We start from the raw sequence: 54,587 nt of genomic DNA on the forward strand, positions 1-54,587 counted from the left end.
CGACGCCTACCTGCTGATCGAGAAGCACGACTTCCCCGACCCCAGCGTCCTCAGTGGACAGTCGTTGCATCAGTTCCTCGTGCTGCGCGGAGGAATCCGAACCGAACAGGGCCACGTCGAGTGGCTCGAGGAAGTCCTCCAGGCATTCCACCACGATGCGTAAGGACCAGCGATGAGCCCGTACCCGAACCTGCTGTCCCCGCTCGATCTCGGCTTCACCACCCTGCGCAACAGGGTGATCATGGGTTCGATGCACACCGGCCTCGAAGACAAGGAAGCGCATTTCCCGCAACTGGCCGAGTACTACGCCGAACGCGCCCGCGGTGGCGTCGGGCTGATCGTCACCGGCGGCTTCGCCCCGAACCGGACCGGCTGGCTCCTGCCGCTGGCGTCGAAACTCTCGACGCGCGCGGAAGCCAAGGCGCACAGGCGACTCACCGATCCCGTGCACGAGGCGGGCGGCAAGATCGCGCTGCAGATCCTCCACGCGGGCCGATACTCCTACCATCCGCTGAGCGTCTCCGCGTCGGGCATCAAGGCGCCGATCAACCCCTTCAAGCCTCGGGCCCTTTCCGGGTACGGCGTGCTGCGCCAGATCCGCGCGTTCGCCGATTGTGCCTTCCTGGCCAAGGAAGCGGGTTACGACGGCGTCGAGATCATGGGGTCGGAGGGCTACTTCATCAACCAGTTCCTCGCCGAGCGGACCAACAAGCGCACCGACAAATGGGGCGGCAGCGCGGAAAACCGGCGCAGGATCGCCGTCGAGATCGTGCGGCGCACGCGGGAAGCGGTCGGCGAGGACTTCATCATCGTTTATCGACTGTCCATGTTGGACCTCGTCGAAGGCGGGCAGCGCTGGGAAGACGTCGTCGCGCTGGCCAAGGAGGTCGAAGAGGCGGGCGCGACGATCATCAACACCGGTATCGGCTGGCACGAGGCGAGGGTGCCGACGATCGTGACGTCCGTGCCGCGCGCGGCGTTCACCTGGGTGACCGGCAAGCTCAAACCGCACGTCGGGATCCCGGTGGTCACGTCGAACCGGATCAACATGCCCGAGGTCGCCGAGGAGGCGCTGGCGAGCGGTGACGCGGACCTGGTGTCGATGGCACGGCCGTTCCTCGCCGACCCGGAATGGATCCTCAAGGCCGAAAGCGGGCGCGAGGACGAGATCAACACCTGCATCGCCTGCAACCAGGCCTGTCTCGACCACGCGTTCAAGCGCAAACTGGTGTCCTGCATGGTGAATCCGCGCGCGGGCCACGAGACGACGCTGACGCTTTCGCCCACCCGCAAGACCAAACGCGTCGCCGTCGTCGGCGCGGGTCCCGCGGGGCTCGCGGCCGCGACCGGTCTCGCCGAACGCGGGCACACGGTCGAACTGTTCGAAGCCGACGACGAGATCGGCGGCCAGTTCGGGATCGCACGGAAGATCCCGGGCAAGGAGGAGTTCGCGGAGACCATCCGCTATTACACGCGGCGGCTGGAGGTCACCGGCGTCAAGGTGCGCCTCGGTACGCGCGTGGCCGCCGCCGACCTGGTCGACGCCGGGTTCGACGAGGTCGTGCTGGCCACCGGCGTGACGCCGCGGGTGCCGCCGCTCCCCGGGATCGACCACCCCAAGGTTCTGTCCTATGTGGACGTCGTCCGGCACGGGAAACCGGTGGGCGGCAAGGTCGCCGTGATCGGCGCGGGCGGGATCGGCGTGGACGTGAGCGAGTTCCTGACGCACACCACCTCCCCCGCGCTCGATCTGGACGCGTGGATGGCCGAATGGGGCGTCACCGATCCCGAGCACGCGGCCGGCGGGCTGACCGAGCGGAAGGTCGAGCCGTCACCGCGTCAGGTGTTCCTGCTGCAGCGCAAGAAGTCCGGTATCGGCGCGGGGCTGGGCAAGACCAGCGGCTGGGTGCACCGGGCCGCGCTGAAGGCCAAACGCGTCGAGCAGCTCACCGGGGTCACCTACGACCGGATCGACGACGACGGCCTGCACATCACCGTCGGTGACAAACCGCGCGTGCTCGATGTGGACAACGTCGTCGTCTGCGCGGGCCAGGAGCCGGTTCGCGACCTCGTGGACGACCTGCGCGCGGCCGGACTGCCGGTGCACCTGATCGGCGGCGCCGACGTCGCGGCCGAACTGGACGCCAAACGGGCCATCGATCAGGGAACCCGCCTGGCCGCCGTTCTCTGACGAGTGGCCTCGTAGATGGCAGGATGAACCCTTGTGCGGGACGTATGCGTGATCGGGCTCGGGTTGATCGGTGGTTCGCTGCTGCGCGCGGCGCATTCGATCGGCCGCACCACGTTCGGGGCGACGACCTCCGAAGCTGACGCGGACGCCGCCAGCAGAGCGGGTTTCGACGTGACGACGCAGGTCGAAGCCGCGCTGGGCAAGGCGGCGGAGCGGGACGCGATGATCGTGCTCGCGGTGCCGCTGCCCGCGGTCGAGGAGGTGCTCCGCACCGTTTCGCGGGTCGCCGGGCACTGCGTGCTCACCGACGTGACCAGCGTGAAGGGCCCGGTGCTCGACTCGGTCCGCCGTCGCGCGCCGTACGCGAAGTTCGTCGGCGGGCATCCGATGGCCGGGACGGCGAACTCCGGCTGGAAGGCGAGCGACCCGGCGTTGTTCGGCGGCGCCGCCTGGGTGCTGGGTGTCGAGCACGACACCGATCTGACCGCTTGGGCGGAGGTCGCCCAGCTGGTGCTGGACGTCGGCGCGCATGTCGTGCCGCTGCCGGCGGACTCGCACGACGAGACGGTCGCGCGGATCTCGCATCTGCCGCATATCTTCGCGGCCATCCTGGCCACGATCGGCGCGCAGGGCGGGCCGCTGGCGATGGCGCTGGCCGCCGGGTCCTACACGGACGGCACGCGGGTGGCCGGGTCGAGCCCGGCGCTGGTGCGGGCGATGACCGAGGGCAACCGGGACGCGCTGCTGCCGATCGTCGACGAGGCGCTCGGACGGCTGGGCGCGGCGCGGGGCTCGCTGGCGTCGACGGGCGGCCTCGCGGTGACGGTCAACGCCGGTCACGAAGGAGCGCAGGCGTTCGCGGCCGCCAAGGACGCGGAACGCGCGGGGGTCCGGGTCAGCCTGAGCGCGCCGGACGCGCGCGACGGCCTGATCGCGCTCGGCGAGCGCGGCGGCCGGATCACGGCGATCGACGGCGACACCGCGATCGGCGAGGTCTCCTGACGCGTTTCGTCCTCTGAATGCGGTCCTTGCACGCGCAAGTACCGCGTCCAGAGGACGAAACGCGGGCGATTACCGGGGGTTCTGGGGCTGCTGGTTCTGGGGCGGGTTGTCGGGGGTGTCGTCGAACTTGTTGATGAAGCCCTTCGCCTTCTCGACCCCGGAGTCGATCTGCGAGTCGTGACCGGAGAACTTCGACTTCGCGAAGTCCGCCGCCTTGTCCAGGCCGCCCTCGATCTTGTCGTTGTGCTCGCGGAGAGCGTCGGTGGCCTTGTTCTTCAATTCGTCGAAGTTGATGCCCATGTCCACATCGTCACACAGGCACCGGCGAAGACGCCCCGGCGATCACCCGTCGTGGGGACGCTCAGAACGGCCGGTCGCCCACGATGGCGACGCGCTCGGCCACGCGCGCGTACGGGTGGTAGTCGTTGACGGCGTAGTGCTGGGTGGCGCGGTTGTCCCAGAAGGCCACCGAACCCGGCCGCCAGCCGAAGCGAACCTGGAACTCCGGGATATGCGCCCGGCTGAACAGGTACCGCAGGAGCCGGTCGCTCTCGTCACGGTCCATGCCGACGATATGCGTCGTGAACGCCTGGTTCACGAAGAGGGTGCGGCGCCCGGTCTCCGGATGCGTGCGGACGACCGGATGCTCGACCGGCGGGAACGCGTCCTGGTGGCGCAGCAGCAGTTCCGGATCGGAGAAGCGGTCGAAGCCGGGGATGAAGTCGTGCACCGCGGTCAACCCGTCGATCCGCTCTCGGACGTCTTCCGGCAGGTTGTCGTAGGCGGCGGCCATGTCGGCCCACATGGTGTCGCCGCCGGCCGGCGGGACCTCGATCAGCCGCAGCACCGAACCGAGCGCCGGCTCGGGCCGGAACGTGACGTCCACGTGCCAGATGTTCTCGAACGCGGGCATGCTCGCCGAGCGGGTGAACCGGGTGGTGTCCTCGGTCTCCCCCTTCGGGATGAACGGGTTCGTCTCCAGTTCACCCCAGTTGGCGGCGAACGCGCGCTGGTGCGCCGAAGTGATGTCCTGGTCGCGGAAGAACAGCACCTTCCACTCCAGCAGCGCGCGGTTCAGCTCGGCGTGGAGGGCGGGCGTCAGCGGGCGGGCGAGGTCGACGCCGCCGATCTCGGCACCGATCAGCCGTCCCAGCGGGCGCAACGCGAAAAGCTCGTACGGACGTTCTTCGGCACCCTCCGGCAGGCGCCGCAGCAGCCGCGGCCCTTCGAGGATCCCGCCGTCGGGGACGGTCGCGGGGCGGAGGCGGACACGGTCGGGCAGCTCTACGGACATGCTGGTCTCCAAGGGTTTCCGAGTTCCGGGAAGGACGAAACCGGCCACCTTTCACAGATGGCCTTCGCGGGGAAACACGGCTACGCGGGCGGAGAACCCAAACGTCCACGGCGCAGGAGCAATGCGGCGACGCCTTCACCCGGTGAACGGGGCGGCGCGGACTCCCAAGTGACGGACACGACCTCATGGTGGGCGCGATTTGGCGTGCGGTCAACAGCGTCCATGAGGCGGGACGATCATCGCCTCCGTTCGGAGGGGAAGCTTCCCGACCACGTGTTCCGCTCCTCGCGCGGGCGCAGCGCCTCGGCCAGCACCCACTGCGAATGCGTCGTGCCGCCCCGGCCGACCGGACCGAGCTGGAAGGTGACCCAGCCGACCCAGTGTCCGGTCGTCGTCGCCCGCCACATCCCCAGCAGCCCGGGGACGGTGCCGGTCAGATCCAGGCCGTCGGGCAGGCGGGCCTTCACCGCGCCGACGGGGTACACCAGCTTGAGATCGACCCAAACGGGCTGGTTGGGCCGCACCATGTGCAGGTGACGCGGCCCCGGCGGCAGCGTGTCACCAGTGTCGAGCATGCGTCGATTATGCGTGAAAACTCGAACATTAGTTCGAGACGATGCTCACCATCCCCCATCCGGGTGGTCATGTCGTTAGGGTCGGCGACATGCTCGTCTGGATCAACGGCCCGTTCGGCGGTGGCAAGACGCAGACCGCGCACGAACTGCACCGTCGCCTGCCCGGCAGCGTCGTGTCCGATCCCGAGGTCGCGGGTTTCGGCCTGCACCGGATGATGCCGCGGCGGCTGCGCGGCGACTTCCAGGACCTTTCCGCGTGGCGTCAGGGCGTTTTCGAGGTGCTTGACCTGGTGCTCGGCAAGCAGGACGGTCCGGTGATCGTGCCGATGACACTGGTGGAGCCCCGGTACTTCGAGGAGATCGTCGGCAGGCTGGCCGACCGCGGGCACGACGTCCGGCATTTCGCGCTGCTCGCCGAGCGCGAGACCGTGCTGCGACGGCTGAGCGAACGCGGCATCGTCCATTCCGTACGGCGGAAGGGGGTGCCGCCGAAGCGCGAGAGTTTCGCGGTGTCGAAGCTCGACCTCTGCCTGGAGCGGCTGAGGGGCGCGGAGTTCGGCGAACACATCCGCACGGACACACTCACCGTCGCGCGGGTCGCCGATCGGATCGCCGCGTCCGCCGGGCTGACGCTCGCCCCGAACACGGACAGCGCGCTGCGCGGTTTCGCCCGTCGCAAGTGGACGAGCGTCAAGCACATCCGGTTCGGCTGACCCTCAGGCGCGGCGGTGGTACGGCAGGAACCGCCGGACCAGCCGCAGCGGTGCGCGCTCGACGAGGTCGGGGCCGCGCACGGCGTCGAAGGCGGCGCCGATCTGGTCGACGACGCCGGACAGCTGGTCGTTGTCGGGCATCGGCATCTCCGCCGGGTCCCGTTCTTCGCGGACGGCGGCCGCGAGTTCGGTGAGGGCGGCCGTCAGGAGGGCGATGTCGGCGTCGGCCGGGGCGGGGGCACCGCGGCCGAGGGTGACGCCGACCTCGGTGACGGCGTCGGCGACGCGTTCGAGCCCGGCGATCACCGGCCACCAGGCGACGGCCTGCCGTCCGGCGGCGGAGGGTTCGACGACGACCTGCTGGAACGCGGTCCGCAGGTCGGCCAGTGCGCGGTAGGCGCGGCGACGGGCGCGGGAACGTTCCAAGCGTGCTTCACCCGATGGCGCGAGCACGAGCCCCTTGTCGACGTATTCCACCAGGCTGTCGAGGCTGTCGGCGAGCCGTCCGCCGACCTGCGGCCGACGGCTGCCCGGCCAGAGCAGGTAGCCGAAGAGCAGGACGATCGCGCAGCCGAGCACGGTGTCGACGAGCCGCGCGAGCACGATGTCCCAGCTTCCGGTGCTGGCGAGGTCCATCTGCAGGATGATCAGCGGGGTCACGAAGGCGCTGAGGATGCCGTAGTTGCGCACCTTGCCGACCGCGACGCCGCCCGCGAACACGGCGATCAGGAGGACCAGCAGCCAGCCTTCGCCGCCCGCGGCGAGCACGGCCGCGCCGATGCCCACCCCGATCACCGTGCCGATGCCGCGCAGCACGGCGCGGCCGAACACCGAGCCGAAGTCGGGTTTGAGGACGATGCCGACGGTGAGTGTGATCCAGTAGGACCGTTCGAACGGGACGAGCAGCGCGACGACTTCGGCGATCGCGACACACAACGTGAGGCGGAGCGCGGCGAACCAGGTGAGCGGACCGGAGACGAGCGACCCCGCCCAGCCGCGGAGACGTTTGTGCCAAGGCTGGATCTCGCGCCGTTTCCGGTTGTCGCCCTTGCCGATCCGGGCGAGCCCGGCGTAGAGCGCGGCGAGGACCGGGTCGGCGTCTTCGGGCGCTTCGGGCGGCTCCGGCAGGTCCTGGTTCGCGAGTACGGCCGCCGACGTCGCGATGAAGTGGTCGATCACGTCGACCGGGGCGTGGCGGCCGGCGTTGACCATCGCGACCGACGCTTCGACGGCGGGGGTGCTGGCCGAAAGCAGGTTGAGCAGCTGGCGGTACGTGGCGTCGCGGCCCGACAGCCAGGAGCGCGCGGTGAGCAGCCGGTCGTACGCGGTGTTCATCGCGGTCGTGAGCTGGTGGCGCGCGACGCGGGAGGTGGCCTCGTCGGTCGCGGAGAGCATCGCGGCCAGTTCGACGTAGACGTGCGCGACGGCGCCGCGTTCGGGGCTGGTGGCGCGGAAGGTCCAGGTGGCGAGCGCGACGAGCAGGCTCCAGGCGGCGCCGACGCAGAAATAGCCGAGGAGGACTTCGACGCGGAGGCCGGTGACGTGCTGGCCGGTGCCGAGGACGCAGAAGACGAACATCTGGAGCCCGGCGACCGACGCGTTGCTGCCCGCCGCGCTGATCAGCGCGGACACCGCCGCGACCCCGACGACGACCGGGATGGACGCGGCCGGGATGCCGCCGGTGATCAGCCCGGCGAAGTAGCCGAGACCCGCGGCCGCGGTGGCGCCGCCGAGCCGCCGGGCTCGATAGCGGTACGGGCCGGCGGATTCGGAGAGGACGGTGGGCAAGGCGCCGGTGGAGATGAGAGCGCCGACTCCGATGTCGCCGAGCGCGTAGCCGACGGCCAGCGGGACGGCGAGGGCGAGGACGGCGCGGGCGACCATGTTCCAGGGAATGGGAACCGGTGTGCTGCGGAGCAGCTGCACCAGCCAATGTGGTGCGGCGATCTCGCGGCGCGTCGTGCTCACGCCCCTATCTTCACTCATCGGACGGTACGGCCGGGGGTGGCGCGTTGCGAAAGCCACTTTCGCAACGTTGAAGGTTGCGAAAGTGGCTTTCGCAACCCCAGCCACCACGCGAAAGGTCCCCTTCCCCCGGCTGAGCCGAGGGAAGGGGACCTTCACGAACAACAGGACTACACCGGCTTCNGCCCGGCCGCGGCCGACGTCGCGAAAGCCACTTTCGCAACGTTGAAGGTTGCGAAAGTGGCTTTCGCAACGTCGGCGGAGGCGGCACTGTCAGCCTTGACCACTTATCCGTGGCGGCCGGAACGGTTATCGTCGCCGCATGGGCAAGACGTACTCCTTCGAGGTCAACCGGACGAGCAGCGCCTCGCCCGCTTCCCTGTTCGCGCTGGAGGCCGACGGCTCCCGGTGGTCGGAATGGGCGAAGCCGGTGGTGTTCCACTCGCGCTGGGCGCGGAAACCGGACGCGGGCGAGGTGGGCGCCGTCCGGGCCGTCGGGCTGTGGCCGGTGTACCTCCACGAAGAGACGCTGGAGTACGAACAGGACCGAAAGCACGTCTACGGCTTCGCCGGTCTGGCGCCGCTGAAGGACTATCGCGCCGAAGTCTCGTTCACGCCGAACACTTCCGGCGGCACGGACCTGCGCTGGACCGGTCGGTTCACCGAACCGCTGCCCGGCACCGGCGCCGCCGTCCGCACGGCCCTGCGCACCGTGATCTCGATCCTGGCCACCCGCCTGGTGAAACACGCGGAACGGGCCTGACCCCACCCCCCGCCCTTCCCAAGGGGGGCGACCCCGAGTCCAGTCTACCGGCGATGGGCTCCCGGAAGGGCTGCTCGGCGGAGTTGTCCACAGGGGACGATGGTTGTGGACAACTCCTGTGGGGAACTGAAGGACGCCATAGCCGCATGGGGCGCGACGAAGGGAGCCTTCGCCACATCCCGTGCGGCGGAAGTCAGCCCGCGCCCAGGCACAGGAACGGCCGCCGCAGCGGATCGGCGGCGGTCGCTTCCGCGAGTGCCAGAGCGGGCGCGGTCCCCGAAGCCAGCCGACGGTGCAGATCGGACATCGCGGCGGCGGCGGCCTTGTCGCCGACCCGCGCGATCGCGCCGATGACCGTCCGCGAACCACTGGCGAGCAGTGTCCCGGCGAAACCGAGCGCCTCCTCGCCTGGCCGGATGTGACTCATCGCGAGTTCGCACGCGGCCAGCACCACCCGTTCCGGCGGCTTCGCGAGCCGGGCGGTTTCGTGCGCGTACAACGGGCCGTCGACGAGCTCCAGCCGCGAGAACAGCGCGTTCGCCGGTTCGTGCGCGCCGTGCGCGACCAGATGCGCCATCCCGGAACCGTCCAAAGCGGACAGTACGGTCTCGCTGGTCGCGTCCTTCCCGTCGACGAGCCGGGCCTGCGGGTACACGGTCCGCAGGTTCCGCACCTCACCGACCGAACCCGGCACCCCCGGGCCGCCGGCGAGCAGGACCGGGCCGGAGCTCCGCCGCCCGGACGCGCTCACCCAGGCGGTCGCCGACGGCGCGATCGACACCGGATGCCCGTGCAGTGACGGCAAAGCACCCCACGGCAACGCGTACAGCGAGCCGATCGGCACGATGATCAGCTCGCGGTTCTCCAGCGTCTTCGCCAGCGACGCCGAGATCAGCTTGTCCAGTTTGTCCGCCCGGCGACGCGCGGAACCGGTGACGACCTCGACCAGCGGCGCGGGCAGGTTGTCCGGAGCCAGCGCGTCGAGGTCCGCGTGCAACTGCCGCGCGGTCTCGACGATCTCCGCGAGCGGCCCCAGCTTCAGCAGCCGGAACCGGCCGCGGTCGACGACCACCGCGTACAAGGTGTCGCGATACCCCATCAGGCTGACCAGCACGCGATCGCCGAGCCGCTCCACCACCTCTTCGGGTGTCGAGACCGGGCGCGGACGACCCCATTGGCTGGTGTACCACCCGAGCCGCGTCGCCTCCCGTTGCAAGCGGTCGTAACGCTCCTCGAGCTTCCCGACCGGTTCGCCGGACAACCGCCGCGCCTGGATCGTCCCCTGCACGTGCCGCATCTCGTTGATGTGCCGGGCGAGCGCGGGGTCCTCGATCAGCGGGAGCGGTTCGTAGCGGTACACCTGCGCGCGCGTGCGTTCCAGCCACGCGAACAGGCTCTTCGCTCCGGCGCCGCTGCGCCTCGCCTTCTTGAGCACCAGCGTGAGCGCCAGCTTGCCCAGCTCCTCACCGTGCGCCGCGGTCCCGCAGACGAGGTCGAGCCCGCCCATGCGGTCGCGGATCTGCCCGAGTTCCGCGAGCCCGGCCCGTGCCTGCGCGAGCGCCGAACGCGGCCGATGCGACGCCACCGCGAGTTCGGCCCGGCACAACCGCAGCTGCATCCGGTGGTCGATCGGCGTGGTCTGCCGCGGTTTCGGTACCTGCGCCAGGAGTTCCTGCGCGGCGACCGTCTCCTCGCGACGGATCAGCAGCCGCACCGCGAACATCCGGGCCGCGCCCGCTTCGTCACGCAGCCCGAGCCCGCCCAGCCGGATGGCGAGATCGGCCAGCCGCTCGGGCAGTTTCGCGGCCGGTTTCCGCTCCCGGTCCGCCAGGACCTTCACCGCGTCCGCGCGCAGGCGGGTCAGCTCTGCGATCTCCGCCCACCGGCCGTTGCCACGCCGCAGGAAGCTCCGCCGTGCGGACGTCGCGAGCTTCTTCGCGAGGACGTGGTCACCCTCCAGGATGGCGGCGCCGGCCCGCGCGACCTCCGCTTCCGCGACGAGATGGTGCGCGCCGTTGGCCCGGAGTTCGGGGATCGCCTCGTCGAGATGTCGAGCCGCCTCTTCGGCGAGCCCGGCGGTGAGCAGCGCCTTCGCCTGGTCGAGCCGGACGAGCGGCAGCGAGCCGGGCCCGTCGGTGACGAAGATCGAGGCCGCCTGCTCGTAGTGCCGGAGCGCTTCGGGGATGTCGCCGAGCAGCTGGGCATGGTCGCCCAGGTTGTGCCGGATCTTTCCTTCCAGCATCCGATGCCCGTGCTCGACGGCGATGTCGAGCGCCGCGACGAGGTCGGCGTGCGCCGCGTCCGGATTGCTCATCTGGAGATGCAGCCAAGCCCGGTTCACCAGGTTCCGGGTGAGCAGGAGGCTGTGCTTCGCCGCTTCCGCGAGGAGGTTCGGCAACGCGGCGTTGTACAGCGCGAGCGATTCGTCGAGATGCCCGGACCGCATCAGCACCACGGCTCGCTGGAGCACCACGGTGAAGCTCAGCTCACGTCGGATATCGCCTTCCGGCAACTGGAGCCGAACCTGTTCCGCCTCCGAGAGCCGGGCGAATCCGTCCTGTTGGGACGCGACCTCCGCCTCCGCGGCCGCCAGGCTGATGAGGATCCGGACACGGATCGCCAGCCGTTCGGCACTGCTGGGCTCGACCGGTCCGAGACGCGCCAAGCCACGCTGCAGCAACCGGATGGCCGCGCCCGGACCGTGATCGGAGGCCGCGGCCCTCGCTTGACGGTGCAGATCGGCCGCCGCCTCGGCTACGGGATCGACGACAGGAAGCTGCACGGGCACACGCACTATGGGAGCACACCCGCGCCGCATAACGGAACAGCCGTCCGGTTACAGCACCACTGTCGGGGTCACGACGGTCCGGCGACAGGTCACGTCGCCGAGGTGGATCACGATCTGGGTGGTGCCCTGGGGGACGTTGTCCAGCACGAACCGGCCTCCCTCGTCGGCGGTGGTGGAACTCGTGCCGTGCTCGGCGACGCGAACCTCCACTCCGTACTCGCCGGCGGGCACGAGCCAGCCGTCGATCCGGTGCTTCTTGCCGATCTTGGTGAGGTTGATCATCACGGTCAGATCGCTGACGGTGAAGGTGATCGTGCCGGTGTCGCTGCCGCGGACGCCCGCGGTGGCGTCCATCCGTTCCCAGCGGGCGACCTCGACGTCGAGGTTTTCGAGCGCGAGCGCGAATTGAACCCGCTGCACCAGGTCTCCCGGTGGCGGGTCCAGTTCGTCCATGAAGCGCCCGATATCGGCGAGCAGGGCCTCATCGCCCGGGGAGGTCATCTCCCCCGGCGTCCCGAGGTCGTTCATCGGCTTCCCCCTTCGTGGGCCAGCAGGTCGCGCATCGATTCGAGGCAACGGCCCCTGGTCGGGCCGACACTTCCGCGCGGCATACGGAGTGCTTCGGCGACCAGTTGGTACTCGGCCCGCCCGGCGAGCACGGTCAGCCGGAGGAGCTGCTGACAGCGGTGCGGCAGGCGGAGGAAGGCGCGCCAGACCCGGCGATCCCGGTCGGCGCGGACGGCTTCCTCTTCGGGGGCCGGATGGGTGCTCTCCATGCTTTCGGCCAGCTCGTCGGTCAGCGGGACGGGCTGAGCGCGGCGGCCGAAGGGATGCTGCGCTTCGCGCCTGGTGGTGGTGATCAGCCACGCGGCGAGCGCCTTGGGGTCGCGAAGTTTGTCGAGCTGGCTGAACAGGGCGAGCCATACCGTCTGGACCACGTCCTCGGCGGTCAGGCGGTCGAGCCCGTTCGCGCGCGCGACATGCCACACGAGCGGGGTCAGCTCGTGCACAAGTCTGTCCATCGCCTGGCGGTCACCGGCCCGCGCCGCGCGCATGCAGGCGGCATGCAGGTCGGCACCGGTCAGTCCTTCCCACGGCGGGTCTACCTCGGTCGTTTGCACGTCGGTCACCGTATCTGCCCCACTTCGGACGTGTCTTCGTGTCGGCGCTGGCAGTATCGCGGGCCTTTCGGGGGAAAGGAGCGTGCAAGAGGCTCTGGGATACATCAAGTCACTAACTTTTTTGTCGAATTCCGGTCGTCCCCATCGGTCTGGGGTGAAGGACAAAGGCACCGGCCGGCGCGAGTAGGTGTGGACTGCGCACCGGCCGGCCCTTTTTCCCTCCCCCCGGGCCCGCTCCCCAACGGGCCCGCGTCCGGGCGTCCCCCCTCCCCCGAAGGGAGCACCCGGAGGTGATACCCGGAGGCCCCCTCGGCCTCCGGACATCACCTGTCTGTGTTGGTTCAGTTCACCGGCGGGTTGGTNGTCCTCTGAACGCGATCGTTGCGCACGCAACAACCGCGTTCAGAGGACGAAACGCGGGGGAGGTCAGCCCTTGGCGATCGAGACGGTCTGGCGGACGAGCGAGTCGTCGGCGGCCGCGCGGAGCAGGTAGCCGGCGACGTCGGCGCGGTTGATGCTGTAGCTCCCGCGGACGTTGCCGTCGGTGCGGGCGGCGATCACGCCGGTGTGCGGCCCGTTCAGCAGGCGCGGCGGGCGCACGATCGTCCAGTCGAGGTCGCTCGCGCGCACGATCCGCTCGGCGGCGACCATGTCCGCGAAGGCGTGCCGGAGGACCCTGCCCAGGATCGGCTTGACGATGTTCCTGGTGAAGAAGCCGTCGCCGTCGACGAACGGCCCGCTGGCGCTCACCAGCAGCAGCCTCCGCGTGCCCGCCGATCCGAGCGCGGCGACCGCGGCGTGCGCCCCGTCGGTGACGACGGTCGTCGGCTTGCGGTCGCGGGAGCCGAGGGCGGAGATCACCGCGTCACGCCCGGACACCGCCTCGGTCAGGGCGCCGTGCTCGGACAGCTCGGCGACGACGACCTCCAGCAGTTCACCTTCGGCGTGCAGGCGGGACGGGTCGCGCACGACCGCCGTGACGTGGTGCCCCGCGGCCAGCGCCTGCTTGACGACTTCGGAGCCGACCCCGCCCGTGGCACCGAGAACAGTGAGCTTCATGGTCACGCCTTCCTGGGTTAGTGAACACTCACCCACTATGGTGAGTGTTCACCCACCACTTGTCGAGCGAACGCTGAGAAGCCCTCAGGAGCGAACATGGGAAGCCGCGAGGAGATCGTCGCCGCGGCGGCGAAGGTGATGCGCGAGCAGGGCTACGCGCATGCCACGACCAAGGCCATCGCGCGGGCGGCCGGCTACTCCGAAGCGTTGCTGTACAAGCACTTCAAGGACAAGACCGAGATCTTCATGAGCGTGCTCACCGAGCGGCTCCCCGCGCTCGGGACGACCTTGGACGAGCTGATGAGGTCCGCGGCGGACGCGCCGCTCGTGGAGAATCTCGCCCGGCTGGCGCGGATCACGCTGGCGTTCTACCTGGAGAGCTTCCCCATCTCGGTGTCGCTGTTCTCCTCGCGGGAGCTGCTCGCGACCCATCGGGAACGGGTCACGAACAGGGCGGGCGGGCCGGACGTGCCGCTGGTGCGCCTCTCGGCGTACCTGGGTGAAGAGGTCCGGCTCGGCAGGGTCCGCGAGGACGCGGATCTGGACGCGGCGGCGTCACTGCTGCTCGGGGCCTGTTTCCAGTACGCGTTCCTGGCGTCCTTCGAGGACCGCGAGCCGTCCGCGGAGGAGCTGGACCGGTGGGCGGAAAGGCTCGCGGCGACGTTGGCGCGAGCTCTCTGACCTACTTGCCCTTTTCGGCCCGCATCTCGTGCCACTTCGCGTACATGTCGTTGAGCTCCTTGACCATGAAGCTCAGGAAGTCCCGCATCTCGGCGACCCGTTCACCCGCGGGCGTGTCCGCGCCCAGCGCCGAAACGCCCTCGTCGGCCGCGTCCCGCCACATGGTGATCATGCGGTCGCGCTTCATGAAGGTGGCGTACCAGAGGTCGTCGAAGAGCCGGTAGTGGTCGCGGCGTGAGCCGGGTTCGCGTTCCTTCGCGACCAGCCCGATCTGTTCCAGGTACCGCACGGCCCCCGAGATCGCGGCGGGGCTCACCGAGAGCTGGTCGGCCAGCTCGGCCGCGGTGAGACGGCCGGCGTCGGTGGTCATCAGCGCGGCGAACACCCTGGCGGGCATCCGCTGCATCCCGATCTGGGAGAGCGTGAGACCCAGGTGCTCCACGTAACGGCGGACGGCGTCCTCGTCTCTCTGGGTGCTCGAAGCACTCTCAGGCGTCGTCGTCATGGGCACATCCTCTCGTACATCCCCCAGAGTGATCACACCATCCATATGTTTTCTTAACTTCACAACTTCGTGAAATCACTGTACCTTCAGACGCATGGAAAACGCCATCTCCATCTCCGGCCTGCACAAATCGTTCGGCCGGACCAAGGCTTTGGACGGCCTCGACCTGCAGGTACCCGCCGGGGAGGTGCACGGTTTCCTCGGCCCGAACGGCGCGGGGAAGTCGACCACCGTCCGGGTCCTGCTCGGCCTGCTCCACGCGGACTCGGGGGACGTCCGCCTGCTCGGCGGCGACCCCTGGAAGGACGCGGCGCGCCTGCACCGGCGCCTCGCCTACGTCCCCGGCGACGTGAACCTCTGGCCCAACCTGTCCGGCGGCGAGGTGATCGATCTGCTGGGGCGGCTGCGGGGCGGGCTCGATCAGCGGCGCCGCAAGGACCTGATCGAGCGGTTCGACCTCGACCCCAGGAAGAAGGGGCGCACCTACTCCAAGGGCAACCGGCAGAAGGTCGCGATCGTGGCCGCGCTGGCCTCGCACGTCGACCTGCTGATCCTGGACGAGCCGACCTCGGGCCTCGACCCGCTGATGGAGGCCACCTTCCAGTACGCGATCCAGGAGGAACGCGAGCAGGGCCGCACGGTGCTGCTGTCGAGCCATATCCTCGCCGAGGTCGAGGCGCTCTGCGACAAGGTCAGCATCATCCGGAACGGGCACACCGTCGAGACCGGCACGCTGGCCGAGCTCCGGCACCTGACCAGGACGTCGATCTCCGCCGAACTCGCCGGCCCGCCGAACGGGCTGACCAGGCTGGAGAACATCCACGACCTCAAGGTCGAGGGCAACCGGGTCCGCTTCGACGTCGAAACCCGCTCCCTCGACGACGCGCTGCGCCAGCTCACCCAGGTCGGCGTCCGCAGCCTGACCAGCCAGCCGCCGACGCTCGAAGAGCTCTTCCTCCGTCACTACACCACCGAAGCGAGCGCGAAATGACCGCGACGCTGGACCGTCCCCTGGTCACCGGACCGGCGCACGGACTGGTCGGAACCTGGCACCTGACCAGGTTGGCGCTGCGGCGGGACCGGATCGTCCTCCCGATCTGGATCGTCCTGCTCGGGATCATGCCTTCGACGTCGTCGGGGACGTTCGAAACGCTGTACCCGACGGCCGCCGAACGGGCCGGGCTCACCGCGAGCATGGGCTCGAACCCGTCGCTTTCGCTGATCTACGGCCCCGCCTTCGATCTTTCGACCGCGGGCGGGTTCACCGCGTGGCGGCTCGGCGGGTTCCTCGCCCTGATCGCCGGGCTGATGGCGGTCTTCACCGTCACCCGGCACACGCGCGCCGAGGAGGACACCGGCCGCGCGGAACTGCTGGCCTCCGCGGTGGTCGGCCGGTACGCCCTGCTGACCGCGGGCGTGCTGGTGTCCGCCGGCGCGAGTGTCCTCATCGGACTCGTCGAGACCGGGCTGATGATCGGCGCCAAGCTGCCCGCCGGCGGCTCGCTCGCGCTCGGCGCCGCCACCGCCGCGACCGGGCTGGTCTTCACGGCGATCGCGGCGGTGGCCGTCCAGGTCGCCGAGTATTCGAGGACGGCCAACGGGATCGGCGCCACCGCGGTCGGGGTCGCGTTCCTGCTGCGCGCCGTCGGCGACTCGACCTCGGACGCGACCTGGGTCTCGTGGCTTTCCCCGATCGGGTGGGCGCAGCAGATCCGGCCGTTCGCCGACGAGCGCTGGTGGGTCTTCCTGCTGCCGCTGGCCGCGACCGTGGTGGTCGGCGCCGCCGGGTACGCGCTGCTCCCGCGGCGCGACGTCGGCACCGGCATCATCCCGCCTCGTCCCGGCCCCGCCGAAGCGGCGACGTCGCTGCGCAGCCCGTTCGCGCTGGCGTGGCGGCTGCACCGGGGTCCGTTGATCGGCTGGCTGATCGGCACGGCGGTCTGCGCCGCGGTGTTCGGCTCGGTGGCGAGCGGTATCGGCGACGTCGTCGGGGAAAGCCGGCAGGCGAAGGAGATCTTCACCCGGCTGGGCGGCACGGACGCGCTGGTCGACGCCTTCATGGCCGCGATGGCGGGCCTGTTCGCCATGGTCATCGCGCTCTACGGCGTGCAGTCCGCGTTACGGCTCCGTGCCGAGGAGACCGCGGTGCGGGTCGAGCCGCTGCTCGCGACGAGCGTGGGCAGGCTGCGGCTGCTGGGAAGCCATCTCGTGTTCACGTTCGGCGGTACCGCGCTGATGATGGTGCTCAGCGGTGTCCTTTTAGGACTGTCGAACGGGATGCGGGCGGGCGGCGCCGGTGACGCGGTCGGGGACATGGTGCTCGCTTCGCTGGCACAGCTTCCGGCGGTATGGGTGATCACCGGCCTCGCCGTGACGCTTTTCGGCCTGGCGCCGAAGTTCTCGACGGCGGCTTGGGCGATCGCCGGGCTGGCGTTGCTGCTCAGCCTGTTCGGCCCGGTGCTGAACCTGCCGCAGGCGGTCGTCGACGCCTCACCGTTCTCGCACGTTCCGAAACTGCCCGCCGCGGAGTTCACCGCGACACCGCTGGTCTGGCTGACCGGGGTCGCCGTGGTCGCGCTCGTGGCCGGGCTCATGGGCTGGCGGCGTCGCGACGTCGGCTAGCCACAGGGGAAACCGTGAAGGCCGTCCGACGGGGTGGGCGGCCTTCACGGTACTTGCCGTACCTCGCCGCCGGACGTCACGACCAGCTTCGCGACCGGCACGCCGTCTCCGCACGCCTTGTTCACCGGATAGGCGATCACCGGAGTCACGTCGAGGACTTGAGGCTTTCCGTCGTCGAGGGTCACGGTGGTCCGGACCGGCGTGGTCGGCAGGCCAAGGGCCGGGATGAAGACGCGCTCGCCACCGGGCGCGGATTCGGTCACGCAGGTACCGGCCCAGCACAACTCAAGCGACACACGGGTGACACCGGCGGCCACTTCCGGCGGGATGGCGAGGGATATCCCCTCCGACAGGCCGATGGCCGCACAGGCGCTTTCGCCGGGATGGCACGCGGTCAAGGACGCGAGCAAGAGCACGAAAACGGGTAGCCGGCGCATACCCGGACAGACGACGCGAAGGGCCGCCCGGGTTGCCTCAGTCGCTTCGGAACCCGGTGGTCGTCGCCGGCGGCAGCGTCGTCGAGGTGGGTGAAGGCGTCACGGTCTTGGTCACCGTGCGCGGCGCCGGCGTCCTGGTGCGGGTGACGACGAGCTGTTCCGGCGCGCTGCCAGGCACGGTCACCGTGACCGGCCCGACCGAACGGGACGTCGTGACCGCGGACGGGGTCGTGCCGACTTCGTACACGCGGCGCTGCGGCTCGCGGCCTGCCACCAGGAGGGCGGCGACGAGCAGCCCGGTCGCGAGGCCGGCGATGGCCGCGACCGTGACGGAACCGGCGGTGGGACCTTGACCGAACATCCGGCACCCCCTCGCCACGCGAAGCGCAGGTACGAGGACTTCTCGCGTCGATCTTACGTTTTGTTACGTTGCGTGCGCAATCCGTCGACAACGATCCGCACGAGATGACGTTCTTCGAGCGAATACCGTTCCGCGGCCAGGCATCCGGCGATCAGGGCGCGCAGGTCGTCGCCGTCGATGTCCTCGCGCACGGCGCCCGCGGCCTGTGCCCTGGTCAGCAGCGCCTGCGACGCGGCACGGAAATCGTTGCCCGCGCTCGCTTTGAAACCCAGCCCGGTCGTCTCGGCGAGCGCGTCGCAGAGGGCCCGGTTGCGCGACGCCTGCTGGACGACGCGTTTGAAGAAGTCGAAGAACGCTTCACCGGGGTCTTCGGCGGTCAGCAGTTCGCGCGCTTCCGCCGCGAACTGTTCGAGCCGGTCCACCACGACGGCCTGGAAGAGCGCTTCCTTGCTGGGGAAATGCCGGTAGACCGTACCCGCGCCCACTCCGGCGATACGGGCGATCTCGTCGAGGGGGACGGCGAGGCCGTCGACGGCGAAAGCCTCTTCGGCGGCCGCGAGCACCTTCGCTCGGTTGCGGCGCGCGTCGGCGCGCAGTACGGGCTTGTCCACTTGTTCCCCTCCTCGAACCGGGTCCGGCGTTCCGATTCAACGCCGCCGCCGACGAGGGCATTCCTCACTGCACCGCGGTCTGTGTGCCCTCCGGCGGGAAAAAGCCCTGGACGGTGGTGAACAGGTACTCCCAGACACCCGGGATCAGCACCACCGCGGCGACCGCGAACACCGGGAAGATCAGCCGGTTCTCCACGTTCTTGCCGGTGCGGAACCGCAGCGCCTTCGGCGGCCGGATCTCATACCAGGTCTCGCCCGCGATCGGGATCGGGAACAGGAACGGGCAGCCGGACTCCGTCAGCGCGTCGCCGAGGCAGTGCACGAAACACCCGGCCGCGACAGCGACGCCGAGCCAGCCGGAGATCTCCGCGAGTTGCGCCGCCTTGTCCGGCGGGGCGGACCACACCCACCAGGCGACCGCGGCGCCGCTGACCGGCAGGAGCCAGTCGCCGAGCGCGCCTTCGGCGAGCAGCAGGCCGAGGACGACGACACCGAACACCGCCCACGGGCCGCCCTCGGCGGTGCCCCAGGAGGTCAGGAAGCCGAGACCGACGGCGAACAGCACGGTATGCGAGAGATGGCGGTGCTTACCGGTGACCTTCTCGTCCCGGGGTCCCTTGGTCAGCGCGTACAGCGCCGCCGAAACCCGGCGGAGCAGCCAGGAGATCGCGCCGGTGAACCAGCCGAGCAGTTTCGACGCGCGGGCGCCCGGGTGGTCGAGGTCGGGCAGGAGGGCGAAGCCGGCCGTGGTCGCGGCGAACACAACCGCTTGGTGCACCGTGCCCGCCCCGACGGAGGGTGCGAGCGCGAGGCCCGCGCACCAGCCGGTCAGGGCATGCGTGCGCCCCATCATCGTGCAGCCCCCAGGTGTCGCGGATCACGAACCCACGACCGTAGCGGGGGATCAGGCGGGGGGCTCCTCCGACACGCTGAGGTGCTCGGCGACGCCGGTGAGCTCGATCACCCGGCTCACCTGCGGGCTGGGCACCAGTTCGAGCTCGACCTCCTTCTCGGCGGCCTGACGCTGCGCCTGGAGCACCACGTTCAGTGCCGAGGAGTCGAAGAACGTCACACCGGTCAGGTCGGCGACCACGCGACCGGACGGTTTGTCCGTGATCAGGGCCCCGAGGGTCTCCTGAAGCTGCGGGCTCGTCAGCAGGTCGAGCTCACCGGTGACCACCACACGCGGTTCAGACGCGTCGGCGTCCAGCGTGATGCTGAAACCGGGCGGCGTGGTGTTCTGGTCCGCTGCGGGCATGCACATTCTCCTCATCAGGTGAGAACCGACGCTCAGCGCCGGAACGCGCCTGTGGTCTCAAGCGACGGCCGCGCCCAGTCCGGACACGGACGCACGCTCTTCTTCGGCGGGTAGGCGTGGCTGTCCCCGCAACGACAGTCCCAACCCTAACCCAGTACGGACGGGGCGCCACGATCGCCGTCGCGCGCGTCGCCGACCGGTGCCCGGGAAGCGCTCAATGCGCGGTCAACGCCTTGCGCCCGGCGCGGCGCTCGCGGAGGAACAGCTCGCGGCGCTCGATCTCACCGAGACCACCCCAGATGCCGTACGGCTCCTGCACGGCGAGCGCGTGCTTGCGGCACTGAGCCAGCACGGGGCAGGTCTGGCAGATGGCCTTGGCCCGGGATTCGCGCCGCTCGCGAGCCGAACCGCGCTCGTTGTCCGTGTGGAAGAACAAGCTGCTGTCGGCGCCTCGGCACGACCCACGGAGCTGCCAGTCCCACTCTTCCGCCACCACGTTCGGCAGCCGGCTCACGTCAGCCATGTCGGTCCCCGCCTTCCCAGGAGATCGTTTGTCGCCGGTTACATGCCCGCCCCCTGCGCGGCTCAAACGTGGGTTTGGTTTGCTCACACCCAGGGCATCTGATCGATCGGCAGCGCAGCTGGAGAGAGGAACACACGTGGTGGACAACACCCCGCCCGGCGGCGAGGGCGCTCAACTCATCGAGGTACGCACGGCCGCGGTACCGCACGTGGTACCGACTCTCCGGACGATCGTCGCGGACATCGCGATGCGCCAGGACTTCGACCTAGACGCGGTCGAGGATCTCCGGATGGCGGTGGACGAGGCCTGCTCCATGCTGCTCCCCTCGGCCGCCGACGGGCACCTGACCTGCGTCTTCTCGTGGAAGGACGGGCGGATCGAGGTGACCGTCTCGGTGCTTTCGGACTCTCCGGAACCCGACGACGAGACCGGTCTGTCCTGGCAGCTGCTGACCGCGCTGGCGACGTCCGCGCGGCGGAGTGTCACCCCGGCCGACGGCGGCTACCTGTCCAGGGTGGAGCTCATCCGGGAGAGCGAGGCGGCCCGGCCGTGACCGAACCCGTCGAGCAAGACGGCGCGGAGGTTCCGGCCCTGTTCGAGCGCATGTGCGCGCTGCCACAGGACTCCCCCGAGCGCGAGACGCTGCGGGACGAACTGGTGCGCGCGCATCTCGAACTCGCGCGCAACCTGGCGCGCAAGTTCCGCAACCGGGACGAGTCGATGGAGGATCTGGTCCAGATCGCGACGATCGGGCTGATCCACGCCGTCGACCGCTTCGACCCCGGCCAGGGCAGCGACTTCCTGGCCTTCGCGGTCCCCACCATCTCCGGCGAGCTGCGGCACCACTTCCGGGACAACAGCTGGTCGGTGCGGGTGCCGCGGCGGCTCAAAGAATTGAACGCGAACATCTCCGCCGTGCGCGAGGAGCTGACGGTCCGGCTCTCCCGCGCGCCGAAGCCCAGTGAGATCGCCGCCCATCTCGGCGTCCCGATCGACGAGGTCTACGAGGGTCTCCGTGCCGGCCAGGGCCGGTACGGCGCTTCGCTGGACAACCTCCTGGAGAACTCGGCGCACACCCGCTTCGGCGAGGCCGACGCCAATCTGAGCCAGGCGGAGCTGCGCGAGGCGCTGCGGCCGATGCTGGAACGGCTGCCCGACCGGGAGCGCAAGATCGTCGCGCTGCGGTTCGGGTCCGGGATGAGCCAATCGGATATCGCGCGCCGTGTCGGTGTTTCCCAGATGCAGGTGTCGAGGTTGCTGGCCGCCACGCTCAAGAAACTGCGGGAAGGACTGACCGAGACCGAACTCACCGACGGGACCTGATTCGACCACGGCCCTTGTGGGTATCAGGGAGGCGAACAGCGGATCTGGGAGTCTCTCGTGAGGGGAGGTGCGGAACCATGACGATGTCCAAGACGCGATCGGAGGGCTCGTTGCCGGTGGTCTCCCTCCCCTTGCCGGTCGATGTGACGGCACCCGCCGTCGCGCGGCAGGCGGTGCGAGCGACTCTGGCGGGCTTCGGCCTCGACGGCCCGTCGGTCGACGACGTCCTCCTGGCGACCTCCGAGCTGGTCACGAACGCCTTCGAGCACGGCGAGAAGCCGGACAGGCTCGAGGTCGAGTACTCCGACGGAAGGCTCACCCTGCGGGTCTTCGACTCCGGGACGAACCGGCCGAAGCTGAAGGAGCCGTCGCCGATGGCGGCGCGCAGCCGCGGTCTCCAGCTGGTGCACGCGTTGTCCGACGACTGGGGCCACGAGCTCTGCTCCGGCGGGAAGTACGTCTGGGCCGTGTTCAGTCTCGACCGGGCCGACGCTCCAGCTTGAGCGCGGCGTCCGTTTCGGCGATGCGCTCCCGGAGCGATTTCCGCTCCAAGGCCTCCACCGCGGCGATCAGTACCTCCCTGAGCGGGTACGGCAGTTCGGCTTCCAGCTGTGCGGCCGCGGCGCTGGTCGCCGCCCACTCGGCTTCGAGCGTCGGCATCAGGCGCCGCGTCTTCTCGGTCAGCGAAACGATCCGCTGCCGGGCGTCGGCCCCTGGCCGGAGCGAGACGAGGTCCTGACGCGCCATCTGCGCGATCGTCTGGCTGGCGGCGGAATGGGTCACGCCGACCTCGGCGGCGAGATCGCGGATGGGCAGCGGACCGTGCGTGACGATCGCGCGGACGAACGGCGTGAACCGCGGGCGGTAGTCCCCCATGCCGATGTCCTCGAAGAACGCGGCGACGTCCGCCTCGGTCACTTCGAGGACGTGCCTGAGCAACGTGCCCATCCCTCGTTCGCGCGGCGGCCTCCCCACCAGCGGATCATAACGACATAATCGCCGGATGACGCCCGAAGAGCTGCTGACGACCACCCGGACCGTCCGCAAACGACTGGACCTGACCCGGCCGGTGCCTCTCGAACTGGTCAAACACGCCCTGCAGGTGGCTCTGCAGGCGCCGAGCGGATCGAACACCCAGCGCTGGCACTGGCTCGTGATCACCGATCCCGGGCAGCGGGCCGAACTCGGCAAGCTGTACCAGCGGGCGTGCCGCGAGTATCTCGATTCCCCGCACGCCGCCGGGAAACTGTTCGCGGACGACCCCCAGCGATCGAAGGTGCAGAAGCGCGTCGGCTCCAGTGTCGAGTACCTGGCCGACAAGATGGGCGAGGTGCCCGTGCACGTCATCCCGTGCCTGGAGACGGACAGCGCCGAGCTGCCCGCCGGAAACCAAGCCGCCCTGTGGGGGAACCTGCTGCCCGCGGTGTGGAGCTACATGCTCGCGGCGCGGGCCGTCACGCTCGGCACCGCGTGGACGACGCTGCACCTCGCGTACGAGAAGGAGGCCGCCGAGATCCTCGGGCTGCCGGAGAACGTGCACCAGGCGGCGCTGATCCCGACGGCGTTCTACACCGGCGACACCTTCAAGCCCGCCGCGCGTCAGCCGCTCGAAGAGGTCATGCGGCTGGACCGCTGGTGAGGTAGGACTCCAGCCGGTCCGCCAGTTCCTTGGGGTGGCTCAAGGGCACGGAGTGGGAGCCGTCGATCTCGTCGGGGGCGAAGCCGAGCCTGTCCTGGACGACCCGGCGCTGGAACTCGGGCGTGAAGAAGCGGTCTTCGCGCCCGATGACCACCTTCGTCGGGACGTCCGGCCACTCGTCCAGCGGCCACGGCTGTCCCCATTCGGCGCTGACCTGGTTCCGGCCGTGCGCGCCCGCCTCCGCGACGATGTCCGCGGGGACGCCGTTGAAGAACTTCTCCTCGTCGGTGAGGCCCTCCGCGTCCTCGAAACCCGTGTTGCCCCACCAATCCCCCGGCGTCTCGCCAGGCTTCGGGATCATCGGGGTCAGCATCACGAGCAGCCGTGCCGAAAGCTTCCCGGCGGCGATCGGCGCGGTGAAGCCGCCGTAGGAATGGCCGAGCACCACCAGGTCTTCACGGTCGCCGACCGCGTTCACGACCGCGTCGACGTGCTCCGGGAAACCGGCCTTCTCGTCGTCGATCGGCAGGTTCACCGCGACGACGTCGTGTCCGCGGCCGGTCAGCTCCGCCTCGAGGAGGTGGAAGTCCCAGGCGCTGCCGCCACCGCCGTGGATCAGTACGAAGGTCGTCATGGCCACAGCCAACCCGAAGCCGGACGGATCAGCAACGACCGAGCATGTCGCTGAGCGCGCTCTTCTCGGCGGTGGTGATCGTGAGGCCGTAGTAGTGCTTCACGGTGATCCAGTCGGTGGCGTAGGTGCACCAGAACGAGACGAGCGGCGGCTTCCACTGGTCCGGCGCCTTGTCGCTCTTCTCCTGGTTGACGTTGTCGGTGACGGCGAACAGCTGCGGCCTGGTCAGGTCGTTCGCGAACTGGCGCCGCTTCTCGTCGGTCCACGACTTCGCGCCGCTGACCCAGCTCTGCGCGAGCGGGACCATGTGGTCGATGTCGATGTCGGTCGGCTTCGTCCAGGTCTCGCCGTCGTAGATGCTCGTCCAGCTGCCGGAGGTCGGAGCGCAGTCGGAACCGGCCTTCACGTCCTTGCCGTCACGCTTGAGCACGAACTCGCGGGTGTTGCAGTTGTTCCCCTGGTTGTCCCAGTGCGGGTACTTCTTGCGGTCGTAGCCGTCCATCGAACCGCGCGGCGCGACGGTGAGCTCGTCCAACTGCTTGCGCGCGTCGGCGGCGCTCGCGGGGTTGGCGGGCTTCGGCTGCAGCGCGTCGCCTTTGCCGCTCACGAACCAGAAGACCGCGAGCACGACGGCGGCGAGGGTGATCAGCAGGAGCAGCCGCTGAGCCGTGGTCATCTGGCTGGTACGCGTTGCCACCGCGCGGTTCCTCTCGACAGGGGGTTGGGGAGCGCCAAGTATCGCCGCGCGGCGCGGGGAAACCGGGTGCGACACGGCGATGACACCCGGTAGTTGTTGTCACATCGGGGCCCTGAGCAGCGACTACCCCAGCGACGCTGCCGAAGGAGCGGGCTTGTGGGCGACGGAAAACGTAAGTGGAACACCCGGGTCGACGACTATCTGAACCGGAAGGCCGCGGAGCGCGGTCACGTGATCGCCATGGCGCGTATGGGATCCACCGCGCTGGAACGCGGCGATCTCGACGAGGCGGAGGCGTGGTTCCGGAAGGCCGCCGAGGGCGGGGACAGGGTCGCGATGGGCAACCTGGCGCATCTCCTGACCGAGCGCGGCGTGCCCGAACAGGCCGAACGCTGGTACCGCGAAGCCGCGACCGTCGGTGATTCGCATGCCATGTCGCTTCTGGGAAATCTCTGCGCGAAACGAGGGGATTCCGACGCCGCCCAGGACTGGTGGCGACGGGCGGCCGCCGAAGGCCGGGTCGAGGCGATGGCGGAACTGGCGCGGGCGCTGCACCGGCGCGGCGAGCTCGAAGAGGCCGAGTACTGGGCGGGCGAGGCCGCGGAAGCCGGCAACGTCGAAGGGATGATCACGCTCGGCGCCGTGCTCTGCGACACTGGCCGGACGTCCGAAGCGGATCCCTGGTGGCGCAAGGCCAGCGAAGAGGCCGACGCGACGTCGCTGATCAAACTCGGACACCAGGCCCAGCAACGGGGCGACCTCACGCGCGCCGAAAGCTGCTACCACGCGGCCGCGGCCGCCGGTGCCCCCGACGCCGCCGTCCGCCTCGGCCTGGTGCTGCACCGCCGCGGTGAACTCGACGCCGCCGAACGCTGGTACCTCAAGGCCGCCAAACGGGGCGACGCGGCCGCGATGACGAACCTGGGCGTGCTGGCCAACGACCGGAACGACCCCGGCGAGGCCACCGCCTGGTACCGGAAGGCCGCGGAGCTCGGCAGTGTTCCCGCGTACACCAACCTCGGCAGGCTCGCCGCCGACCACGGGAACTTCCAGGAGGCCGAGCACTGGTTCCGCGCGGCCGCCGACACCGGCGACCAGGCGGGGCTGAAGGATCTGGAGGAGCTGTACCGCAACCGTCAGCGGTACTAGACCTTCCAGTTCCGCATCGCCGCGAACCCCTCGCGCAGCCGCTGGAGTTTGCGGCTGCGGTACGGGTCCTCGCCGTCGTCGAGCCGCCACCGCTCCTCGACGCCGGCGCGGAACACCGCGAGCCCCTCGAAACCGAGGCCCGCGGTGAAGTCCGCGATGTTCACGTCGACCCGGCCCGAACCGTCGAGGTCCAACCGCAGCAACCACTCCGCGAGCTCCTTGGGCTCCGGCGGCGAGTCCGCGCAGGCCTCGGCGTACAACGCGAGCGCGCCCCTCGCCTCGTCGCCGAGCGCGCCGAACGAGTCCTCGACGAAGTCCAGCGCCTCCACCACCAGCTCGACGATGCGGCACAGCAGCGGCCCGTCCATGAGTTCCCTGGCGGTGACGAGCACCTCGCGCACCTTCTCGGTGTACGCGACCGTGCCCTGGAAGCCGACGAAACCGCGCAACCGCAACGTTCCCTCGACGTGCCGCCGCAACGCGTCGAGGTCGCCGCGGCCCGCCTTGAGCGAGAGTTTGCGGAACAGGGCCGGGTCCTCGTTCGCGTGCGCGACGAGCAGCTCGACCAGCTCGGCGCGGTCCAGGGTCTCGACGTACCCGCGGATGTCGGCCGCGCCGCCGTCCGCCACGCCCTCCAGGACCAAGAGCCCGACGGCCACGCAGTGCTTGCAGAAGAAGCCGTCCGCCGCGTGCGGGCAGGAGCACTCGCCGACCAGCTCGCCGTCGACGTTGCGCAACCGGACCGTGTACCGGTCGGTGCCGCTGACCACCGCCGTGACCCCGCCCGCGACGTCGTCCAGCGTCTCGACCGACTCCAGGTACTTGGCGCCGCGCGCGAACGAGACGTCACCGGCCTGCCTGCGGAGTTCGTCCTCGCTGAACCACGTCACCGGCCTATTCTGCGCCTTGGCCCGGCGGCCCGAGGAACAACCCGCCGCTCGCCTCGATGACCTGCCCGGTCACCCACCGGGCGTCGTCGGAGGCGAGGAACGCGACGACGTCCGCCACGTCCTCCGCGGTGCCGAGCCTCCGGTGCGCGGTGAGGGTTTTGATGGCTGCCTCCAGCTCCGGGGTGAAGATCCGGCCGTTGTCCGCGGTCCTGGTGGCGCCCGGCGCGACGACGTTGACCGTGATCCCGCGCGGTCCGAGCTGGTGGGCGAGGGTGCGGCTCATCGTCTCGAGCGCGCCCTTGGTCATCGCGAAGGACGTCTGGGCGGGGTTGGCCATCCTGGTGGCGACCGACGAGACGTTGACGATGCGGCCGCCGTCGTTCAGCGGTGCCCGCTGGATGAGGAAGTACGGCGCCTTCACGTTCACCGCCATCAGGCGATCGAAGCTTTCGGGCGTGTCCGTCTCGATCGGGCCCGCCGGCTGGGCGGCCGCGTTGTTGACCAGGATGTCCAGACTGTCGATGCCCTCCAAGGCTTTGTCGACACCTTCCGTGGTCGACAAGTCGGCCTGTTCACTTGATCGCTTGATCGTTCGGATGCCGTCTTTCTCGAGCCTTCGCGCGATCGCCGCCCCGATCCCCCGCGACGCCCCGGTCACCAATGCCGTCTTCATCGCTCACCCCAGATGTTAGTGACTAACACTTTGATAGTGTCTACCACGTGAGCCTTCGAGACCGCCAGCGCGCCGAAACCCGGCTTCAGGTGCAGACGCACGCCATCCGCCTCTTCACCGACGTCGGCTACGACGCGACCACCGTCGCCGACGTCGCCGCGGCCGCCGGCGTCTCGGCGATGACGGTCTACCGGCACTTCCCGACGAAGGAGGACCTGGTCCTCTACGACGAGTACGACCCCGTGACCGCTTCTACCGTGCTTGATCAGCCTCCTGGCCCGCTGCCTGTGCGGATCGGGCGCGCGCTGGAGTCGACCGCCGCTTTGGGGTCTTCGCAGGAGAAGGCGTTCCTGTTGGCGCGGCTACGGCTGATGATCTCGGTGCCGGCCCTGCGGGCGCGCCACCTGGACAGCCAGTACGCGACGGCCGATGCGATCGTGGCCGCTCTCTGCGGGTCTTCGCCCTCGCCGGACGAAGATTTTCAGGTGCGGGCTACGGCTATGGCGTGCTTGGGGGCGGCGCATGTGGCGCTGGTCCGGTGGGCGGAGACGGATGGGGAGGCGGATCTGGCGGGGTTGATCCGGGAGGCTCTGACCAGCGTCTTCGGGGACTAGCTAGCTAGCCAACCCTTAAAGACCCGCGTCAACTCCCCCTTAAGGTGTTCGGGTGCGCAGTAGATGAGCGGACCTGCCAACGTGCGCCCCACCCCCACTCTCGGCGCCGCCTCAATCGGAGCTACAACAAACGCCTCGCCTTCGTCGATGAGCAAGGTCCTGGCCTCAACCAGGTAAGCAAGCGCCTGGTCATACCCGCTACGCAAGTAGGCGCCCTTAGCGGTGTATTTGCACTCAATGACCACGCCACGCCTCTTCGCGTGGTCCACCAGGAACAGGTCAGCCCCCCGAACATGACCTGGTTGAGCCAACCCAAAGGTTGCCTCTTTATACGGTTCGGTATTTCCTGTTGCGCGCCAGATTTCCGCAGCTTCAAACCACAAATCCCAGGCGTCTGCGCCTGGAACTTCCACCTTGAACGCAGGCCCCTGCGCACGTCCAGCCAGCGGACGACGACTGATCGGCCTGCACCGCAGGTCCCGTAAAACCCCAAGCATCGTTCCCAGTACGCAAAGATGGAAAAGCCGCCACCGAAGGTCCTCGTCGGGCGACAGTAGCTCAGCGGCAAGCCGAGCTAGATCACTGGACTCTTCCTGCCTGAGCAGGTCAGCCAAATCGCCGACCACTCGCCAAAGTGGGCCAGCACGTCGGATCCCTTCGACCATCAACAAGTCCGGCGGCTCGGCCTCCACACCTTGCAGTTCCGGCCGCGCCGCCAGGTCGTCCAGCGTCTCCAGTTGGCTGTGTACTTTCTTACCGATCGTTGGTCGCATCTCCTTGGCATGAAGGTGCACCTTGAGGAGACGCTCGACGGTCCACCGCAAGCTGCTCAGTAACTGATCGTCCACCCCACGATGACGAACTCGCCCCGAGAACTCGGTAGGTGGCCACCCTTGGCGGCGAGTGTTGGCCCAGTTGATCGCGCCGCGAGGAGATCGACTGCGCACAGTCTCCGCTTGGGTAGCCACCGGTAAGACGCTCAACCAGTCCTGAATGCTCTCAGGCAATTGCTCGATGAGTGGTCGACACTGCTCGAAGAGAATGACGTGGGCTCGACGCTCGACATCGTCCTTTGTCCACTCAAAGTCATCCTCGCTCAGCACCGCGGCCAGACCTGCGTACAGCTCACCCTTGCCAGACCAACTGCGAAAAAGCTCGACAAGACCATCCTCAGGGAAGGACAGCTTCTTTGTCATCGAAGAGCCTTCAGATGGTCCAGTACCCACGCCCACTGCTCGCCCAGCACATCCGCAGCCCCCAGCATGACGCCCAACCTTCCCAGTGTGTTTCCGTCGTAGCCAGACAACCAGGACCCCATACTGGCCAAGTAGCCCTCGGCAACCAACTGCGTAAGGTCGGAGCCAGGTTCTGCTAACCCGGCAGCCACGTACTCAGAAACGTCGAGAAGAGCCGCTGGCCCCATCGGGTCCAAAACGTCACCCTGAGCGGCGTAAATCCGCTCTAGAATGACGCGCAGTTGACTTACCTGCGGCTCTGGCGCCTTGGAATCACTGAGCCTATTTGTCAGCGCTGTCGCGAATTGGTCGGCCGAAGGCGCCGACACCGGGACGTGGCCGAACCGTCGACCGAGGGCCTGACCAAATCGGAATACGCGCTGCGCGTCGACCGCATTGTAGGTACCGATGAGCCGCCAGTCAGTCCCCGCCACATAATAGATCGGCTCGCTCGACGAACTTCCCGATCGGAGCCGCTCTTCACCGACTACAACACTTCTAGGACCTGAGCCCCAGGTAAGGATTATTGGGCTCGACTTCGGGTCCGCACTGACCCGCCCAACCATGACCTCCTTGCCGGAGAGCCAGGTGAGCAATCCGCCGAAGATCCGGTCCAGATCAGCCCGGTTTGCTTCGTCAAGGACCAGCCACTGGTCCTGCGCGATGGCTTCTAGCACATGGCCGGGACTGAACCGCAAGCGTCCCTGGTCGTCGACCGTGTCGCCACCGACCAGATCTCGGGTAGTCCACGACTCGTCCGGTGTCACAATGAGCGGGTCATGGATAAGTCCCATCCCGAAGGACTCGGGGTCCTTGCCAATATCGTCAATGAGCTCACCGACCAACTGCGTCTTTCCAGTGCCAGGCGGCCCCACTAGCATCACTGACTTGCTGGACCGCACAGACAGCCGAAGCATCCGATTGATGCGATCATCGATGGCCAGCCTATGCGCACGAGTACGAATCTTTGCAGCCTTCACTACTACGCTTTCTAGCGGCATCCCGAAGAACCTGGCAAGTGCCCCAGCGGAGGCAATTTCTGCACCCTCCTGCATGCCAACCCATTTGACTTTCCACCCAGAATTAGCTTTTCCAAGCAGAAGGGCCGCGGGCGTCTCGTTTGATCGAAGGTAGTCGCGAAGCTCGGCGACTGCTCGGTCAGTGTCGTCCAGAGGAACGACCACTGCCACAACCTCGGCGTTGTCAACCCGTGTTGATCGCCTCAGCTGGCCAGACAACTCCACAGGCCTGCTGATTTGAATTGCTGCAACACGAGTCACTCGGATGTCCGCGACGCTTCCTAGGTAGTACTCGAGGCGCGAAAACTTCGTCCCGCTTGGCGAGTCTAGGTCGATCTGATCCAGGCCGTCTCGGAGCACCGTCTCAGGAGTCCATTCCTCCGCCTCAGTCATGACACCGAAGGTACCGGCGAACGGTCAGGACTGCCCCGCGCCACGCACAGTGACAGGCCAGCGCCCGACCCTCGAAAGCGGACACGCTTCGCACTACTAGTTGCGCGTACGCAAGCGTCGCGCCACTACACTCAGTCGTCTGCGTCATACGGAGGGGTGGTTGTGGACAAGAGCGGCCTGCACGAGCAGCTTCGTAACCTTCGGACCGAGCGGGTCGGGAATCAGGACGCGCTCCACAAGCCCTTGTTGTTGCTCTGGCTCTTCGGTCGATACCTCGATGAACGTTCCCCCACGACAAGCTTCGAGGCCGCAGAAGGCCCCCTCAGCCACTTGATTGATCGATTCAGTTTGCGGAAGGTGCCTGCCTCACAGCCCTTCTGGGAGCTCGAGCGGACGCTGTGGACTCCGACAACAGAAGTCGGGTCGCCCATCGCCGAGGCTCCTCGCTCAGCGAAGTGGTTGCGAGACAACGGAGCACAGGGCAGCCTCAGGGACGAAGTAGTGAACGTCCTCGACGAACCACGTGGCATCTTCACTGCAGCCGACGTGCTTTACGAGTACTTCGCCCCCAGCGTGGTCGACGCGCTCCGCAGTGCAGTCCGACTTGTCCCACCAGTGTTTCTCCGCACTGCTGCCCTGAAGCGCGAGTCACCGACTGCAACCACGAAGCTGCCCCGGACACAGCGAGTCAAGGGCCACGAAGTGCCCATCGAGTTTGAACGGTCAGTCCGCGATGCAGTCTTCGAGTGGCTCGAAGACCTGACGGCTCAGAACGGTGGTCCAATCCCGTTCGCGCAAATGAGCAACTTCCTCTTCGAGGGCACGCGCATTCCGATCCTCAACCCCCAGTCCGGCATTCACAAGCCAGCGAAACTCGGCAGCGCCCTATCGATCAAAACAGTCTACAGGCGACCAACTGAAGAGCGTCCTTATGAAGACGAAGTCGACGAAAGCGGTCGAATTCTTCGCTACAAGTATCGAGGCGAGGACCCTCTCCACTCCGACAACGTCGCGCTCCGGAACGCGATGGAGCGGAAGCTTCCACTCTTCTGGCTCAAGGGAGTCGACCCCAACGCGAACTATGAAGCACACTTCCCCCTGTGGCTAACCGCAGAGCGACCGGACCAGCACCTCTTCGAGGTATCGTTCGAAGGGCCACCGACGGATTAGCCGCCCACACTCTGATCGCTGCTCCGCAAAGGCGTTGCTTCACAGCGAATCTTGAGTCATAGTTAGAGCACTCGACCAACCCCAGGAGCAGCCATGATGAACATGCACGAGCGAAAGGCGCAGCGTCGGCATTCGGCCGCCGCGTCCATCGTCGTGTGTTCGTCGCCCTGTTCCTGGCGACGTTCACGACGCTACGACCAGCGAGTTCTGGTCGACAAGGGCTCCCCGTCATGACGCCATAGCGCGTGTGATGTCAGGGAGCCGCCCATCGGGAAACCGATCCGGGCGGCTTCTCTCTTTTTGCTGCGCGAAAGCATTCCCTATCGGCGAGCTTGGGAAGCGGAACGGTCTCCAAAATCGTGTCCAGGGGGTTCGACTCCTCCCGCCGGTGCTCGACGCTGACCATTTCAGCGCGAACCTTGAGAACTGAAGACTTGTCCCAAAGCTCGTCCCCGTCGTCGAAGAGGCGGCCAGGACGAGCGCCGGTGGAGGCGTGCACTCGCCTCCACTTCGCCCCTGTAGCTCAGGTGGACAGAGCGCCGCACTACGAATGCGGAGGTCCCAGGTTCGAGTCCTGGCAGGGGTACTGGCCGGCGTATCCGAGGGGGATACGCCGGTCGACGGATGCGAGGGCACTGGTGACCCGCCTGATTCGGGCCCAGGAGGCACCCGCGTCCGACGAGCAGATCCAGGAGGATTGGCCGAGCCCGGTAAGGCAACCGTCCCGAAAACGGTGGTCGGCGTGAGAACGTCGCGCAGGTTCGAATCCTGCATCCTCCGCAAGCCCTCGTGGTCCAACGGATACGACGCCGGCGTCCGAAGCCGGGAACGCAGGTTCGACTCCTGCCGAGGGCACGATGGCCGAACCCGGCCCACTTCACGACGGTCGTGCGGCGGCTTGCAAAGCCGTTGGACTCCGGGTTCGACTCCCGGGTGGGTCTCTTGTTCTCTACCCAGCCCCTAGGTAGAGCTCTTCTATGAGTGATCCACGGATGACGCTGCCGACACAGCTCGTCCTGCTCGAAGTCGAGGATGAAGGATCCTTCCAGCGCAGGACGTCCGGAGCACGCCGAGCTGTACGACCTCGCGGAGTCCGCCGGACGCAGATCGTCTACGCGCTAAGGGTTCTGCCGCGAGCACCGTGGCTTCGACGCGAACTGGGCGCACCGGTTCGGGAGCGCTCATGGTGACCGGGCAACGAAGCGACTGGTTCACACAGACGATCTCCGATAAGACGCGCACAACGAACGGCGGCGGCGCTGATTCCACACAGGACAGACAAAAAGGCCCTCCCGCGAACGGGAGGGCCTTAGTGCTGTCTCAACCAGACGTGCGCCCGAAGGGATTCGAACCCCTGACCTTCTGATCCGTAGTCAGATGCTCTATCCAGCTGAGCTACGGGCGCTTGTTCAGTTATCAATCTAGCACCTGCCGGGACAGGTACCAGCGGAGGCTCCGGGATTTGAACCCGGGAGGGGGGGTTACCCCCAACCGCATTAGCAGTGCGGCGCCATAGACCAGACTAGGCGAAGCCTCCCAGGCCCAACGACCACTGCTCAAATAGGTTACACACCCCGCGGACCCCCTCGGAAGGCACCCCCCTTAGACGCGCTGCAGGGCTCTGAGCAGGCGATATGGGCGTCCGCCGAGTCCTTCGGCTTCGAAGACGGCGACGCCGACACGGGGGAGGTCGCGGGCCGCGGGGTAGGTCAGGTAGCGCGGGACCCAGCGGGGCTGGAACTTCGCGTTGAAGCGGTAGAGGGTCTCGATCTGGATCCAGCGTGAGAAGAATCGCAGTGTCCGGGCGGACAGGCGGGCGACGGGGCCGGCGCCGATGCGCTGGCCTTGCTCCAACACCGCGCGGAAGGCGGCGAAGTTCAGGGAGACGTGCTGGGCGGGGGTGGTCAGGAGGAGTTCAGAGATCATCAGTTCGTTGACGCCGTTGTCGGCGGTCCGGTCACGGCGCATGACGTCCAGGGAGAGGCCCTTCTCGCCCCAGGGCACGAACTGGAGGACACCGCGCACTCGACCGTCGTGTTCGGCGGTCACCAGCGTCGAGCCTGGGTCGCCCATGCGGCCGAGTGCCATCGAGAAGCCGCGTTCGGTGTCGGTGCCGCGCCAGGTGGCGGCGAGGGTGCGGAGTTCGTTCAGCTCCTCGTCGCGAAGGTATTCGGCTTTCCGGACGCGCGCGGTGTAGCCGGCGCGCTTCGTGCGTGAGACGGCTTGGCGGACTCCGCGCATGACGCGTCCTTCGAGAGTGAAGGTGCCGGTGTCGACGACGGCCTCGTCGCCGATCTCCAGCACTTCGAGCCCGAAGCGTGCCCAGACGGTCGCGCCCAGTTCCGAGCAGCCTATGGCCGCCGGGGTCCAGGCGTACCGCCGGCAGACGTCCAGGTACTCCTCGATCGCGCCGGGCCACGCTTCCGGGTCACCGAGGGGGTCCGCCGAGCACAGCGCGACCCCGGCGATCACCCGATAGGTCACCGCGGCCTTCCCCGACTTCGAGAAGACCACGAACTTGTCCCGGCGCAGGGCGAAGTACCCCAGCGAGTCCCGCTCCCCCAGCAGCCCGCGCAGCCGTTCGACCTTGTCGTCGGTCAGCTCCGGCGCGGGTTCGGCCGAGCGGAGCAGGAAGTACGCGGCCAGCAGCACCGCGGCGATCCCGAACAGCAGGCCGACGGCGGCCGACAGGTCTTCCAGCCACAGCGCGGGGAACGTCACCGGGCCGCTCACGCCGGCCAGGGCCAGCGCCGACTGCGCCAGGCGGTCGCCGATACCCGCGTCGACAGGCGCGACCGACAGCAGTACGAAGTTGATCGCGACCCCGGCCAGCGCCAGTTGCAGGAAGACCCGGACCGCGCGCCACCGGCCGGTGACCGGATCGGGGAGCGCGATGAAATGGCGCCGCGTCGCGATCAGGGCGATCAGCAGCGCGAGTGACACGAGACCCGCGCCGAGGGCGTGCCGCAGCCCGAGGTGCGACACGGTCAGCAGCGCGGCGGTGGCGACCGCCAGCTGCCAGGCCCGCCGCTTGCGCCGTTTGAGGCCGGTGGCGAGCAGCATCAGCAGCACACCGGTCACCAGCACGACCGTCGCCGCGCCGACCGTGGCCTCGTGCGGCAGTTCCAGCCATTCGGCGACGCGCCCGCGCAGGGTGCGCCGCCCGGCCGGGACCAGCACCGAGACCACGGCCAGCAGTCCGGCCAGCCGCGTCACCCAGGTGATCACCACCACGGAGGTGGCCCCAGCCACCCGCCAAGCGCCCGCCAAGTCCCGCCCCTATGTTCAGCTCCTCGCCAGCTCCACGAACGGTACAAGGGCGTCGGGGTTCAGCAGGGCGTCCCGGCTGACGGCGCGGTCAGGGGAAACACCCGAAAGGATCTTCTTGACCGGAACCTCGCATTTCTTGCCGTTGAGCGTCCGGGGCACCTCGCTCACCTGGACGAACCGGTCGGGCACGTGCCGCGGCGAGAGGGCACCGCGCAGTTCCTTGCGCAGGGCGGGCTCGACCTCGTCGAGCGACGCGCCTTCGGCCAGCACGAGGAAACACAGCAGCTGCCCGTCCTCGTTCCCCGCCGCCGACGTGTCGATCACCAGCGAGTCGGCCACCTGGTCGAACGACTCCACGACGCGGTAGAACTCGGCCGTGCCCATCCGGACGCCGCCGCGGTTCAGCGTCGAGTCGCTGCGCCCGTAGATGACGGCGGAGCCGCGTCCGGTGATCCGGATCCAGTCGCCGTGCCGCCAGATCCCGGGGTACATCTCGAAGTACGCCTCGCGCAGCCGCGAGCCGTCCGGGTCGTTCCAGAAGAACACGGGCATCGACGGCATCGGCTCGGTGATCACCAGTTCGCCGACCGTCTCCACCACGGGTTTCCCGGCCTCGTCGAACGCGGCGACGGCGGCGCCGAGCGCGCGGACCGAGAGCTCGCCCAGCCAGACCGGGACGTCCGGGGCCGACGCGACGAACGCCGCGCACAGGTCCGTACCGCCGGACACCGAGCAGATCTGGACGCGTTTTCCGACCTCGTCGACGATCCATCGGAAGCCCTCGACGCTCAGCGGCGCGCCGGTGGAGCCCAAGGCGCGCAACGCGGTGAGGTCGTACCGCTCGGCCGGCTTGATACCGGCCTTCAGGCAGCTCTGGATGTACGGCGCCGACGTGCCGAAATAGGTGACGCGGTGCTGCTCGGCCAAGTGCCACAACACGTTCAGGTCCGGATGGCCAGGGCTGCCGTCGAAGAGCACGATCGTGGTGCCGGTCAGCAGGCCGGAGATGAGGAAGTTCCACATCATCCAGCCGGTGGTGGTGAACCAGAAGAACCGATCGCCGGGGCCGAGATCGCTTTGCAGGGCAAGGGCTTTGAGGTGTTCGAGGGTGATCCCGCCGTGCCCGTGGACGATGCCCTTCGGCAGGCCGGTGGTCCCCGAGGAGTACAGCACCCACAGCGGGTGGGCGAAGTCGACGGGCTCGAACGCCAGCTCCGCGCCTTCGTTGTCGGCGAGCAGCTTGTCCCAGTCGAGCGTGCCGTCGAGGCGGCCGCCGGCGTAGTCGACGAGCACGGTCGCTTCGAGCGTGGGGATCTCGTCCCGCAGCGAGTTCACCGTCGACCGGCTGTCGAACCACCGTCCATTGTAGACGTAGCCGTTGACCGCGATCAGCACCTTCGGCTCGATCTGCGCGAAGCGGTCGGTGATCGCGCGGACGCCGAAGTCCGGCGAGCACGACGACCAGATCGCGCCGAGGCTCGCGGTGGCGAGGAAGGCGATCAGCGTCTGCGGGCAGTTCGGCGCCAGCGCGACGACCCTGTCCCCTTTGGACACTCCCAGCTTCCGCAGCCCTTCCCGCGCGGAGGCGACGGCGGATCGCAGAGCGCCGTACGTCAGCTGCGACGAGAGGCCGTCTTCGCGGTGGAAGATCACGGCGACCTCGTCGTCGGCCTTCGCGGCGCCCGCGACACCGGGCATGAGCGAGTGCTCGGCGTAGTTCAGCGTGCCGCCCGCGAACCACCGGGCGTTCGGCATCTCGCCGGAGAGCACCTCGCCGGGCTCGTCGTGCCAGCGCACGCCGAGGAAGCCGGCGACGGCGGACCAGAACTCCGGCCCGCGCTGGACGGAGAACTCCCACAAAGCGTTGTAGTCGTCGACCTCCACGCCGCGTTCGGTGCGCAGCCACTGGCGGAACGCGTCGATCTTGGTGTCGGACAGGCGGCTCGGCTCAGGGCGCCAGAGCACTTCTGGGGCGTCGGCGGTGTGCGTCACCCCGCGATGTTAACCCTCGTTAACCGAACTGGCGAGCCCCCGTGAACAGCTCGTACGCCATCGTCTTGAGCCGCGAGGCGTCGAGCGGTGTGACGGTCAGCCACCCTCGATCGCGACGGAGCCCGTAGCGGCCGTCGGGGGTGTCCACCCAGGTCAGCGTCCCTTCGCTGCGTACCCAGCGGCCCTCCCACGACTTCCTGGCCGCGCCGAGCCGCCCGCCGCCGATCCGCTGTGTCGCGATGCGCACCATCACGATGACCTCGGGTTCCCGCAGCCCGGCGTCGCGCAGGACGTCGGAGAACGCCGGCTGTCCGCCGCGCTCCCCCGCCTCGCAAGCGGCCGTGTAGTCGTCGACCCGGAGGTTGACCGAGAGGCCCCGTCCCTGCTCGCACGGCGGCAGCGCCTGCAGCAGGGTCGCGGCGACGAGCGGCTCCCGCAGCGCGGACAGCTCGACGTCGATGCCCGCAACGCCGATCGCGACCGCGCCGCGATCGGACACGCAGCCGACGGCCCGGTACGCCGGTTCGCCGTCGAGCCGCAGGTCCAGCGTGAGATCGCTGTTCGCGACGGTGTGCAGCAGCCGCACCAGCTCGGGCGCTGGTGAGTCGACCGTGCCGAGGCCGCGTTCGGACAGCGTCGCGCTCGCCGTGGCCACCAGTTCCGCCCGGAACTCCGGTGTCCGCCCGACGTGCGGGATCTCCAGCACCGCGGGCAGTTCGCCGCGCCCGTGCGCCGACCAGAGGAGGAACAGTTCCCCGACGTGCAACCGGATCCAGTCCATCAGCGGTCGGTCCTCGGGTCTTCGCCGATGACCGGCGGCGTCACCTGCCCGCTGAGACCCCAGACGTCGGAATCCTCGACGAGGTAGTCCGGAGTCTTGCGGTTTTGGCCGTCCTGCTGCCCTTGCGGCGGCATCATCCCCATCGGCATCCCGCCGACGCCGCCGATCCCCGCGGCCGCGGCCCGGGTCCCGGCGACCTGACCCGGCTGCGGCCCGGACGGCCCGAACCCGCCGGCACCGGAACGGCCACCCTGCCCGAGCTGCTCCTGGGTCCCACCGGAGGTGCCGGGTGGCGGCGGGACGTAGGCGCCGCTGCTCGCGCCAGGCTGTCGCGGCGCCTCGACCGGCTCCCGCACCTGGATCGGGGCGGCGGTGTCGTCGACGCCGCTGCTGCTCGTGGTGTCGTCCGGCGGCGGCACCGGTTCCGGCGTCGGTTCGGGTTTCGGCGTCGGTTCTTCGGGTGTCTCGAGAATCCTCGGCTGCTTGCCGTACGAGGTGAAGGTCGGAACGTTCTCGTAGACCTCGCCGGAGCTCCGCTGCATCCGCGTCATCACGTCGGCCGCCTGCCGGTGCAGATCCTGCGAACTCTCGTCGGTGGGTTCGGCGACGATCCGCCCCGCCTCGGCGAAACCGCCTCCCGACGGCGGCGAGGCCGACATGGCCTGCGTCGAATCCTGGTCCGCGACCGGGATCGGGCGGCGTTTCGGCGCCTCCGGCGGCTTGGGCCGCGGGGCGTATCCCGGCGGCTCGGGCATCGTGCGCCGCGCGGTGTCGGCGATGTCCGCCTGGCGGCGCACGCAGTTCGCGACGTTCTCCGCGCGCCAGCCCGTCTCTCCTGCCCAGTCGACGAGCTTGATCGCGGCGTCACGGGCCCTGTCCGCGCCCTCGCCCGTCCAGCCGTCGGCGGTGGCGACGAGCGCGGCCCGGAGTTCGGAACCGACCCGGTCCAGGAACGCGCTGATCTTCGTCCACTGCGCGGCGACGGCCTCCGCGCTCGCGAGGTCCAGCTCGTCGTGGACCATTTCGTAGAGCTCCCGATGCGAGTAGCTCATCCAGTCGATGTCGGCGTTGAGGTGTTCGGGGCCCGGTCGCGGTTCGGGCTCCCGCGGCGGCCACGGCATGGGCAGGATGCGCATCAGTGCTCGTCCTTCCGCTCGTGGTCGACGATGTCCTCCATGTCGAACCGGCGGGCGACCCGTTCGAGCTGCTCCTGGCCCTCCTCGTCCGCGGCGACGTACATCTTCCGTGCCGCCATCACGGTGAGCTGGAAGTCCTTGAGCACCACGGCGAAGTCCTTGAGAACGGGGACGGCCGCTTCGGTGCCCTTGTTCGCGGCGCCCTGGAAGCGTTCGCTCATCGTGTGACCGACGAAGTTCGCGCCCAGCTTCAACGGCGCGTTGAACTCCGTCGAGTCCTTGATCAGCGCGTTGAGCTCGTGCCGTGCCTTCAGCAGCGCGTCGACGAGCTTTTTGGCGGCGTCCTCGGAGACCTTGACGGTCCCCTTCTTGGCATCGGTCTTCGAGTCCCGGATCTGACCCGCCACCGGCGCCAAGGCCGGAGCCGAAGCTCCGAACGCGGCCTGTGGCGTCGCAGATACCTTGGGTGACTGTGCCATCGGACCCCTCCCCTGTCACATCTCAGGGGAATGCTAGCGCGAACGGGGTCATCGCAGGTGGGCGTCGAACCAATTCAGCGTGCGCTGCCAGGCCTCCGCGGCCGCGGCCGGGTCGGCGTCGAAACGGTGGTTGGCGCCCGGGTAGTGGACGACGTTCGTCGCGACGTTCGCCGTCGCCGCCGCGTCACGCAGCTGTTCGACCTCGGCGCCTCCGGCCTCGTCGCCCGCGTCGCCGTACATGCCGAGCCAGGGGCTGGTGAGCCGTCCGGCGATCTCGACCAGGACGGGCAGCCCGGTGACGCCCTGCCCGCCGACGCTGACCGCCGCGCCCAGCCTGCGGTTCGACGCCACAACCAGCGCGGCCGTCCCGCCGAGGTCGAAACCGACGACACCGACGAGATCCGCCTGGATACCGCGCTCGCCGAGCCACGCGAGCGTCGCGTCGGTGGCTTCGAGCAAGTCCTGCTGGGTGAGGTCGTCGCGGTCGAGATGCGGGGTGACGGTGAGCCAGCCTTCGCCGGCGAGACCGGCCAGGAGCAGGCCAAGACCCTCTTCGACCTCTTCGGCCTCCTCGTGCAGCACCACGAGCCCGCCGCGGACGACACCATCCGGTTCGGCGAAGGTCAGGCGCAGCGTGTGGCCGTCGGCGTGCTGGTGTTCCACGGTGGTCGTCAGGGTCATTCCTCCATCAGACCACTCTTAGGTAAATATTCGGAGCTTGCGCCGACGCGGGAGGATACGGTGTCGGAGCCGTCCCCCAGACGTAGGAGCGCCGAAGATGTCACCTGTTTCGCCGCGTGCGGATCTCGAATCGTTGCCGAAGTACGTCCCTGGCCGGACAATCCAGGGTGCGATCAAGCTGGCGAGCAACGAGGTCCCCGGTGGGCCGCTGCCGAGTGTGGCGCAGGCCATAGCCGAGACGGCGCAGGGCATCAACCGGTACCCGGACATCACCGCTTCCGGGCTCGTCGAGCGGCTGGCCCGCGAGCTGAACGAGCCGGTCGAGCGGATCGCCGTCGGCTGCGGTTCGGTTTCCCTTTGCCAGCAGATGATCCAGGCCCTGTGCGGCCCGGGCGACGAGGTCGTCTTCCCGTGGCGTTCGTTCGAGGCGTACCCGATCGTCACGCAGGTGGCGAACGCCGTCAGCGTGAAGGTGCCGCTGACCGCCGGGCACGGGCTGGACCTGGACGCGATGCTGGCCGCGATCACGCCCAAGACGCGGCTGGTCTTCGTGTGCAACCCCAACAACCCGACCGGGACGGTCGTGCGGCGGGCGGAACTGGAGCGCTTCCTCGACGCTGTGCCCTCGGGTGTGCTCGTCGTGCTCGACGAGGCGTACAAGGAGTTCGTGACCGACGCCGAGGTGCCGGACGGTGTCGAACTCGCGCGCGGCAGGGACAACGTCGCGGTACTGCGGACTTTCTCGAAGGCGTACGGCCTCGCCGGTCTTCGCGTGGGTTACGCGGTGGCGCCGGAAGCGATCACCGTCGCGCTGAAGCAGGTCTACGTCGCGTTCTCGGTGAACATGATCGCCCAGGCGGCGGCCATCGCCTCGCTCGACGCGGCCGACGAGCTGCTGGAACGCTGCAAGGAGATCGTCTCGGAGCGCACCCGCGTCCGGGATGCCTTGGTGGCCAAGGGTTACGAGGTGCCGGAGACGCAGGCGAACTTCGTCTGGCTGCCGCTGGGCGAGCGGACGACCGAGTTCGCGGAGCACGCGCTGGAGCGCAAGCTGATCGTGCGTCCCTTCGCGGGCGAAGGCGCGCGAGTGACCATCGGGACGCCTGAGGAGAACGACCTCTTCCTCGAAGCGGCCGGGGATTTCCCGCGCTGAGGACGGCTTTCGGGCGGCCCGCGCTTCGTCGACCCGCATTTCGTCGGCTAAGTGCGGGCTGCCCCTTTCGAGAGGCGAGGGTGCTTGTCCCGAAAGGCACCTTCGCGACGCCTGATGTCCCGAACGCGGCCTTCGCGACATCAGCACGGGACCCCAGGCCGCGAAGGAAGCCCGCATTTAGTCGGCTAAATGCGGCCGTTCCTACTTGAGGAGCAGCTGCACCATCGCGGCGAGACCGATCACGACGATGACGCCGCGCAGCACCTTCGGCGAGAGCTTGCGGCCGATCTTCGCGCCGATCTGGCCGCCGATCGTCGACCCGACCGCGAGCAGCGCGACCACGGGCCAGCTGACCGGCGCGATGAAGGCGTAGATCGCGCCGGCGACGATGTTCACGACCGCCGACAGGGCGTTCTTGACGCCGTTGAGCCGTTGCAGCGACTCCGACATCAGCATCCCCATCACGGCCATCATCATCACGCCCTGCGCGGCCGTGAAGTATCCGCCGTAGATGCCGATCAGGAAGATCAGGAACAGCAGGAGCGGCCCGATCTTGTGGACCGTCCCGTTCTCCTCGCGGCGCTTCGCGACCCAGGCGGACACCCGCGGCTGGACGATCACGAGCACCACCGCCAGGCCGACCAGCGCGGGTACGACGGTCTCGAAAGCGTCCTTCGGCAGCGAGAGCAGCAGGATCGTCCCGCAGATCGCGCCGAAGAACGACGCCACCGCGAGTTTGGCGACCTGGGGCCAGTAGCCCTTGAGCTCCTCCCGGTAGCCGATCGCCCCGCTGACCGTGCCGGGAGCAAGGCCGATCGCGTTGGACGTCGTCGCCGTCAGCGGCGAGTAGCCGAGGGCGACGAGAACCGGGAAGGTCACCAGCGTGCCCGAACCGACGACCGTGTTGATGGTGCCCGCCCAGAGCCCCGCGACGAAGATCACGACAGCGTGCCACCACGTCATAAAGCGCTCACGTCCGCACCCTAAGCACCGTTACCTCCTTTCGCGCTCCGGATGTGTCTAGTCGAACATTCAACGAGCCCGTTATGTCTCGTTCGACGGGAAGACGCAGAACTCCTTGCTTCGGGGCGCACCACCGATCGGCGAGGACCTGGTGGTCGGCCGCGTCGAGACGGATGTCCTTGAACACCGCCGCCGTTCAGTTCTCCTCCGGGAGATGGGCCGCGGTGATCTCCGCGGCGACCGTCCAGCCGAGCGCCAGGTACAACGCGCGGCCCTCCTCCGTCGCGACCAGGACCGCTCGCTCCGCCCCGGCGGCGACCGCCACCTCGTCGAGCCTGCGCATGACGAATCTGCCCAGCCCTCGCCGCTGGTGCTCGGGCTCCGTCACGACCTGGTCGATCACGGCCGTGCCGCCGGCGATCGCTACCCGGCCGGTGGCCGCGCGTGAACCGTCCGGCGCGCGCACCACCACGTCGGTGACGACGCCGTCGCCGACCAGCTCCGCCCGGTACGGCTCGGGCGCGGCCATCACGGGCCGCAGCGCTATCGGGGCGCTCATCAGGTACTCCGGCGGGCCGAGCTCCCACTCCGGCGGCACCGTCTTCGCCACCTCGTCCCGCGATCCGCTCACCTTCAACCACGTTCCGGGCTCGTGCAGCGAACGCGCCCGGCGCTCGACCGATCCGGCGTCCGCCAGCACATAGCGCACGCGATGCCCCGGGCGCCCGACGTCGAGCCGGTAGCCGTCCGGCTCGGCGACCGGGAGCCCGACGCCGCGCGAAAGCGCCCAGCCGTGCACCCAGGCCTTGATCAGTCCCGCCACCCCAGTCATCCCCGGATGATGACACCCCGCACCGACAATTCCGGGCGTTCCGCCGGACCTGCGAGGATGGCACCGTGGCGGGCGGCGAGCGCGAACAGGTGTGGAGTGCGACGGTCGATCATCTGCGCACGATGATCGACTCGGGCAGGCTCCCCGCCGGATCGAGACTGCCCGCCGAACGGGCGCTCTGCGAGCAGCTCGGCATCAGCCGCGGTTCGCTGCGGCAGGCGTTGCGGGTGCTGGATTCCATCGGTTACGTGCAGGTGCGGCCGGGCTCGGGTACCTACGTCCGCGAGAACCTCGACGAGCGGCCCCTGCGCGGCTGGTTCTCCGAGCACGAGCAACTGGTCGAGAAGCTGTTCGACCTGCGGACCACCGTCGAACCGACGCTGGCCGAGCGGCTCGCGCTCGATCACACGCCACGGGTGCTCGAACGGCTGGCGGGCACCGTCGAGGAGATGGACCGGGCCGCGGCCGACGGCGACATGCTGCGCGTGATCGCGGCCGACGCCGAATTCCACCGGGTGATCGCGGAGAACGCGGGCAACGACGACGTCACCGATCTGCTGCGTTCGGTGCTGTCGCTGGTCGGCGAGGAGCGGCGGGCGGCGTTGCGGCTCCCGGGGCAGATCCGGAAGGCCGTCGACGAGCATCGCGCGATCCTCGAGGCGATCCGCGGTTCGGACGCGGCGGCCGCGCGGGAGATCACCCTGCGGCATCTGCTCGACGCCAAGACCTACGTCCACGACTACACGACCCGGGATTGACGCTTCCTGATGGCGCGACCGCCCTGACGCGAGTATTGTTTTCAGAAGTTTGTGAAACTTCTGACGGGGGTGTGCGGTGGAGAAGGTCCGGTTCACCGAAGAAAAGGCGACCATGCTCGCCACGCTGTACGGCCGGGCGCTCGACGCCCGCGGTGATCGGCCGATCCTCGGCGACAAGGCCGCCGACGAGGCCGTCAAGCAGATCGACTACGACTTCGCGTCGCTGGGCGTGAACGCCGACATGGGGCTGACCGTCGCGATGCGGGCCAAGCCGATGGACGACTGGGCCGCGTCGTTCCTCCGGGAGCACCCGGACGCGACCGTCGTCCAGCTCGGCTGCGGGATGGACAGCCGCGTGTACCGCGTCGATCCGCCGCCTACGGTGCGGTGGTTCGACGTCGACTACCCCGACGTCGTCGATCTGCGCGCCCGGATCTACCCCGAACGGGAGGGATACCGGACCATCGGCTCGTCCGTGACGGATTTCGGCTGGCTCGACGAGATCCCGTCGGACAAACCCGGTCTGGTGATCGCGGAGGGGCTGACGATGTACCTGCGGCCGTCCGAAGGCGAGGAACTGCTGCGACGGCTGATCGCGCATTTCCCGCAGGGCGGCGAAATGGTCTTCGACATCTTCAGCACGCTGGGGATCAAGCTGCAGAAGCTGAACCCGGTGGTCCGCAAGGCCAAGGCGACGCTGTACTGGGGCATCGACGAGATCTCCGAACTGGAACGGCTCGGCTTGACGCTGGTGTCGAAACTCGACTCGACGGATTACGCGACGCCCGAAGTGAAGGCGCGGATCTCGGCGTCGATGCGGGCGCAGTTGTGGGTCGCGGGGCTGTTCCCGGCGTTCAAGAAGATGGGGCGGATCCTGCGGATGCGGTTCTGAAAGCGGGTCAGCGGGACTCCAGCACCCGCTCGACGAACCGGTGCAGCTTGTCCTCCAGCCGGAAGACACGTTCCTCCAGCGTCAAGGACTCGAACGGCTGCGGCACGTCCGACTTCAGCTCGCCGCGGATGTACTGGCTGCACGCCAGATTCGCGCACGCGTAGATGCCGAGCGTGTTGCCCTCCCGCCCGGATTTCCCGGCGCGGCGGCCGGAGAACAGCGCGATGTCGGACAGCGGATGTGTCGTCGTGCACAGGCCGCACATGTTGCTCAGCAGGACACGGCCCTTCGGCCGGGGAGCGGCACGGAGGGACAGCCCGACGGTTTCCCCGCGGTACGGCAGCACGAGATACGCCCGGGAGGCGGCCTTCGGATCGCGCCAGCCGAGGAATTCCCTGTTCTCCCAAGGGATCTCTTCGGGCCGGGCGGGTAGCGTGACCCCTTTGGCCTCGCCTCGGGTGCAGTTCACGAAGGACGCCCTGATCTCGTCCTGGCCCAGCGGTTCCATACCCGCACGGTAACCACCGCACCCGAGAACGGGCGAACCGTTTTCCGCCGGAGGTCATACGATCACCGGGTGCGCGGGATGACGATGTCGAGCCGGTTCCGGCTGGTGCTCAGGACCAGTCTCGGCTTCGCCGCGCTCGGCGTCGGATCCAGTGTGTGCGGTGCCGGAGTGGTCGCGTTGCTGCTGCTCCTGCAGGGCCTGCCGAGCGAGGTCGGCGATCGCGGCTGGATCCTCAGCGTCACCGCGGCCGGCATCGTCGCGCTGGCACTGGTCGTCGGCACCTTGTGGACGGCTTGGCTCCAGCGGCGCACGGCGGTCTGGTTCGTGTTCGGCCGCCCGCCGACGAAGGCCGAGGCCGAGCGGGCGCTCCGGCTCCCCATCGACATGGGGATCGTCAGCGGGACGCTCTGGCTGATCGGCACGATCGTGCTCGGCGCGCTCGCGCGGGTGCTCGGGTCCTGGATGGACGCGCTCGGGATGGCGCTGGTGATCGGGCTCGGCGGGCTGACCACGGTCGGTCTCACCTACCTCGCCGCCGAATGGGTCGCGCGGCCGGTGATGACGATCGCGCTCAAGGTGACCCCGCCGAAGGGGACGCTCAAGGTCACCGTGCTGACCAGGGTGGTCGTCACCTGGTCGCTGGCGAGCGGCGTCCCGTTCCTCGGCGTCCTGCTGGTGGCCACGCCGCCGGATCTCGGCCAGGGTGACCACGTCGCGAGCCTGATCATGATTTCGGTGATCGGGCTGGCCGTCGGCGCGATCGGGACGGGCCTGCTCGCGAAGGCCGTCGCGACGCCGCTGCACCGGCTGCGGGTCGCCCTCGACGAGATCGCGCGCGGCAACAAGGAGATCGTGGTCGAGGTCGACGACTCCAGCGAGATCGGCCTGCTCCAGACGTCGGTCAACGACCTGGCCGCCGGGCTCCGCGAGCAGGAACGCATGCGGGATCTCTTCGGCAGGCACGTCGGGGACGAGGTCGCGCGGCACGCGCTCGAGTACGGCGCCTCATTGTCGGGCGACGTGCGCGAGGTGACGGCGTTGTTCGTCGACGTCGTCGACTCGACGGCCCTGGCGAGCCGCACCCCGCCCGAAGACCTCGTGAAGATGCTCAACCGGTTCTTCACCAGCGTGGTGAACGCGGTCGGCGCGCGTGGCGGGCTGGTCAACAAGTTCCAGGGTGACGCCGCGCTCTGCGTCTTCGGCGCTCCGACCAGGCTCGCGGACGCGCCGACGGCGGCTCTTTCGGCCGCGCGGGCCATCCGGGACGCCGTGCAGGAGACCGGTGAGCTGGACCTCGGCATCGGCGTCGCGAGCGGGCGGGTGTTCGCCGGTCAGCTGGGGACCAGCAGCCGGTTCGAGTACACCGTCATCGGTGACGCGGTGAACGAGGCCGCGCGGCTGACCGAGGACGCGAAATCCGCCGACGGCCGGATCCTGGCGAGCGAAGCGGTGCTCAAGGCCGCGCTGGAGAGCGAGCGCGCGCACTGGAAGCCGTACGCGGAACTCGAGCTGCGCGGCCGCCAGGAGCCGACGCACGCCTGGGAGGCGAGCGTGCTCAGCCCGGAATGACGTCCGGCCAGCGCAGCAGCGTCGAACCCCAGGTCAGTCCGGCGCCGAAGGCCCCCATCACGACGCGGTGCCCCGGCTGGAGCGCGCCTTCCTTGGCCGCGTCGGCCAGCGCGATCGGGATCGACGCGGCGCTCGTGTTGCCCACCTTCTCGATGTTCGAGTACATCACGTCCTCCGCGAGCCCGAGCTGCTTCGCGCAGGTCTGCAGGATGCGGATGTTCGCCTGGTGCCCGATGAACCGGTCGATGTCGCCGACCGCCCAGCCCGCGGAGTCCAGTACCGCGCGCGCCGATTCGGCCATGCGGGCACAGGCGTGCCGGAAGACGGTCTGGCCCTGCATCACCAGATAGTGGTCACGCGGATCGTCCGACCTGCGGTTCTTCGCGCCGCCGGCCTCCACCCAGAGCAGCTCCGCGAGCGCGCCTTCGCTGTGCAGGTCGAACGGGCCGAGCGCACCGAGCTCGTCCGGGTCGCCCGCGCGCAGCAGGACCGCGCCCGCGCCGTCGCCGAAGATCGGCACCGTGCCGCGGTCTTCGGGGTCGACGAGGGAGGTGAAGACATCGGCGCCGATCACCAGCACCCGTCGCGCGATCCCGGCGGCGATCAGCCCGGCGCCGGTGGCGAGCCCGTAGACGAACCCGCTGCACACGGCGTTGACGTCGAACGCGGCGACACCGTTCAGCCCGAGCTCGGTGGCGACCTGCGGCGCGCTGGCCGGGCAAAGCTGGTCGGCCGTGGACGTCGCGAGCACGACGGCGTCCGCCGTGGTCTCCCCCGCGGACACCAGCGCCCGGCGGCCCGCCTCGACCGCGAGGTCCACAGTGGACGTTCCGGGGTCGACGACCCGGCGTTCGGCGATGCCGGTCCGCGAGCGGATCCACTCATCGGAGGTGTCCAGCCGCTGGGCGATCTCCTCGTTGCCCACCACGCGCGGAGGCAGCCATGAGCCGAGACCGGCGAGAACGGCGGCCTGAGATGAGGGCACCAAGGAATCCTTTCGCGGGGAAATGAGAGGTCTGCCATTCACTTGTAAGCGCTACCATTCAGTAGACCCGTCAGTTGTGTTCCGGGTCACAATTCAAAGAATTCTCACCTTCTTTCCGGGAGTGACCGGGCACACGGGTCGAGCACCCGAACGGGTGACGCACACCGCGTCGTGGCGCAGCCGGAGAACGGGCGCCCTGGAGAGCCGTCCGGCTAGCCTGACCTGGTGCACACACCCGACCTCGACCGCATGGACGTCGCCATCCTCGCCTGCCTCCAGTCCGACGCCCGCACGATCGCCGAGCACATCGGCGCGAAGGTGGGCCTGTCGGCGGCCGCCGTGCAGCGGCGGATCAAGCGGCTGAGGGAGACTGGGGTGATCGAACGCGAGGTGGCGGTGCTGTCGCCGCGGGCGCTCGGGCTGTCGATGACGTTCGTGGTGATGGTCGAGATGGAACGCGAGAACCTCGCGGTCCTCGACGGGTTCCGGCGCCAGGTGCTCGCGGACGACAACGTCCAGCAGTGTTATTACGTCACCGGCAACGCGGACTTCGTGCTCGTGGTGACCTGCCGGGACATGGCGGATTTCGAGACGTTCACGCGGCGGATGTTCTTCGACAACCCGAACGTGCGGCACTTCACGACGTCGGTGGCGATGGACCGGGTCAAGACGGGACTGACGCTGCCACTGGAGCCCTGAGGGTCCAAAAAGGACAAGGCGACCTCGTCACCACGGGTATCCGCCCGGACGCAAGGGGTCTGTGCCGGGCGTTACACCACTATGGACAGATGCAGCCGATAGCGTGAACGTCGTCGCAGTCGCGTCATCCGGTGCGGGTCCGGGCATCTCCTCCCCGAGACGAAAAGTTCGCGCCGCGCGAACCACGAGCACCAGAGGAGTGGCCGTGCACACCGACGCAATTCACCAGAGCCAGTTCGTTCTGCTGAACAACAGCAGCACGCCCGTCCTTTCCCGCCTGTCCTTCCACGCCGGCGAGCCGTTCGCGGTCACCGTGTCTTTCCGGACGGAGCGCGGCCGGTGGGTCGAGTGGACCTTCGCGCGTGAGCTGCTCGTCACCGGCCTCACCGATCCCGCCGGGCTCGGCGACGTCCGCGTCCGCCCCGACCTCTCGGAGGACGAGGCGCTGCTGACGCTCGAAATCGAGTCACCCGACGGTTACGCGTCGTTCGAGCTCGAACGCGAGGACGTCGAGACGTTCCTCGAGTCCACGTACGAGCTCGTCCCGCTCGGCGCCGAGAGCGAGCACTTCGACGTCGAGGCGCTGATCGAGGAGATCAGCAACGTCTGAGACTTTCCCGCGGCAAGAAGACGAAGGGCGGCCCGAGTGCGCTGGAGGCACTCGGTCCGCCCTTCGTCCTGTTCACGGTCCCCGGTCGACCGGGGCTGAGGTCAGCCGAGGACCAGGGAGGTCCCGGTCGCGGACAACGCCGGCCGCACCGGGAAGAAGTACGTCACCGAGCTGTTGCCGCCGGACAACATGCCCTGGGCCTGGTTGCCCGCGATGAACGAGCCGCCGGAGTCGCCCGCCTGCGAGCGGACGTTGGTGGCGGTCATGCCGTAGACCGTGCCTTCGGCGTAGCGGACGGTCTGGTTCTTGGCGCCGACGGTGCCGCAGGTCCAGCCGGTGGTCGAGCCCGACTTGCAGACCGACGCGCCGGTGGCCGCCACGGTCGAACCGCTCACGCGGGTGCCGTTGTTGATGACCCCGCGCGGCACCCAGTTGCTGTTGACCCGGACGTGGCCGTAGTCGTTGCCGGGGAAGCTGGCGCGGGCGAACGAGCCCATCGCGACCCGGTTGTAGCCGGTCACCGTGCCGGGGCCGCAGTGGCCGGCGGTGAGGAAGCCGCCGTTGACCGAGAAGCCGATCGAGCAGCGCGAGGAGCTGTTGATGTAGTAGGCGTCGCCACCGCGGACGTCGTACTTCAGCGTCGGCACCGAAGTGGTCTCGACCACCGCGACGGCGGCCTTGTCCACCTTGGTCTTCTCCAGGTACGAGTCGACGACGCCGCTCTTGCCCGGCAGGACGTTCACCGTGACGCGGTTGGTCTTGGTGTCGACTCCCCAGCCGGTGATCGCGCCGTCCGCCGCGCGCTCACCCGCGTTCAGTTTGTCCACAGTGGAATCGAGCTGGGCCGCCGAGAACCGGACGAGTTCCGCTTCCGCGCCGCTGGCGAGGACCTGGCCCAGTTTAGCCGCGTCCGTGACGCCGACGCGGAGCTTGCCGGTGGCCTCGTTGTAGCTCGCGCCGCCGAAGCTGCCGGCGAGCGCCGAGGCGAGTGACTGTTCGAGCGCGCCGGCGGCCGTCTCGCTCTGGATCCGGGCGAGCGCCTGATCGGCGGTCAGGCCGAGGTCCCGTTGCAGGGCGGGAACCATCTCGGCGTTGAGAAGATTGTCCGAGGACGCTGCCGCGGGGGTACCCGTGACGAGCGCGCCGGTGGCCAGTGCTGCCGTGGCGGCCACACCGAGGAGCTTCGTGATCTTCATGCTTCTCCCTCGTCATCACGCACGGCTCCGGTTCGCCATGCGATATCCCTCCCCTGACGGGTGAGCGTTCTGGACTCGGACGAAGGCCGCAATCCGGGTCGGCGCGGGATAGGTATACCCATTCTTCGGGACGCGAATCCCCTGCTCCAGGGGCGGCCACCTAGTGCAGGCACCCGGACGGGGCCGTCCGTAAGTAGGGTTTCGAGGCAAATACCTTGCGTAGTCATGACCACCCCCTGAACGTGGGATGACTCGCTGAATCGGGTTGGTCGCCGACGTTTCGGGTGTCCGGTGATTTTCCAACCGACGATCCGTCAGCCAACCGGTGACGCTGCGTCCTCGAACGGCCTCAGGGGGTGCCCAAGGTGTCCGTGTTGGGTGGTTTACGACCGAGTAGGCAGTGCTTAGGCTCCGCAGGACAACGCACAAGATCGTGTCGGGCTCAGCGGGAACTCCCCACCGAGGAGCGCATGATGTGGCTTGCCACCCCTCGCCCGACCTCGGTTTCGGTCCGCGCCGGATCGACGGCGCTCGTGGGCCGCGACGTCGAGGTCTCGGCGATCGTGAAGATCCTGCTGCGCCGTCCCGCCGCCGTGCTGATCGAGGGCGAACCCGGGATGGGCCGCAGCAGGCTGCTCGAAGAGCTGGCCGGGCGCCGTGAGTTCGCGGCGGGCCGGGTGCTCAAGGGTGCCTGCCAGCCGATGCGCGAGCCGTTCCCGTTCGGACCGGTGCTCGAAGCGCTGCGTTCGGCCGGCGACCGGCCGCTCGGCCCGCTCAGCCCGGTCGCCGGGGTGCTGAGACCCTTGCTGCCCGAACTGGCGGAAAGCCTTCCGCCCCAACCGGAACCACTCGCCGACCCGTGCGCCGAACGGCACCGCCAGTTCCGCGCCGTCCGCGAACTCCTGATCGCCTGCGGGCCAGCGCTCGTCCTGATCGACGACCTCCAGTGGGCCGACGAGGGCACCCGTGACCTCATGCGTTTCCTCGCCGCGGCCATGCCCGCCGAGCTGGCCGTCGTCGCGGCGTACCGGACCGGCTCGCCGTCGGGACACGGCGGCGCGGGCATCCCGTTCCGCACCCCGCCGAACGTCCAGACCGCCCGCGTGACGCTGGGCCCGCTGGACGTCGAGGCCGTCGGGAAGCTGGCCGAGGAACTGCTCGACCTGCCGCGGGTTTCCGCGCCGTTCACCGCCAAACTCCACGAAAGCACCGCCGGGATCCCGTTCGTGGTCGAGGAGACCCTGCGGGCGCTGCGGGACGCGGCCGGCCGCCTGCCGATCGGCGAAGTGCTGAGCGATCGGCTACTGGAGAGCCTCGAAGTCCCGATCTCCCTGCGTGAGGCCATCACCGAACGCCTCGACGCGCTTCCCGGCCCCGCCGTCCGGCTGGCCCGCGCGGCGGCGGTTCTCGCCGTCCCGTCCGAGCCCGCGGTGATCGGCGAACTCGCCGGGCTCGACGGCGACGCGCTCCGCGCCGCCCTTTTGTCCACTTTGGATGGTGGGGTCCTCGGCGAACTCGGTGGCGACCGCTACGGCTTCCGGCATCCGTTGGCCCGCAAGGCCGTCTACGACACGGTGAGCGGCCCGGAGCGCGGCCTGCTGCATTCGCGCGCCATCCAGGTGCTGGCCGATCAGCCGGTCCCGCCGCTCACCCTGCTGGCGAACCACTCGCGCGCGGCGGGGCGGACGGAACAGTGGCGCCACTACGCCGAAGCCGCCGCCGACGAGGCCATCGCCCACGGGGACACGTCACGGGCCATCGATCTGCTGCAGTCCGTGCTCGCCGACGCGGGGCTCGGCGAGGACGACATCGCCCGGCTGGCCACGAAGCTCAGCCAGGTCGCGCTGCGCGGGTTCCGCCCGGACGTCATCGAGACGCTGGAGCGGATCCTCGAAGACCTCACCGACCTGCGCCCGAGCGTGCGCGGGACGATCCGGCTCAGCCTCGGGATGCTGCTGGTCCGCACGATCGGGCGCCTCGGCCGCGGGCGGGTCGAGGTGGAGAAGGCGATCACCGAGCTGGTCGACGAGCCGGAGCTGGCCGCGCGCGGGATCAACCTGCTCGCCCAGCCGATCGACGGGCTGACCCCGTTGTCGTGGCACGAGGTCTGGATGGAGCGGGCTCGCGAGGTCTTCGGCCGGATCGAGGACCCGGAACTGCGGCTCGCGCTGCTCGGGGACCGGATCTCCACCCAGGCGCATATCGGCGACGGATCGGCCTGGGCCGAGTTCACCGCGCTGCCGGACCAGGCGGCCGGCGTCGCCGAACGGGTCCAGCTGGCGCGGCTGTGGTGCAACCTCGCCGACGCTCAGTCCTGGGCGGGCCATCTGACCAGGGCGGAAAAGCTGGTCACGGAGGGGATCCGCCGCGCGACCGACGCCGGGGCGCTCTACGCCGCCGGGCTCGCGCAGGGCACCCGGGTCCGGCTCGACTGGGTGCGCGGCGACTGGTCCGGCCTCGCGGAGGCCACCGAACAGCTGCGCGACGCCTACCCCGACCTCGGCCCGATCGTCATGGAGTGCTCGCTCGTCCTCGGCGGTTTGTCCGCCGTTCGCGGGGAATTCGCCGCCGCGCAACGACATCTGGCCGCGGCGAGCGTCCACGCCCCGGAGCACGGGCCGATCCCGGTGGTCCTTTCGGCCGCGGGGGTCCTGATCCGAGTGCTCCTCGCGACGGACGACGTCGACGGAGCGTGCGCGGTGGCCGACAACGCCGTCGCGGCGGCCCGGCGCAAGGGTGTCTGGGTGTGGGCGGCCGCGCTGGTCCCCGCCGCGGCCGAGGCCTACACGCGGGCCGGGCGCTGGTCGGAGGCGGACGCCGTGGTCGAGGAATTCGCCCGCGGGATCGACGGCAAGGACTCGCCGGTCTCCGGGGCCGCGCTGCTCGCCGGCCGGGCGATCCTGCTCGACGCGCGCGGCAAACATCCCGCCGCGGCAACGGTTTTCGACGAGGCGGCGGCGGGTTACGAGGCGCTGCCGATGCCGTATCAGGCGATCGGCGCCCGGGAGCGGGCGGCCCTGTCGCGGCTGAACGCGGGCCGTCACACCGCGGGCGACCGCAAGGCGATCGAGGAGCTCACGGCGGCCGCGGAGGCCTACGAGCGGCTCGGCGCGACCAGGGACGCGGGCCGCTGCCGTCACCAGCTGCGGGAACACGGCGCGTGGGCCCCCTCGCAGCGCGGGCGGCGCGGCTACGGCCAGGAGCTTTCGCCCCGGGAGCTCGAGGTCGCGCGAATGCTTTCCGACGGACGGACGAACCGGGAGATAGCGGACGGATTGTTCCTTTCCCCGCGTACGGTCGAGCAGCATGTGGCCAAGGTGCTGCGGAAACTCGGGGCCCGGTCGCGGACGGACGTGGCCCGCCGGATGACGACCTACGCGCCCGCTTCGGCAGGCCGCTGAGGAAACGTCCCCTGTGGACGGTCGTCACTGGTGAGTCCGGCCCGGCGGGGGTCTCGCGAAAGCCACTTTCGGGAACCAACGACAGAGCGGCGGCCCGCTTGCGCTCTCGCGACCCGAAGGGCGTGCCCGTGCCCGATGTCGCGAAAGCCACTTTCGGGACATCAGACGTCGCGAAAGTGGCTTTCGCGACACCCCCGGCCCGGACGGGTCCGCACCGCCGTGAGGCCGGCTGAGCAGGCCGATCACCGTGCCCGCTATTCCTTTAGGGGCAGGAAAAGTGCCCGATCGGGCATGGTGATCCATTCCATCGGGTCCAGCCGTGTCCGTGTGGTTCCGTAGTGTCATGCGCTGTGCTAGTTTGTTTTGGCCGTTAACAAAGTCGGGGCCCGGCCCCCGCGAGGGAGTAGCGCAGAAGCATGGCTGAGCGAGCCGATTTCGCGCTGGGGACCGTCGAGGCGACCGTGGTCGGGCAGGCGCTGGGCGTCGACGTCCGGTTGTTTCCCTTGCGCGTCCGCAACACTTCGATCGACCCGGAGCGCTACGCCACGGTCATCCGGAAGGTCTACACCGACCTCGAACAGCGCCGCCTGTCGATCAACGGCGAGCTGAACCAGGCCGTCCGCACCGCGTTCGCGCTGCTGGGGAACCACCGGATCACCGTCTCGATCAACGGCATCGACGGTATCGGCCAGGACATCGCCGTGCTCGCCCTCACCGACGGCAGGCAGGCGCTCGGCATCACGCAGGCCCACGGCGAAGACCTCCTGCAGTTCGCGC

At 69.0% G+C, this 54,587-nt stretch carries 56 protein-coding genes and 6 tRNA genes (2 of these 62 only partly in view); 27 read left to right on the forward strand and 35 right to left on the reverse strand.

From position 1 onward, the window contains the following. The 3 genes in view from ACXIZN_RS31800 to ACXIZN_RS31810 are tightly spaced (at most 48 nt apart) and all read left to right on the forward strand, a layout consistent with a single transcriptional unit that may run on beyond the window. A protein-coding gene (locus ACXIZN_RS31800; RefSeq protein ID WP_457958754.1) for a PadR family transcriptional regulator crosses the window boundary here: on the forward strand, nucleotides 1-163 show its 3' end. 374 nt of this gene lie to the left of the window's left edge; the window shows 163 of its 537 coding nt (coding positions 375-537); the start codon falls outside the window, past its left edge; it ends in the stop codon at nucleotides 161-163. A 9-nt stretch (nucleotides 164-172) separates the two neighbouring features. Further along, nucleotides 173-2,191, forward strand: coding sequence for an oxidoreductase (locus ACXIZN_RS31805; protein ID WP_457958755.1), 2,019 nt, complete (start codon nucleotides 173-175; stop codon nucleotides 2,189-2,191). A gap of 48 nt (nucleotides 2,192-2,239) precedes the next feature. Then, on the forward strand, nucleotides 2,240-3,193 hold the full coding sequence (locus tag ACXIZN_RS31810; RefSeq protein WP_457960644.1) for a prephenate dehydrogenase: 954 nt from the start codon (nucleotides 2,240-2,242) through the stop codon (nucleotides 3,191-3,193). A 69-nt stretch (nucleotides 3,194-3,262) separates the two neighbouring features. Here the strand turns inward: ACXIZN_RS31810 and ACXIZN_RS31815 are convergent, their stop codons facing one another. From ACXIZN_RS31815 to ACXIZN_RS31825, 3 genes are all read right to left on the reverse strand, one after another. Then, nucleotides 3,263-3,493, reverse strand: coding sequence for an antitoxin (locus ACXIZN_RS31815; RefSeq protein WP_457958756.1), 231 nt, complete (start codon nucleotides 3,491-3,493; stop codon nucleotides 3,263-3,265). A gap of 61 nt (nucleotides 3,494-3,554) precedes the next feature. After that, nucleotides 3,555-4,487 carry a TauD/TfdA dioxygenase family protein gene (locus tag ACXIZN_RS31820; protein WP_457958757.1) on the reverse strand — a complete coding sequence of 311 codons (933 nt, stop codon included), beginning with the start codon at nucleotides 4,485-4,487 and terminating at the stop codon, nucleotides 3,555-3,557. Nucleotides 4,488-4,723: 236 nt separating this feature from the next. After that, nucleotides 4,724-5,062 (reverse strand): hypothetical protein, encoded by a 339-nt coding sequence (locus tag ACXIZN_RS31825; protein ID WP_457958758.1) that lies wholly within the window; start codon nucleotides 5,060-5,062, stop codon nucleotides 4,724-4,726. A gap of 89 nt (nucleotides 5,063-5,151) precedes the next feature. On the opposite strand from ACXIZN_RS31825, the gene ACXIZN_RS31830 reads away from it, so the two are divergent. Continuing rightward, entirely contained in the window at nucleotides 5,152-5,775 is a 624-nt protein-coding gene (locus ACXIZN_RS31830; protein WP_457958759.1) for an AAA family ATPase, read from the forward strand. Nucleotides 5,776-5,778: 3 nt separating this feature from the next. On the opposite strand, the gene ACXIZN_RS31835 is transcribed toward ACXIZN_RS31830, so the two are convergent. Then, nucleotides 5,779-7,743, reverse strand: coding sequence for an FUSC family protein (locus ACXIZN_RS31835; protein WP_457958760.1), 1,965 nt, complete (start codon nucleotides 7,741-7,743; stop codon nucleotides 5,779-5,781). A gap of 319 nt (nucleotides 7,744-8,062) precedes the next feature. On the opposite strand from ACXIZN_RS31835, the gene ACXIZN_RS31840 reads away from it, so the two are divergent. After that, on the forward strand, nucleotides 8,063-8,503 hold the full coding sequence (locus ACXIZN_RS31840) for an SRPBCC family protein (protein WP_457958761.1): 441 nt from the start codon (nucleotides 8,063-8,065) through the stop codon (nucleotides 8,501-8,503). A 193-nt stretch (nucleotides 8,504-8,696) separates the two neighbouring features. Here ACXIZN_RS31840 and ACXIZN_RS31845 read toward each other — a convergent pair whose 3' ends face one another. The 4 genes from ACXIZN_RS31845 to ACXIZN_RS31860 form a co-directional block, all read right to left on the reverse strand. Further along, complete coding sequence (locus tag ACXIZN_RS31845; RefSeq protein ID WP_457958762.1) at nucleotides 8,697-11,297, reverse strand: CHAT domain-containing protein; 2,601 nt, start codon at nucleotides 11,295-11,297, stop codon at nucleotides 8,697-8,699. Nucleotides 11,298-11,339: 42 nt separating this feature from the next. Continuing rightward, complete coding sequence (locus ACXIZN_RS31850; protein ID WP_007030725.1) at nucleotides 11,340-11,819, reverse strand: hypothetical protein; 480 nt, start codon at nucleotides 11,817-11,819, stop codon at nucleotides 11,340-11,342. Then, the gene (locus ACXIZN_RS31855; protein WP_101611873.1) at nucleotides 11,816-12,421 is read right to left on the reverse strand and encodes an RNA polymerase sigma factor; all 606 of its coding nucleotides are present in this window, start codon (nucleotides 12,419-12,421) and stop codon (nucleotides 11,816-11,818) included. The genes ACXIZN_RS31850 and ACXIZN_RS31855 overlap by 4 nt, the downstream gene beginning before the upstream one ends. Nucleotides 12,422-12,838: 417 nt before the next feature. Next, nucleotides 12,839-13,471 carry an NAD(P)-dependent oxidoreductase gene (locus tag ACXIZN_RS31860; protein ID WP_457958763.1) on the reverse strand — a complete coding sequence of 211 codons (633 nt, stop codon included), beginning with the start codon at nucleotides 13,469-13,471 and terminating at the stop codon, nucleotides 12,839-12,841. Nucleotides 13,472-13,567: 96 nt separating this feature from the next. On the opposite strand from ACXIZN_RS31860, the gene ACXIZN_RS31865 reads away from it, so the two are divergent. Beyond that, complete coding sequence (locus tag ACXIZN_RS31865; protein ID WP_457958764.1) at nucleotides 13,568-14,152, forward strand: TetR/AcrR family transcriptional regulator; 585 nt, start codon at nucleotides 13,568-13,570, stop codon at nucleotides 14,150-14,152. A 1-nt stretch (nucleotide 14,153) separates the two neighbouring features. On the opposite strand, the gene ACXIZN_RS31870 is transcribed toward ACXIZN_RS31865, so the two are convergent. Then, a complete protein-coding gene (locus ACXIZN_RS31870) occupies nucleotides 14,154-14,657 on the reverse strand; it encodes a GbsR/MarR family transcriptional regulator (RefSeq protein WP_457958765.1) in 504 nt (167 codons plus the stop codon). Nucleotides 14,658-14,751: 94 nt separating this feature from the next. Between ACXIZN_RS31870 and ACXIZN_RS31875 the strand changes: the two genes are divergently transcribed. Beyond that, nucleotides 14,752-15,648 carry an ABC transporter ATP-binding protein gene (locus ACXIZN_RS31875; RefSeq protein WP_192747576.1) on the forward strand — a complete coding sequence of 299 codons (897 nt, stop codon included), beginning with the start codon at nucleotides 14,752-14,754 and terminating at the stop codon, nucleotides 15,646-15,648. Beyond that, the gene (locus ACXIZN_RS31880) at nucleotides 15,645-17,279 is read left to right on the forward strand and encodes an ABC transporter permease (protein ID WP_457958766.1); all 1,635 of its coding nucleotides are present in this window, start codon (nucleotides 15,645-15,647) and stop codon (nucleotides 17,277-17,279) included. The genes ACXIZN_RS31875 and ACXIZN_RS31880 overlap by 4 nt, the downstream gene beginning before the upstream one ends. Nucleotides 17,280-17,323: 44 nt before the next feature. Here the strand turns inward: ACXIZN_RS31880 and ACXIZN_RS31885 are convergent, their stop codons facing one another. The 6 genes from ACXIZN_RS31885 to ACXIZN_RS31910 all read right to left on the reverse strand — a co-directional run bounded on the left by ACXIZN_RS31885 (nucleotide 17,324) and on the right by ACXIZN_RS31910 (nucleotide 20,469). After that, on the reverse strand, nucleotides 17,324-17,716 hold the full coding sequence (locus tag ACXIZN_RS31885; RefSeq protein WP_457958767.1) for a hypothetical protein: 393 nt from the start codon (nucleotides 17,714-17,716) through the stop codon (nucleotides 17,324-17,326). 37 nt (nucleotides 17,717-17,753) lie between these two features. Continuing rightward, the gene (locus ACXIZN_RS31890; protein ID WP_457958768.1) at nucleotides 17,754-18,077 is read right to left on the reverse strand and encodes a hypothetical protein; all 324 of its coding nucleotides are present in this window, start codon (nucleotides 18,075-18,077) and stop codon (nucleotides 17,754-17,756) included. 53 nt (nucleotides 18,078-18,130) lie between these two features. Then, nucleotides 18,131-18,688, reverse strand: coding sequence for a TetR/AcrR family transcriptional regulator (locus ACXIZN_RS31895; RefSeq protein ID WP_457958769.1), 558 nt, complete (start codon nucleotides 18,686-18,688; stop codon nucleotides 18,131-18,133). A 64-nt stretch (nucleotides 18,689-18,752) separates the two neighbouring features. Next, nucleotides 18,753-19,538 (reverse strand): metal-dependent hydrolase, encoded by a 786-nt coding sequence (locus tag ACXIZN_RS31900; protein ID WP_457960645.1) that lies wholly within the window; start codon nucleotides 19,536-19,538, stop codon nucleotides 18,753-18,755. A gap of 54 nt (nucleotides 19,539-19,592) precedes the next feature. Next, on the reverse strand, nucleotides 19,593-19,946 hold the full coding sequence (locus ACXIZN_RS31905; RefSeq protein ID WP_126732363.1) for an STAS domain-containing protein: 354 nt from the start codon (nucleotides 19,944-19,946) through the stop codon (nucleotides 19,593-19,595). 214 nt (nucleotides 19,947-20,160) lie between these two features. After that, complete coding sequence (locus tag ACXIZN_RS31910; protein WP_037315146.1) at nucleotides 20,161-20,469, reverse strand: WhiB family transcriptional regulator; 309 nt, start codon at nucleotides 20,467-20,469, stop codon at nucleotides 20,161-20,163. Nucleotides 20,470-20,605: 136 nt separating this feature from the next. Here ACXIZN_RS31910 and ACXIZN_RS31915 point away from each other — a divergent pair, with 136 nt between their 5' ends. The 3 genes from ACXIZN_RS31915 to ACXIZN_RS31925 all read left to right on the forward strand — a co-directional run bounded on the left by ACXIZN_RS31915 (nucleotide 20,606) and on the right by ACXIZN_RS31925 (nucleotide 22,295). Next, nucleotides 20,606-21,022, forward strand: coding sequence for an ATP-binding protein (locus tag ACXIZN_RS31915; protein ID WP_016330768.1), 417 nt, complete (start codon nucleotides 20,606-20,608; stop codon nucleotides 21,020-21,022). Then, nucleotides 21,019-21,792 carry a SigB/SigF/SigG family RNA polymerase sigma factor gene (locus ACXIZN_RS31920; RefSeq protein ID WP_457958770.1) on the forward strand — a complete coding sequence of 258 codons (774 nt, stop codon included), beginning with the start codon at nucleotides 21,019-21,021 and terminating at the stop codon, nucleotides 21,790-21,792. Before ACXIZN_RS31915 ends, ACXIZN_RS31920 begins: the two co-directional genes overlap by 4 nt. Before the next feature lie 77 nt (nucleotides 21,793-21,869). Next, nucleotides 21,870-22,295, forward strand: coding sequence for an ATP-binding protein (locus ACXIZN_RS31925; protein WP_257483765.1), 426 nt, complete (start codon nucleotides 21,870-21,872; stop codon nucleotides 22,293-22,295). Here ACXIZN_RS31925 and ACXIZN_RS31930 read toward each other — a convergent pair. Beyond that, nucleotides 22,264-22,740, reverse strand: coding sequence for a MarR family transcriptional regulator (locus ACXIZN_RS31930; RefSeq protein ID WP_457960646.1), 477 nt, complete (start codon nucleotides 22,738-22,740; stop codon nucleotides 22,264-22,266). The two genes, ACXIZN_RS31925 and ACXIZN_RS31930, sit on opposite strands and share 32 nt — an antisense overlap. 55 nt (nucleotides 22,741-22,795) lie before the next feature. Here ACXIZN_RS31930 and ACXIZN_RS31935 point away from each other — a divergent pair, with 55 nt between their 5' ends. Then, nucleotides 22,796-23,431 (forward strand): nitroreductase family protein, encoded by a 636-nt coding sequence (locus ACXIZN_RS31935; protein WP_457958771.1) that lies wholly within the window; start codon nucleotides 22,796-22,798, stop codon nucleotides 23,429-23,431. Here ACXIZN_RS31935 and ACXIZN_RS31940 read toward each other — a convergent pair. Both ACXIZN_RS31940 and ACXIZN_RS31945 read right to left on the reverse strand, forming a co-directional pair. Beyond that, nucleotides 23,409-24,065, reverse strand: a complete 657-nt coding sequence (locus ACXIZN_RS31940; protein ID WP_457958772.1) for an alpha/beta fold hydrolase — start codon at nucleotides 24,063-24,065, stop codon at nucleotides 23,409-23,411. The two genes, ACXIZN_RS31935 and ACXIZN_RS31940, sit on opposite strands and share 23 nt — an antisense overlap. Nucleotides 24,066-24,093: 28 nt before the next feature. Beyond that, nucleotides 24,094-24,762, reverse strand: coding sequence for an HNH endonuclease family protein (locus tag ACXIZN_RS31945; RefSeq protein WP_034319855.1), 669 nt, complete (start codon nucleotides 24,760-24,762; stop codon nucleotides 24,094-24,096). A 156-nt stretch (nucleotides 24,763-24,918) separates the two neighbouring features. Between ACXIZN_RS31945 and ACXIZN_RS31950 the strand changes: the two genes are divergently transcribed. Continuing rightward, entirely contained in the window at nucleotides 24,919-25,911 is a 993-nt protein-coding gene (locus ACXIZN_RS31950) for a tetratricopeptide repeat protein (RefSeq protein ID WP_457958773.1), read from the forward strand. On the opposite strand, the gene ACXIZN_RS31955 is transcribed toward ACXIZN_RS31950, so the two are convergent. Then, a complete protein-coding gene (locus tag ACXIZN_RS31955; RefSeq protein ID WP_457958774.1) occupies nucleotides 25,908-26,801 on the reverse strand; it encodes an SWIM zinc finger family protein in 894 nt (297 codons plus the stop codon). The two genes, ACXIZN_RS31950 and ACXIZN_RS31955, sit on opposite strands and share 4 nt — an antisense overlap. Before the next feature lie 4 nt (nucleotides 26,802-26,805). Beyond that, nucleotides 26,806-27,474 (reverse strand): SDR family oxidoreductase, encoded by a 669-nt coding sequence (locus ACXIZN_RS31960; RefSeq protein WP_457958775.1) that lies wholly within the window; start codon nucleotides 27,472-27,474, stop codon nucleotides 26,806-26,808. A gap of 47 nt (nucleotides 27,475-27,521) precedes the next feature. On the opposite strand from ACXIZN_RS31960, the gene ACXIZN_RS31965 reads away from it, so the two are divergent. Continuing rightward, nucleotides 27,522-28,088, forward strand: a complete 567-nt coding sequence (locus tag ACXIZN_RS31965) for a TetR/AcrR family transcriptional regulator (protein WP_457958776.1) — start codon at nucleotides 27,522-27,524, stop codon at nucleotides 28,086-28,088. Here ACXIZN_RS31965 and ACXIZN_RS31970 read toward each other — a convergent pair. Beyond that, nucleotides 28,085-29,284, reverse strand: a complete 1,200-nt coding sequence (locus ACXIZN_RS31970; protein ID WP_457958777.1) for a hypothetical protein — start codon at nucleotides 29,282-29,284, stop codon at nucleotides 28,085-28,087. The two genes, ACXIZN_RS31965 and ACXIZN_RS31970, sit on opposite strands and share 4 nt — an antisense overlap. Next, complete coding sequence (locus ACXIZN_RS31975) at nucleotides 29,281-30,735, reverse strand: AAA family ATPase (protein ID WP_457958778.1); 1,455 nt, start codon at nucleotides 30,733-30,735, stop codon at nucleotides 29,281-29,283. Before ACXIZN_RS31975 ends, ACXIZN_RS31970 begins: the two co-directional genes overlap by 4 nt. Nucleotides 30,736-30,897: 162 nt before the next feature. Here ACXIZN_RS31975 and ACXIZN_RS31980 point away from each other — a divergent pair, with 162 nt between their 5' ends. The 5 genes from ACXIZN_RS31980 to ACXIZN_RS32000 all read left to right on the forward strand — a co-directional run bounded on the left by ACXIZN_RS31980 (nucleotide 30,898) and on the right by ACXIZN_RS32000 (nucleotide 32,846). Continuing rightward, nucleotides 30,898-31,905: a hypothetical protein gene (locus tag ACXIZN_RS31980; RefSeq protein WP_457958779.1), complete on the forward strand. Its 1,008-nt coding sequence runs from the start codon at nucleotides 30,898-30,900 to the stop codon at nucleotides 31,903-31,905. Between the two features lie 512 nt (nucleotides 31,906-32,417). After that, nucleotides 32,418-32,491 (forward strand) — tRNA-Arg (locus ACXIZN_RS31985). Between the two features lie 105 nt (nucleotides 32,492-32,596). Beyond that, a tRNA-Ser gene (locus ACXIZN_RS31990) sits at nucleotides 32,597-32,685 on the forward strand. A gap of 3 nt (nucleotides 32,686-32,688) precedes the next feature. Then, a tRNA-Arg gene (locus ACXIZN_RS31995) sits at nucleotides 32,689-32,760 on the forward strand. A 14-nt stretch (nucleotides 32,761-32,774) separates the two neighbouring features. After that, nucleotides 32,775-32,846, forward strand: a tRNA-Cys gene (locus ACXIZN_RS32000). A gap of 390 nt (nucleotides 32,847-33,236) precedes the next feature. On the opposite strand, the gene ACXIZN_RS32005 is transcribed toward ACXIZN_RS32000, so the two are convergent. The 8 genes from ACXIZN_RS32005 to ACXIZN_RS32040 all read right to left on the reverse strand — a co-directional run bounded on the left by ACXIZN_RS32005 (nucleotide 33,237) and on the right by ACXIZN_RS32040 (nucleotide 40,244). Further along, nucleotides 33,237-33,310: transfer RNA gene (locus ACXIZN_RS32005), tRNA-Arg, on the reverse strand. A 42-nt stretch (nucleotides 33,311-33,352) separates the two neighbouring features. Beyond that, nucleotides 33,353-33,442, reverse strand: a tRNA-Ser gene (locus tag ACXIZN_RS32010). 65 nt (nucleotides 33,443-33,507) lie between these two features. Then, on the reverse strand, nucleotides 33,508-35,157 hold the full coding sequence (locus tag ACXIZN_RS32015) for a phosphatidylglycerol lysyltransferase domain-containing protein (protein WP_457958780.1): 1,650 nt from the start codon (nucleotides 35,155-35,157) through the stop codon (nucleotides 33,508-33,510). A gap of 33 nt (nucleotides 35,158-35,190) precedes the next feature. After that, complete coding sequence (locus tag ACXIZN_RS32020) at nucleotides 35,191-37,167, reverse strand: acetoacetate--CoA ligase (protein ID WP_457958781.1); 1,977 nt, start codon at nucleotides 37,165-37,167, stop codon at nucleotides 35,191-35,193. A 19-nt stretch (nucleotides 37,168-37,186) separates the two neighbouring features. Continuing rightward, entirely contained in the window at nucleotides 37,187-37,948 is a 762-nt protein-coding gene (locus ACXIZN_RS32025; protein WP_457958782.1) for an ESX secretion-associated protein EspG, read from the reverse strand. Next, nucleotides 37,948-39,084 (reverse strand): PPE domain-containing protein, encoded by a 1,137-nt coding sequence (locus ACXIZN_RS32030; RefSeq protein WP_457958783.1) that lies wholly within the window; start codon nucleotides 39,082-39,084, stop codon nucleotides 37,948-37,950. The genes ACXIZN_RS32025 and ACXIZN_RS32030 overlap by 1 nt, the downstream gene beginning before the upstream one ends. Continuing rightward, nucleotides 39,084-39,563 carry a hypothetical protein gene (locus ACXIZN_RS32035; RefSeq protein WP_457958784.1) on the reverse strand — a complete coding sequence of 160 codons (480 nt, stop codon included), beginning with the start codon at nucleotides 39,561-39,563 and terminating at the stop codon, nucleotides 39,084-39,086. The genes ACXIZN_RS32030 and ACXIZN_RS32035 overlap by 1 nt, the downstream gene beginning before the upstream one ends. Nucleotides 39,564-39,611: 48 nt before the next feature. Beyond that, a complete protein-coding gene (locus ACXIZN_RS32040) occupies nucleotides 39,612-40,244 on the reverse strand; it encodes a dienelactone hydrolase family protein (protein ID WP_457958785.1) in 633 nt (210 codons plus the stop codon). Nucleotides 40,245-40,341: 97 nt separating this feature from the next. On the opposite strand from ACXIZN_RS32040, the gene hisC reads away from it, so the two are divergent. After that, nucleotides 40,342-41,397 (forward strand): histidinol-phosphate transaminase, encoded by a 1,056-nt coding sequence (hisC, locus tag ACXIZN_RS32045; RefSeq protein ID WP_192747552.1) that lies wholly within the window; start codon nucleotides 40,342-40,344, stop codon nucleotides 41,395-41,397. Nucleotides 41,398-41,598: 201 nt separating this feature from the next. Here the strand turns inward: hisC and ACXIZN_RS32050 are convergent, their stop codons facing one another. Continuing rightward, nucleotides 41,599-42,360, reverse strand: coding sequence for a sulfite exporter TauE/SafE family protein (locus ACXIZN_RS32050; protein ID WP_457958786.1), 762 nt, complete (start codon nucleotides 42,358-42,360; stop codon nucleotides 41,599-41,601). A gap of 196 nt (nucleotides 42,361-42,556) precedes the next feature. Next, entirely contained in the window at nucleotides 42,557-43,183 is a 627-nt protein-coding gene (locus tag ACXIZN_RS32055) for a GNAT family N-acetyltransferase (protein ID WP_457960647.1), read from the reverse strand. 74 nt (nucleotides 43,184-43,257) lie between these two features. On the opposite strand from ACXIZN_RS32055, the gene ACXIZN_RS32060 reads away from it, so the two are divergent. After that, complete coding sequence (locus ACXIZN_RS32060) at nucleotides 43,258-43,950, forward strand: FadR/GntR family transcriptional regulator (protein WP_457958787.1); 693 nt, start codon at nucleotides 43,258-43,260, stop codon at nucleotides 43,948-43,950. A gap of 76 nt (nucleotides 43,951-44,026) precedes the next feature. After that, on the forward strand, nucleotides 44,027-44,842 hold the full coding sequence (locus tag ACXIZN_RS32065; protein ID WP_457958788.1) for a class I SAM-dependent methyltransferase: 816 nt from the start codon (nucleotides 44,027-44,029) through the stop codon (nucleotides 44,840-44,842). A gap of 7 nt (nucleotides 44,843-44,849) precedes the next feature. Here the strand turns inward: ACXIZN_RS32065 and ACXIZN_RS32070 are convergent, their stop codons facing one another. Beyond that, nucleotides 44,850-45,350 (reverse strand): FBP domain-containing protein, encoded by a 501-nt coding sequence (locus ACXIZN_RS32070; RefSeq protein ID WP_126732387.1) that lies wholly within the window; start codon nucleotides 45,348-45,350, stop codon nucleotides 44,850-44,852. A gap of 84 nt (nucleotides 45,351-45,434) precedes the next feature. On the opposite strand from ACXIZN_RS32070, the gene ACXIZN_RS32075 reads away from it, so the two are divergent. Then, nucleotides 45,435-46,919 (forward strand): adenylate/guanylate cyclase domain-containing protein, encoded by a 1,485-nt coding sequence (locus ACXIZN_RS32075; protein ID WP_257489857.1) that lies wholly within the window; start codon nucleotides 45,435-45,437, stop codon nucleotides 46,917-46,919. On the opposite strand, the gene ACXIZN_RS32080 is transcribed toward ACXIZN_RS32075, so the two are convergent. After that, nucleotides 46,906-47,904, reverse strand: coding sequence for a beta-ketoacyl-ACP synthase III (locus tag ACXIZN_RS32080; RefSeq protein ID WP_257483747.1), 999 nt, complete (start codon nucleotides 47,902-47,904; stop codon nucleotides 46,906-46,908). The two genes, ACXIZN_RS32075 and ACXIZN_RS32080, sit on opposite strands and share 14 nt — an antisense overlap. Nucleotides 47,905-48,129: 225 nt before the next feature. Between ACXIZN_RS32080 and ACXIZN_RS32085 the strand changes: the two genes are divergently transcribed. Next, nucleotides 48,130-48,603: an Lrp/AsnC family transcriptional regulator gene (locus ACXIZN_RS32085; RefSeq protein ID WP_125679070.1), complete on the forward strand. Its 474-nt coding sequence runs from the start codon at nucleotides 48,130-48,132 to the stop codon at nucleotides 48,601-48,603. 205 nt (nucleotides 48,604-48,808) lie between these two features. Next, nucleotides 48,809-49,213, forward strand: coding sequence for an SsgA family sporulation/cell division regulator (locus ACXIZN_RS32090; RefSeq protein WP_457958789.1), 405 nt, complete (start codon nucleotides 48,809-48,811; stop codon nucleotides 49,211-49,213). A gap of 101 nt (nucleotides 49,214-49,314) precedes the next feature. On the opposite strand, the gene ACXIZN_RS32095 is transcribed toward ACXIZN_RS32090, so the two are convergent. Further along, nucleotides 49,315-50,409: a S1 family peptidase gene (locus ACXIZN_RS32095; RefSeq protein ID WP_457958790.1), complete on the reverse strand. Its 1,095-nt coding sequence runs from the start codon at nucleotides 50,407-50,409 to the stop codon at nucleotides 49,315-49,317. Between the two features lie 473 nt (nucleotides 50,410-50,882). Here ACXIZN_RS32095 and ACXIZN_RS32100 point away from each other — a divergent pair, with 473 nt between their 5' ends. Continuing rightward, nucleotides 50,883-53,810 carry a helix-turn-helix transcriptional regulator gene (locus ACXIZN_RS32100; protein WP_457960648.1) on the forward strand — a complete coding sequence of 976 codons (2,928 nt, stop codon included), beginning with the start codon at nucleotides 50,883-50,885 and terminating at the stop codon, nucleotides 53,808-53,810. Between the two features lie 416 nt (nucleotides 53,811-54,226). Next, nucleotides 54,227-54,587, forward strand: partial view of an ESX secretion-associated protein EspG gene (locus ACXIZN_RS32105; RefSeq protein WP_457958791.1) — the 5' portion only. The gene runs 491 nt beyond the window's last position; only the first 361 of its 852 coding nucleotides appear in the window; it begins with the start codon at nucleotides 54,227-54,229; the stop codon falls past the right edge of the window.

Source organism: Amycolatopsis sp. TRM77291, assembly GCF_054166285.1.

Bases quoted from the DNA above. Each gene is read 5' to 3' on its own strand.
- ACXIZN_RS31805 (WP_457958755.1), top strand. From the start codon at position 173: ATGAGCCCGTACCCGAACCTGCTGTCCCCGCTCGATCTCGGCTTCACC.
- ACXIZN_RS31815 (WP_457958756.1), bottom strand. From the start codon at position 3,493: ATGGGCATCAACTTCGACGAATTGAAGAACAAGGCCACCGACGCTCTC.
- ACXIZN_RS31820 (WP_457958757.1), bottom strand. From the start codon at position 4,487: ATGTCCGTAGAGCTGCCCGACCGTGTCCGCCTCCGCCCCGCGACCGTC.
- ACXIZN_RS31825 (WP_457958758.1), bottom strand. From the start codon at position 5,062: ATGCTCGACACTGGTGACACGCTGCCGCCGGGGCCGCGTCACCTGCAC.
- ACXIZN_RS31830 (WP_457958759.1), top strand. From the start codon at position 5,152: ATGCTCGTCTGGATCAACGGCCCGTTCGGCGGTGGCAAGACGCAGACC.
- ACXIZN_RS31840 (WP_457958761.1), top strand. From the start codon at position 8,063: ATGGGCAAGACGTACTCCTTCGAGGTCAACCGGACGAGCAGCGCCTCG.
- ACXIZN_RS31850 (WP_007030725.1), bottom strand. From the start codon at position 11,819: ATGAACGACCTCGGGACGCCGGGGGAGATGACCTCCCCGGGCGATGAG.
- ACXIZN_RS31860 (WP_457958763.1), bottom strand. From the start codon at position 13,471: ATGAAGCTCACTGTTCTCGGTGCCACGGGCGGGGTCGGCTCCGAAGTC.
- ACXIZN_RS31865 (WP_457958764.1), top strand. From the start codon at position 13,568: ATGGGAAGCCGCGAGGAGATCGTCGCCGCGGCGGCGAAGGTGATGCGC.
- ACXIZN_RS31870 (WP_457958765.1), bottom strand. From the start codon at position 14,657: ATGACGACGACGCCTGAGAGTGCTTCGAGCACCCAGAGAGACGAGGAC.
- ACXIZN_RS31875 (WP_192747576.1), top strand. From the start codon at position 14,752: ATGGAAAACGCCATCTCCATCTCCGGCCTGCACAAATCGTTCGGCCGG.
- ACXIZN_RS31880 (WP_457958766.1), top strand. From the start codon at position 15,645: ATGACCGCGACGCTGGACCGTCCCCTGGTCACCGGACCGGCGCACGGA.
- ACXIZN_RS31885 (WP_457958767.1), bottom strand. From the start codon at position 17,716: ATGCGCCGGCTACCCGTTTTCGTGCTCTTGCTCGCGTCCTTGACCGCG.
- ACXIZN_RS31890 (WP_457958768.1), bottom strand. From the start codon at position 18,077: ATGTTCGGTCAAGGTCCCACCGCCGGTTCCGTCACGGTCGCGGCCATC.
- ACXIZN_RS31900 (WP_457960645.1), bottom strand. From the start codon at position 19,538: ATGGGGCGCACGCATGCCCTGACCGGCTGGTGCGCGGGCCTCGCGCTC.
- ACXIZN_RS31905 (WP_126732363.1), bottom strand. From the start codon at position 19,946: ATGCCCGCAGCGGACCAGAACACCACGCCGCCCGGTTTCAGCATCACG.
- ACXIZN_RS31910 (WP_037315146.1), bottom strand. From the start codon at position 20,469: ATGGCTGACGTGAGCCGGCTGCCGAACGTGGTGGCGGAAGAGTGGGAC.
- ACXIZN_RS31925 (WP_257483765.1), top strand. From the start codon at position 21,870: ATGACGATGTCCAAGACGCGATCGGAGGGCTCGTTGCCGGTGGTCTCC.
- ACXIZN_RS31930 (WP_457960646.1), bottom strand. From the start codon at position 22,740: ATGGGCACGTTGCTCAGGCACGTCCTCGAAGTGACCGAGGCGGACGTC.
- ACXIZN_RS31935 (WP_457958771.1), top strand. From the start codon at position 22,796: ATGACGCCCGAAGAGCTGCTGACGACCACCCGGACCGTCCGCAAACGA.
- ACXIZN_RS31940 (WP_457958772.1), bottom strand. From the start codon at position 24,065: ATGACGACCTTCGTACTGATCCACGGCGGTGGCGGCAGCGCCTGGGAC.
- ACXIZN_RS31960 (WP_457958775.1), bottom strand. From the start codon at position 27,474: ATGAAGACGGCATTGGTGACCGGGGCGTCGCGGGGGATCGGGGCGGCG.
- ACXIZN_RS31970 (WP_457958777.1), bottom strand. From the start codon at position 29,284: ATGACAAAGAAGCTGTCCTTCCCTGAGGATGGTCTTGTCGAGCTTTTT.
- ACXIZN_RS31975 (WP_457958778.1), bottom strand. From the start codon at position 30,735: ATGACTGAGGCGGAGGAATGGACTCCTGAGACGGTGCTCCGAGACGGC.
- ACXIZN_RS32025 (WP_457958782.1), bottom strand. From the start codon at position 37,948: ATGGACTGGATCCGGTTGCACGTCGGGGAACTGTTCCTCCTCTGGTCG.
- ACXIZN_RS32030 (WP_457958783.1), bottom strand. From the start codon at position 39,084: ATGCGCATCCTGCCCATGCCGTGGCCGCCGCGGGAGCCCGAACCGCGA.
- ACXIZN_RS32035 (WP_457958784.1), bottom strand. From the start codon at position 39,563: ATGGCACAGTCACCCAAGGTATCTGCGACGCCACAGGCCGCGTTCGGA.
- ACXIZN_RS32040 (WP_457958785.1), bottom strand. From the start codon at position 40,244: ATGACCCTGACGACCACCGTGGAACACCAGCACGCCGACGGCCACACG.
- hisC (WP_192747552.1), top strand. From the start codon at position 40,342: ATGTCACCTGTTTCGCCGCGTGCGGATCTCGAATCGTTGCCGAAGTAC.
- ACXIZN_RS32050 (WP_457958786.1), bottom strand. From the start codon at position 42,360: ATGACGTGGTGGCACGCTGTCGTGATCTTCGTCGCGGGGCTCTGGGCG.
- ACXIZN_RS32070 (WP_126732387.1), bottom strand. From the start codon at position 45,350: ATGGAACCGCTGGGCCAGGACGAGATCAGGGCGTCCTTCGTGAACTGC.
- ACXIZN_RS32075 (WP_257489857.1), top strand. From the start codon at position 45,435: ATGTCGAGCCGGTTCCGGCTGGTGCTCAGGACCAGTCTCGGCTTCGCC.
- ACXIZN_RS32095 (WP_457958790.1), bottom strand. From the start codon at position 50,409: ATGAAGATCACGAAGCTCCTCGGTGTGGCCGCCACGGCAGCACTGGCC.
- ACXIZN_RS32100 (WP_457960648.1), top strand. From the start codon at position 50,883: ATGTGGCTTGCCACCCCTCGCCCGACCTCGGTTTCGGTCCGCGCCGGA.